Origin of the sequence: Nocardiopsis alborubida (genome assembly GCF_012396365.1) — a bacterium.
In the GTDB taxonomy this organism is placed as follows: Bacteria; Actinomycetota; Actinomycetes; order Streptosporangiales; family Streptosporangiaceae; genus Nocardiopsis; species Nocardiopsis alborubida.
In genome coordinates this window covers 1-57097 of the sequence record NZ_JAAXPG010000041.1, presented here as the reverse complement: position 1 = coordinate 57097, position 57097 = coordinate 1, and the positions used below count along the sequence as shown (strand labels likewise).

50 protein-coding genes and 1 pseudogene (1 of these 51 cut by a window edge) are annotated in these 57097 nt (G+C 71.6%); 18 read left to right on the top strand and 33 right to left on the bottom strand.

Annotation, left to right across the window (positions count from 1 at the left end; translation table 11 throughout):
• Nucleotides 1–1314 carry the 3' portion of a serine/threonine-protein kinase gene (locus HGB44_RS29075; RefSeq protein ID WP_061082264.1) on the top strand. 804 nt of this gene lie to the left of the window's left edge, so the window shows 1314 of its 2118 coding nt (coding positions 805–2118); its start codon lies off the left edge, out of view; its stop codon occupies nt 1312–1314.
• Between the two features lie 220 nt (nt 1315–1534).
• Here HGB44_RS29075 and HGB44_RS29070 read toward each other — a convergent pair whose 3' ends face one another.
• Nucleotides 1535–2737 (bottom strand): DUF418 domain-containing protein, encoded by a 1203-nt coding sequence (locus tag HGB44_RS29070; protein WP_061082263.1) that lies wholly within the window; start codon nt 2735–2737, stop codon nt 1535–1537.
• A 578-nt stretch (nt 2738–3315) separates the two neighbouring features.
• On the opposite strand from HGB44_RS29070, the gene HGB44_RS29065 reads away from it, so the two are divergent.
• Nucleotides 3316–4251, top strand: coding sequence for a nitroreductase/quinone reductase family protein (locus HGB44_RS29065; protein WP_061082262.1), 936 nt, complete (start codon nt 3316–3318; stop codon nt 4249–4251).
• Between the two features lie 230 nt (nt 4252–4481).
• Here HGB44_RS29065 and HGB44_RS29060 read toward each other — a convergent pair whose 3' ends face one another.
• The 8 genes from HGB44_RS29060 to HGB44_RS29025 form a co-directional block, all read right to left on the bottom strand.
• Nucleotides 4482–5396: a type II secretion system F family protein gene (locus tag HGB44_RS29060; RefSeq protein ID WP_061082261.1), complete on the bottom strand. Its 915-nt coding sequence runs from the start codon at nt 5394–5396 to the stop codon at nt 4482–4484.
• A 13-nt stretch (nt 5397–5409) separates the two neighbouring features.
• Complete coding sequence (locus tag HGB44_RS29055) at nt 5410–6342, bottom strand: type II secretion system F family protein (RefSeq protein WP_061082260.1); 933 nt, start codon at nt 6340–6342, stop codon at nt 5410–5412.
• Between the two features lie 52 nt (nt 6343–6394).
• Nucleotides 6395–7720 (bottom strand): CpaF family protein, encoded by a 1326-nt coding sequence (locus HGB44_RS29050; RefSeq protein ID WP_061082259.1) that lies wholly within the window; start codon nt 7718–7720, stop codon nt 6395–6397.
• Between the two features lie 135 nt (nt 7721–7855).
• Nucleotides 7856–8227 carry a TadE/TadG family type IV pilus assembly protein gene (locus tag HGB44_RS29045; protein ID WP_061082283.1) on the bottom strand — a complete coding sequence of 124 codons (372 nt, stop codon included), beginning with the start codon at nt 8225–8227 and terminating at the stop codon, nt 7856–7858.
• 71 nt (nt 8228–8298) lie between these two features.
• The gene (locus HGB44_RS29040) at nt 8299–8655 is read right to left on the bottom strand and encodes a hypothetical protein (protein WP_061082258.1); all 357 of its coding nucleotides are present in this window, start codon (nt 8653–8655) and stop codon (nt 8299–8301) included.
• 193 nt (nt 8656–8848) lie between these two features.
• Nucleotides 8849–10264: an AAA family ATPase gene (locus HGB44_RS29035; protein WP_061082257.1), complete on the bottom strand. Its 1416-nt coding sequence runs from the start codon at nt 10262–10264 to the stop codon at nt 8849–8851.
• A gap of 3 nt (nt 10265–10267) precedes the next feature.
• On the bottom strand, nt 10268–11059 hold the full coding sequence (gene cpaB, locus HGB44_RS29030) for a Flp pilus assembly protein CpaB (RefSeq protein ID WP_061082256.1): 792 nt from the start codon (nt 11057–11059) through the stop codon (nt 10268–10270).
• Nucleotides 11060–11128: 69 nt separating this feature from the next.
• Nucleotides 11129–12274 carry a hypothetical protein gene (locus HGB44_RS29025; RefSeq protein ID WP_061082255.1) on the bottom strand — a complete coding sequence of 382 codons (1146 nt, stop codon included), beginning with the start codon at nt 12272–12274 and terminating at the stop codon, nt 11129–11131.
• Between the two features lie 651 nt (nt 12275–12925).
• Here HGB44_RS29025 and HGB44_RS29020 point away from each other — a divergent pair.
• Nucleotides 12926–13393 carry a YkvA family protein gene (locus HGB44_RS29020; protein ID WP_061082254.1) on the top strand — a complete coding sequence of 156 codons (468 nt, stop codon included), beginning with the start codon at nt 12926–12928 and terminating at the stop codon, nt 13391–13393.
• A 242-nt stretch (nt 13394–13635) separates the two neighbouring features.
• Here the strand turns inward: HGB44_RS29020 and rpsN are convergent, their stop codons facing one another.
• From rpsN to HGB44_RS29005, 3 genes are all read right to left on the bottom strand, one after another.
• Nucleotides 13636–13941 carry a 30S ribosomal protein S14 gene (gene rpsN, locus HGB44_RS29015; protein ID WP_061082253.1) on the bottom strand — a complete coding sequence of 102 codons (306 nt, stop codon included), beginning with the start codon at nt 13939–13941 and terminating at the stop codon, nt 13636–13638.
• Nucleotides 13941–14177 (bottom strand): 50S ribosomal protein L28, encoded by a 237-nt coding sequence (rpmB, locus tag HGB44_RS29010; RefSeq protein ID WP_061082252.1) that lies wholly within the window; start codon nt 14175–14177, stop codon nt 13941–13943. Before rpmB ends, rpsN begins: the two co-directional genes overlap by 1 nt.
• 90 nt (nt 14178–14267) lie before the next feature.
• Nucleotides 14268–15362 carry a CobW family GTP-binding protein gene (locus tag HGB44_RS29005; RefSeq protein WP_061082251.1) on the bottom strand — a complete coding sequence of 365 codons (1095 nt, stop codon included), beginning with the start codon at nt 15360–15362 and terminating at the stop codon, nt 14268–14270.
• 160 nt (nt 15363–15522) lie between these two features.
• On the opposite strand from HGB44_RS29005, the gene HGB44_RS29000 reads away from it, so the two are divergent.
• Nucleotides 15523–15942 carry a VOC family protein gene (locus HGB44_RS29000; protein ID WP_061082250.1) on the top strand — a complete coding sequence of 140 codons (420 nt, stop codon included), beginning with the start codon at nt 15523–15525 and terminating at the stop codon, nt 15940–15942.
• A 66-nt stretch (nt 15943–16008) separates the two neighbouring features.
• On the opposite strand, the gene HGB44_RS28995 is transcribed toward HGB44_RS29000, so the two are convergent.
• From HGB44_RS28995 to HGB44_RS28985, 3 genes are all read right to left on the bottom strand, one after another.
• Nucleotides 16009–16296: a YciI family protein gene (locus tag HGB44_RS28995; RefSeq protein WP_061082249.1), complete on the bottom strand. Its 288-nt coding sequence runs from the start codon at nt 16294–16296 to the stop codon at nt 16009–16011.
• A gap of 155 nt (nt 16297–16451) precedes the next feature.
• Nucleotides 16452–16694 carry a DUF397 domain-containing protein gene (locus tag HGB44_RS28990; protein ID WP_061082248.1) on the bottom strand — a complete coding sequence of 81 codons (243 nt, stop codon included), beginning with the start codon at nt 16692–16694 and terminating at the stop codon, nt 16452–16454.
• Complete coding sequence (locus HGB44_RS28985) at nt 16691–17551, bottom strand: helix-turn-helix domain-containing protein (RefSeq protein WP_082768511.1); 861 nt, start codon at nt 17549–17551, stop codon at nt 16691–16693. The genes HGB44_RS28990 and HGB44_RS28985 overlap by 4 nt, the downstream gene beginning before the upstream one ends.
• A 215-nt stretch (nt 17552–17766) precedes the next feature.
• Between HGB44_RS28985 and HGB44_RS28980 the strand changes: the two genes are divergently transcribed.
• Together HGB44_RS28980 and HGB44_RS28975 are read left to right on the top strand one after the other, a co-directional pair.
• Entirely contained in the window at nt 17767–18330 is a 564-nt protein-coding gene (locus HGB44_RS28980) for an ATP-binding protein (RefSeq protein ID WP_061082246.1), read from the top strand.
• Nucleotides 18331–18433: 103 nt separating this feature from the next.
• Nucleotides 18434–18874: a hypothetical protein gene (locus tag HGB44_RS28975; RefSeq protein WP_168444197.1), complete on the top strand. Its 441-nt coding sequence runs from the start codon at nt 18434–18436 to the stop codon at nt 18872–18874.
• Nucleotides 18875–18934: 60 nt separating this feature from the next.
• On the opposite strand, the gene HGB44_RS28970 is transcribed toward HGB44_RS28975, so the two are convergent.
• The 6 genes from HGB44_RS28970 to HGB44_RS28945 all read right to left on the bottom strand — a co-directional run bounded on the left by HGB44_RS28970 (nt 18935) and on the right by HGB44_RS28945 (nt 24440).
• On the bottom strand, nt 18935–20200 hold the full coding sequence (locus tag HGB44_RS28970; RefSeq protein WP_231972592.1) for an outer membrane protein assembly factor BamB family protein: 1266 nt from the start codon (nt 20198–20200) through the stop codon (nt 18935–18937).
• A gap of 160 nt (nt 20201–20360) precedes the next feature.
• Complete coding sequence (locus HGB44_RS28965; RefSeq protein ID WP_168444196.1) at nt 20361–21761, bottom strand: hypothetical protein; 1401 nt, start codon at nt 21759–21761, stop codon at nt 20361–20363.
• 116 nt (nt 21762–21877) lie between these two features.
• On the bottom strand, nt 21878–23122 hold the full coding sequence (locus tag HGB44_RS28960) for a hypothetical protein (RefSeq protein WP_168444195.1): 1245 nt from the start codon (nt 23120–23122) through the stop codon (nt 21878–21880).
• A gap of 150 nt (nt 23123–23272) precedes the next feature.
• Nucleotides 23273–23782: a hypothetical protein gene (locus HGB44_RS28955; RefSeq protein WP_231972588.1), complete on the bottom strand. Its 510-nt coding sequence runs from the start codon at nt 23780–23782 to the stop codon at nt 23273–23275.
• A 41-nt stretch (nt 23783–23823) separates the two neighbouring features.
• Nucleotides 23824–24078 carry a hypothetical protein gene (locus tag HGB44_RS28950; RefSeq protein ID WP_168444194.1) on the bottom strand — a complete coding sequence of 85 codons (255 nt, stop codon included), beginning with the start codon at nt 24076–24078 and terminating at the stop codon, nt 23824–23826.
• Nucleotides 24079–24110: 32 nt separating this feature from the next.
• Nucleotides 24111–24440, bottom strand: a complete 330-nt coding sequence (locus HGB44_RS28945) for a hypothetical protein (protein WP_061082630.1) — start codon at nt 24438–24440, stop codon at nt 24111–24113.
• 309 nt (nt 24441–24749) lie between these two features.
• On the opposite strand from HGB44_RS28945, the gene HGB44_RS28940 reads away from it, so the two are divergent.
• On the top strand, nt 24750–25055 hold the full coding sequence (locus HGB44_RS28940) for a helix-turn-helix domain-containing protein (protein WP_061082631.1): 306 nt from the start codon (nt 24750–24752) through the stop codon (nt 25053–25055).
• 41 nt (nt 25056–25096) lie between these two features.
• Here the strand turns inward: HGB44_RS28940 and HGB44_RS28935 are convergent, their stop codons facing one another.
• From HGB44_RS28935 to HGB44_RS28905, 7 genes are all read right to left on the bottom strand, one after another.
• Nucleotides 25097–25270, bottom strand: a complete 174-nt coding sequence (locus HGB44_RS28935; protein ID WP_168444193.1) for a hypothetical protein — start codon at nt 25268–25270, stop codon at nt 25097–25099.
• Entirely contained in the window at nt 25267–27051 is a 1785-nt protein-coding gene (locus HGB44_RS28930; RefSeq protein ID WP_231972589.1) for a TRAFAC clade GTPase domain-containing protein, read from the bottom strand. Before HGB44_RS28930 ends, HGB44_RS28935 begins: the two co-directional genes overlap by 4 nt.
• Nucleotides 27048–29756 carry a GTPase-associated protein 1-related protein gene (locus HGB44_RS28925; protein WP_061082632.1) on the bottom strand — a complete coding sequence of 903 codons (2709 nt, stop codon included), beginning with the start codon at nt 29754–29756 and terminating at the stop codon, nt 27048–27050. The genes HGB44_RS28930 and HGB44_RS28925 overlap by 4 nt, the downstream gene beginning before the upstream one ends.
• 99 nt (nt 29757–29855) lie before the next feature.
• Nucleotides 29856–31076 (bottom strand): TRAFAC clade GTPase domain-containing protein, encoded by a 1221-nt coding sequence (locus HGB44_RS28920; RefSeq protein WP_231972590.1) that lies wholly within the window; start codon nt 31074–31076, stop codon nt 29856–29858.
• Nucleotides 31070–35272 (bottom strand): hypothetical protein, encoded by a 4203-nt coding sequence (locus HGB44_RS28915; protein WP_061082633.1) that lies wholly within the window; start codon nt 35270–35272, stop codon nt 31070–31072. The genes HGB44_RS28920 and HGB44_RS28915 overlap by 7 nt, the downstream gene beginning before the upstream one ends.
• Nucleotides 35273–35788: 516 nt before the next feature.
• On the bottom strand, nt 35789–36808 hold the full coding sequence (locus tag HGB44_RS28910) for a hypothetical protein (protein WP_061082634.1): 1020 nt from the start codon (nt 36806–36808) through the stop codon (nt 35789–35791).
• A gap of 89 nt (nt 36809–36897) precedes the next feature.
• The gene (locus HGB44_RS28905) at nt 36898–38925 is read right to left on the bottom strand and encodes an acyltransferase family protein (protein ID WP_061082635.1); all 2028 of its coding nucleotides are present in this window, start codon (nt 38923–38925) and stop codon (nt 36898–36900) included.
• A 519-nt stretch (nt 38926–39444) separates the two neighbouring features.
• On the opposite strand from HGB44_RS28905, the gene HGB44_RS28900 reads away from it, so the two are divergent.
• Entirely contained in the window at nt 39445–40629 is a 1185-nt protein-coding gene (locus HGB44_RS28900) for a hypothetical protein (RefSeq protein ID WP_061082636.1), read from the top strand.
• A 160-nt stretch (nt 40630–40789) separates the two neighbouring features.
• On the opposite strand, the gene HGB44_RS28895 is transcribed toward HGB44_RS28900, so the two are convergent.
• Nucleotides 40790–42166 (bottom strand): choice-of-anchor A family protein, encoded by a 1377-nt coding sequence (locus HGB44_RS28895; RefSeq protein WP_061082637.1) that lies wholly within the window; start codon nt 42164–42166, stop codon nt 40790–40792.
• A gap of 421 nt (nt 42167–42587) precedes the next feature.
• Nucleotides 42588–43349, bottom strand: a complete 762-nt coding sequence (locus HGB44_RS28890; RefSeq protein WP_061082638.1) for a TetR/AcrR family transcriptional regulator — start codon at nt 43347–43349, stop codon at nt 42588–42590.
• 113 nt (nt 43350–43462) lie between these two features.
• Between HGB44_RS28890 and HGB44_RS28885 the strand changes: the two genes are divergently transcribed.
• Together HGB44_RS28885 and HGB44_RS28880 are read left to right on the top strand one after the other, a co-directional pair.
• Nucleotides 43463–44200, top strand: coding sequence for an SDR family oxidoreductase (locus HGB44_RS28885; protein ID WP_061082639.1), 738 nt, complete (start codon nt 43463–43465; stop codon nt 44198–44200).
• A 205-nt stretch (nt 44201–44405) separates the two neighbouring features.
• Entirely contained in the window at nt 44406–45059 is a 654-nt protein-coding gene (locus tag HGB44_RS28880) for a DUF6518 family protein (protein ID WP_061082640.1), read from the top strand.
• A gap of 86 nt (nt 45060–45145) precedes the next feature.
• On the opposite strand, the gene HGB44_RS32585 is transcribed toward HGB44_RS28880, so the two are convergent.
• A complete protein-coding gene (locus HGB44_RS32585; RefSeq protein ID WP_061082641.1) occupies nt 45146–48376 on the bottom strand; it encodes a MalT transcriptional regulator family protein in 3231 nt (1076 codons plus the stop codon).
• 626 nt (nt 48377–49002) lie between these two features.
• Between HGB44_RS32585 and HGB44_RS28870 the strand changes: the two genes are divergently transcribed.
• From HGB44_RS28870 to HGB44_RS28850, 5 genes are all read left to right on the top strand, one after another.
• Nucleotides 49003–49599 carry a hypothetical protein gene (locus tag HGB44_RS28870; RefSeq protein WP_061082642.1) on the top strand — a complete coding sequence of 199 codons (597 nt, stop codon included), beginning with the start codon at nt 49003–49005 and terminating at the stop codon, nt 49597–49599.
• Between the two features lie 13 nt (nt 49600–49612).
• On the top strand, nt 49613–50479 hold the full coding sequence (locus HGB44_RS28865; RefSeq protein WP_061082643.1) for an effector-associated domain EAD1-containing protein: 867 nt from the start codon (nt 49613–49615) through the stop codon (nt 50477–50479).
• A 65-nt stretch (nt 50480–50544) separates the two neighbouring features.
• Nucleotides 50545–51423 (top strand): Clp protease N-terminal domain-containing protein, encoded by an 879-nt coding sequence (locus tag HGB44_RS32890; RefSeq protein ID WP_061082644.1) that lies wholly within the window; start codon nt 50545–50547, stop codon nt 51421–51423.
• Between the two features lie 690 nt (nt 51424–52113).
• Nucleotides 52114–52803: a hypothetical protein gene (locus HGB44_RS28855; protein ID WP_061082645.1), complete on the top strand. Its 690-nt coding sequence runs from the start codon at nt 52114–52116 to the stop codon at nt 52801–52803.
• Nucleotides 52804–52914: 111 nt separating this feature from the next.
• Complete coding sequence (locus tag HGB44_RS28850; RefSeq protein ID WP_061082646.1) at nt 52915–53184, top strand: hypothetical protein; 270 nt, start codon at nt 52915–52917, stop codon at nt 53182–53184.
• 67 nt (nt 53185–53251) lie between these two features.
• Here the strand turns inward: HGB44_RS28850 and HGB44_RS28845 are convergent, their stop codons facing one another.
• A complete protein-coding gene (locus HGB44_RS28845) occupies nt 53252–54208 on the bottom strand; it encodes a D-2-hydroxyacid dehydrogenase (protein WP_061082647.1) in 957 nt (318 codons plus the stop codon).
• Nucleotides 54209–54288: 80 nt separating this feature from the next.
• On the opposite strand from HGB44_RS28845, the gene HGB44_RS28840 reads away from it, so the two are divergent.
• From HGB44_RS28840 to HGB44_RS28830, 3 genes are all read left to right on the top strand, one after another.
• Complete coding sequence (locus HGB44_RS28840) at nt 54289–55050, top strand: FadR/GntR family transcriptional regulator (protein ID WP_061082648.1); 762 nt, start codon at nt 54289–54291, stop codon at nt 55048–55050.
• Between the two features lie 107 nt (nt 55051–55157).
• Nucleotides 55158–55988, top strand: a complete 831-nt coding sequence (locus HGB44_RS28835; protein ID WP_082768554.1) for a hydroxypyruvate isomerase family protein — start codon at nt 55158–55160, stop codon at nt 55986–55988.
• An 86-nt stretch (nt 55989–56074) separates the two neighbouring features.
• Nucleotides 56075–56974, top strand: coding sequence for a 2-hydroxy-3-oxopropionate reductase (locus tag HGB44_RS28830; protein ID WP_325097005.1), 900 nt, complete (start codon nt 56075–56077; stop codon nt 56972–56974).
• Here HGB44_RS28830 and HGB44_RS28825 read toward each other — a convergent pair.
• A pseudogene (locus HGB44_RS28825) lies at nt 56971–57097 on the bottom strand (IS481 family transposase); the annotation flags it as partial. The gene HGB44_RS28830 and the pseudogene HGB44_RS28825 sit on opposite strands and share 4 nt — an antisense overlap.

The window sequence follows — 57097 nt, the reverse complement described above, 5'->3', positions numbered from 1 at the left end:
TGCCTGCTGCTGGCGGGAGTGGAGGACAGTGCCACCCCCGACGTGTGGGCGGACCGCCTGCGAGCGCTCGTCCGCGCCCACTGGCCGAGCGTGGACGCGGACCGCGACCAGTCCGCGGCGTGGATCAGCTCCGCCCTGGACATGGCGGAGCGGGAGGCCGGGACCGCGGGGTCCGCGGCCGCCCCCCGGTGGAGTCTTCGCGCTCGCGGCCGCGGGAGCGGGGGCAGGGCGACCGGTGCGGGCGCCGCCCGGGACGGTGGGACCGGTGAGCACGGAACCGGGGCGGGGGCGACAGGCGGACAGGCGGCCGGTGGAAGGGGGATCGGCGGAGGGGCGACCGGCGGACGCTCGCGCGGGCGCCGCCGTACGGGAGCCCGGCGCGGGCTTCCCGTCCTGCTGGTCGCCGCGGCCGTGCTCCTGGCCGTGTCCGTCGGCGGCGGCTACCTGCTCCTGAACGCCCTGTCCGGGGGCTCGGACACCACCACGGCCGACTCCGGTTCCGGGTCGGAGCAGGCCGCCGGAGGGAACCCGCCGACCGGACCCCTCAGCGGAGCGGAGCTGGTGTCGGCCTCGCTCGACACCCTGCTGGCCGCGGACTCCTTCGAGCTCACCCTGCTCACCCACGCCGGGAACGGCGGGGGCTACGGCCAGCCGCTCCCCACCGGTACCGACCCCACCCTCTTCGACCGGGTGCTCTACCAGGCGGGGCCGCCGGAGGCGCTGCGCTGGACCAGCACCGTCAGCGGCGCGCGCACCAGCGACCTGCTGATGGTCGAGGGCGACCTGCTGCGTGCGGAGAACTCCGCGTGGAACGGAGTGCCGACCTGGTACGGGGCCGAGCCGGGGCTGGCGGAGGAGGTGTTCACGCCGGCGGAGGTCGTCGCACCGCTCGTCCGCGCCGCGGAGGAGGGGACCGTCACCGCGGAGGAGGAGGTGGTCCTCGCCGCGCCTCCGCCCGCCCAGGACGCCTTCGGCCACCTGGGCGGCGAGGCCCCCGACGGCGTGCCCGCGATCCGGGTGGAGGGCACGTTCCCCGCCGCGGGCGGGCCGGGGGAGGCGGACACGTCGTTCGTCCTGGTGGCCACCGAGGACGGGGTCCCGTTGGGCTTCGCCACGGAGGGCGCTGACGGAGGGGTCCTCAACGGGCGCCCGGTCCCGGAGGAGGTCCCCGCGTCGTTCCTGGACCCCGCCGCCCCCGAACCGGAGCTGTGGTACACGCGGTACACGTTCGTGGAGCTCGACGGGGCCCCCGACCTGGGTCTCCCCGAGCCCGGACAGGTCCAGCCCGCCGCTCCCGCGCCCATCGGCGACTGAGCACGGGAGCCGGTCGGTACGGGGACCGGTGGATCCCCGCGCGGGCTGCGACCGTTGACCGTGCTCCGCTCCCCGTTCCCGCGCGTTCGACCGGAGGCGGGACTCCGCGCGCCCGGCCGGGGCCGAGACCCCCGCACGCCGGGCCGGGACCCGGCGCGGGACAGCGGGACGGTCCCCGGGATCCGCGTCCCGGACCTGCCTGGGGAGGTCATCCGACGACCTAGGCCCCGTTCCCCGGGGACCCGCGCCACGGCGCTGGCGAGTGCGACGTCCCCGCGTAGGTCAGGCGGCGCAGCAGTGTCTCGGCCGGGCCGCGCCGCCCCGACCGGCGCAGTCCCTCCGCCAGGGCCACCGTCGCCAGCCAGGTGGTGACCGCCACCCCCGCGGCACCGGTGGTCCCCAGGCTCGCCCCCAGCCCCGCCGCGTAGGGGGCGAAGACCAGAGTGAACACCACCGACTGCGCCAGGTAGCAGGTCAGCGACCGCTGCCCCACCGCCGCGACCGCCGTCACGGCGGCTCCCCGGTGCGTGCCCAGCCGGGCCGCGAACAGCGTGATCAGGGCGGCCCACCCCAGCCCGCCGCCCCATCCGGCCGCCTCGTGCAGGACCGCGAACAGTCCCTCCGCCAGAGGGGGGAGTCCGGTCCAGACCCCGGCGTACACCAGCGCGCTCGGCAGACCGGCGGTGATCCCCAGTCCCAGCCCGAACACGGCCGTGCGGACCAGCAGCACCCGGTGTCCCCCGGGTTCCTCCAGGACGCGCCGGCGCCCGGCCCACACACCCAGCACGATCATGGGCAGCGCCACGGTCAGCATGGTGAACGGCGTGTGCAGCAGCCACTCCTGGAACCGTTCGGCCGCGGCGAGCCAGAAGTCGCCCTCGGCCAGGGACGACGCGTCGACGGAGGTCTCCCCCTCGGCGTCAGCCAGCAGGACGGTCAGGGTGGTGAGCAGGGCCGTTGCACCCGCGGCCAGCAGGCCCGCCGTCCACAGCAGTGTGGTGTCCCGTGCCCGCACCAGGCCCATGAAGAGCAGCAGCGCCAACCCGTAGGCGCCGACGATGTCCACCGGCAGCAGCAGGACGCCGTGCGCGAACCCGATCACCAGCATCACCCAGCCGCGCCGTCGTAACAGGACCCGCACGTGGATCCACCCGCCCCCGCCCTCGCGCACGCGGTGCGCGATCCGCACCATCCCGTACCCGAACAGGAACGCGAACAGCGGGATGGCGCGGGCGCTGACCAGCGTCGTCTGGACAACGGTCACCGCCTGGTCGGCGAGGGAGCGCACCGGGTCGGGGCCGGTCAGGAAGAACTGGGCGTTGACCAGGGCGATGAACAGCAGCATGAGGCCGCGCGCCAGGTCGGGGGCGAGGAAGCGTACGGAGGAGGGCGTCGCAGCGGTGCCCTCGGTGTGGGGACTCACGGTGTCCTACGTCCTCTCGGTTCGTGTGTCCCCCGAAACTACGGACCGCGCCGCCCCCGTCCCATACGGCTGCTGGGCCTCTTAACCGTGGGTCCTGCCCCACCGCCGGGGTGGGGCTGGGCATGCCCCGGCCGCGGAGCGCGCACGCCCGCACGGCGGACGCGGGAAGCACACGCGTCCGTGCGACGCACCCGGGCCGCGCCGTACGACGGGCCCGGACAGCCTCCCCGCTTGCCTGTGGCGCTCCCACGCCCGATGGTGTAGGTTCGCCCCCGTGTCGCGTGCCACCGACCACAGAGCAGTGGGCCGGTCGGTAGGCATGGAGGCACCTCGACATCCCGGGAGCGCACTGTGAGCACACACACCGCGGACCGCGTCTAGCCGTTCCGACGGCGCCGGCCCGAGCCGCGCCCGAACGCGCCCAGACCCCTCGCGACCTCCCCGGAGTCCTTCCTCCTGCCCGGCCGTGACCGGGCTCCCCGCCACGTCCACCCGCCACCCGTGCGCGCACGCGCCCGGGCCGCAGCGGGTTCCTTCGGGGACGGTCGCACCCATGACCACCACCTCGAAGGAGACCTGTGACCGAAAACCCGCATGTCCGGACCGCTGAGCCCCACGTCAGCGACTTCAACGTCCCCGTCGTGGCGGAGTTCCGCGCCAACGGAGGCCGCGTCGGCGGCATGTTCGAGGGCGGCGACCTGCTGCTGCTCACCACCGTCGGGGCCAGGTCCGGCCGCGAGCACACCACCCCGCTCGGGTTCGTCCGCGTCGACGGCCGCGTGCTGGTCGTCGGCTCGGCGGGCGGCTCGGACCGCCACCCCGACTGGTACCGCAACGTCCTCGCCCACCCCATGGTGCGTGTGGAACTGGGTACCGAGACGTTCGGCGCCGTCGCCGTCCCCGCCGAGGGCGCCGAACGCGACCGCCTGTTCGCCGAGTTCGTCCGCACGGATTCCGGATACGCCGACTACCAGGCCGGGACCGAACGGGTCCTGCCGGTGGTCGCCCTGGACCGCGTCCACGAGGAGGGGCCCGTCGAGGTCGCCAACCTCGCCGACAAACTCGTGGAGATCCACACCTGGCTGCGCGGTCAGCTCGCGCACGTGCGCACCGAGGCCGAGGCCCATATCGCCGAGCGCACCGCCGGGACGGACGGGGACGGCCCGCCGCCGCTGGGACTCAGCCTCCAGCTGCGCCAGCACTGCCTGGCCTTCTGCGAGTCCCTGCACTTCCACCACTCCAGTGAGGAGTCCGGCGTCTTCCCTGCGCTGGGCCGACAGGCTCCGCACCTGGAGGAGGCGCTGCGGCGGCTGTCGGAGGAGCACCGCACCGTGGACCGGATCCGAGGCGAGCTGGAGGCGCTCATCTCCGACCTTGCCACGGCCGACCCCGAGCGCTTCCGCGCGGACCTGGACCGGATGGCCCGGGAGCTGGAGGCCCACCTGGACTACGAGGAGGCCCAGCTGATCCCGACCCTGGCCGCCATCCCGTTCCCGCCCACCGGGCCGGCCTGACCCAGGCCGGATGCGGCCTGGGCCGCACCGGCGACGGTGACGGCACCCTGACCGTCACGGACTCCACCGGCGCGACCGGTTCGCTGTCCAAGAGGGTCGCCCTGCGCTGACCCTCACGGCGGCCGCGCCCGGGCCACGGTCCTCCCGGTGGCGCGGCCGTCCGCCGAACGCGAGACGGACCCCTCCCCCGCAAGGCCCCTTCCCCGCCCCCGGGGAAGGGGCCGTCCGCGTCAGCCGCCCAGGATGAGGCCGAGGTCGACCTCGGTGCCCAGGAACATCGACCCCACGATGAGGATGAGCAGGCCCGGAAGCAGGGTCACCGCGGTCACCATCGTCACCCGGGGGTTCATCCGCTGGGCCTTGCGGCGCATGTACTGGGCGTCGGCGCGCCGCATGTCCTGGCTGATGGCGACCAGGGTGTCGCTGAGCGGGGCACCCAGCTCCTCCGCCTGCTGGATCGCGGTCACGAACTTGCTCAACGACTCGTTGCGGTTGCGCCGGCGCAGCATCTCGAACGCCTCCCGCCGCGAGGTGCCCAGCTCCATCTGCTGGAGCGCCAGCGCGAACTCGTCGGCGAGCACGCCCGGCATCGACTCCGCCACGCGGGCCACCGCCGCACGGAACGACATCCCGGCGCTCACCGTCACCGCCAGCACGTCCAGGAAGTCCGGCAGCTGCGACTGCACCTTGTCGCCGCGCTCCTGGCCCTGCACGTACAGACTCAGGTCGGTCAGCCCCATGAAGGCCAGCACCACCAGCCCGACCAGCGGGTTCCCCGCGGCGAACATCAACAGGCCCAGGGTGCCGTACAGCGCCACCTCGCCGACCTTGCGCCGCAGGTAGCGCTCCAGGGTCAGCCCCTCAGGCCGCCCCGCCGCCTCGATGCGCTCGGAGACGGAGACCAGGCGGCGCTGGCTCAGCGACGCGTGCAGCGAGCGGGCGAACGGCCGTCCGATCGCCTCGGTGATCCGGTGCAGCACGAACGTGTCGTCGGACCGGGTCCGCGTGGGGCGCGCGGCCGGGTCGGTCACCCACACCCGGGTCTGCGACATCATCAGGTACAGGCCGTAGCACGCGACCAGTACGACCAGCGCGCTGGCCAGCGCGGCGGCGAGCGGCACCAGCAGGGAGAGGGGGGCGTTCATCGGGGAGCGGTCCTCACAGGTCGAACTTGGTGATGCGGGACACCAGCACGAAGCCGACGGCGAACAGCGCCGCCACCACCAGCAGCACCGTCACCCCCGCCACGGACGTGGTCATGACGCGCATGATGCCCGGCTCGATGGCGTTGATCAGGAACAGGGCGCCCACCGACATGAATCCCAGCGCCCACACGGTGCTCGTGGTCTCGCTGAGGATGGTCTGCACCTCGCGCCGGGTCTCCTTGCGGTTCTCCAACGTGGTGGAGATGTTGCGCAGCGCCGTGACCAGGGAGCCGCCCGAGCGCGAGGCCACCACCAGCGTGGACAGCAGGACCCCCAGCTCGCGGGAGGGCATGCGCTCGCGCAGCTCCGCGACGGCCTCCTCGAAGCTGGCCCCCAGCTTCATGGACTCGGCCATACGGCTCAGCTCCTCGCCCGCGGGCCCGTCCAGCTCGTCGGCGGCCATCGCCACGGCCGTGGGCAGGGCCAGGCCCGCCGAGGTCGCGTTGCCCAGCACCCGGGCCAGGTCCGGCAGCTGGGAGGTGAACTCCTCGCGCCGCTTGGCCTCGGCGCGGTTCAGGTAGGAGAAGAACAGGAACGCCACCCCGGCCGCCGCGAGCAGGCCGAAGAAGGGCGCCAGGACCTGCCAGACCACGACCACCGCCAGCAGCGAACCTCCCAGGAGCGCGAGCACGAACGTGGACAGGCGCACCTCCGCGCCCGACCGGGCGATCCTGCGGTACAGCCGCCCGCCCCACTGGGTGCGGTAGATCGCCGCGTCCAGCCGCGCCATGGGCGTGGAAGCCTCGTACTCGGCCTGGTTCAGGGCACTGCGGGCGGCGATCATCCGCCGGTGCTGCGCGCTGGCCACGAACTCCCACAGCGCCCACAGCGCCAGGGCCAGCACCACGGCCAGGCCGCCGAGGATCGCCACGAACTGCCAGGTCACCGGAGCTCCATTCCGATCGGGGGACGCGCCCGCCGGGGCGCGGGGGAGGGCCTCACCAGCCGTTCCGGGGGCGTTCTTCGGTGACCACCCCGAAGGCCGCCGGAATGGCCTCGCCCACGTGGTAGATCCGCCCGGCGATGTGCCGGGGCAGCGGGAAGTGCCGGAACTCGCCCTCCACGGCCCGGTTGGGGCCCATGGGCAGCGCGGAGAACTGCATCACCGGGTCCAGCCGGAACTCCTCGCGCCGCCGTGAGGAGACCACCGCGATCTCGTTGACCCGCCGCGACCCGTCCGGCCACCGGCCCAGGTGCACGATGGCGTCCACCGCGTTGTTGATCTGGTCGCGGATCGCCTCGTAGGGCACGTTGACGTCGCTCAGGGTGGCCAGGGTCTGCAACCGGTGGATGGCGTCGTCCGCCGAGTTGGCGTGCACGGTCACCAGCGAGCCGTCGTGGCCGGTGTTCATGGCCTGGAGCATGTCGATGGTCTCCGAACCGCGTACCTCGCCGACGATGATGCGGTCCGGACGCATCCGCAGCGCGTTGCGCACCAGGTCGCGGATGGCGATCTCGCCCCGGCCCTCGATGTTGGGCGGTCTGGACTCCAGGCGCACCACGTGGTCCTGCATCAGCTGGAGCTCGGCCGAGTCCTCGATGGTGACGATGCGCTCGTCTGAGGGCACGAACGCCGACATCGCGTTGAGGAAGGTCGTCTTTCCGGTACCGGTACCGCCGGACACCACGATGTTGAAGCGGGCCCGCACCATCGCCGCCAGCAGGATGCCGGTCGGCGAGTCCAGGCTTCCCATCCGCACCAGTTCGTCGATGGGGTAGGGCTTGGGGAAGCGGCGGATGGTCAGCACCGGGCCCGACAGCGACAGGGGCGGGATGATCACGTTGACGCGCTCACCGGTGGGCAGCCGCGCGTCCACCATGGGCGAGGACTCGTCCACGCGGCGGTTGACCAGCGACACGATGCGGTCGATGGTCTGGTAGAGCTGCTCCTCGCCGTTGAAGGTGGCGTCCACCCGCTGCATCCGGCCGCCGCGCTCGATGAACACGTTGTCGGGGCCGTTCACCATGATCTCGGTGACGGTCTCGTCGGCCAGCAGCGGTTCCAGCACGCCCAGCCCCAGGGCCTCGTCCACGACCCGGCGGATGAGCGCCGAACGCTCCCGGTCGGAGAGCACCGGGCCCTCGCGGGTGAGGATGTGCCCCACGACCTTCTCCAGGCGGACCCGGCGCTGGGCCAGGGTCAGCCTGGTGAGGTCCTCCAGGTTGATCTCCTCCAGCAGGCGCCTGCGCCAGTGCGTGACGCTGCTGCGCTCGGAACGCCCCTCGACGGCGCGGTCCTCCTCCAGACGGTCCTTCAGACCCATGGCCCCGCTCTCCTTCCCCCGGGGGCCGGCGCGGCGGGAACACGCCCCGCCGCACGGCACCCCGCCACGACTTCCGCTGCGTTCCGCTCAGGCGCCGGGGCGACGCCCCGGCGTGCACGGCGCACCGCCTCGGCCTCACACATCGGGCATCTCCACGCGCCGGGTCAGCGTCAGGTCCAAGCCCGACGCGGAGAACACGATCGGCAGCGGGTGCGAGACCTCCACGTAGAAGCCCTCGTGCTCGTTGACGCCGCTGGTGACGGTCGCCCCGTCCAACCACGGCGGCAGCGACGCGCGGGCGGCGGCCTCCGCGCCCTCCAGCTGTTCGGCCCCGGCCACCCGTGCCCCGGCGCGGGCCGCGGACTCCAGCCGCTCGACCGCGACGAAGGCCAGGAAGGCCTCGATCGCGATGACCGCGACCAGGAGCAGGATCGGGAAGACCGCGGCGAACTCCAGCAGCGGGCCGCCCCGGTCGCCGTCCCGGCGCGGTCGGCCTCCGAGCAGAATGCGTCGCGCTCCGCGGTCCCCGGTGCTCCGGCGGGCGCGGACCGGAGCGGTCCGCCCGCCCGACCGCGCGCTCACGGTGTCACCCCCCGCGGCTCGACCTCGGTGACCACCCGGGCCTCACCGGTGACGTCCCAGGGCCCCGAGGCCCCGGGCAGGAAGAGCGGCATGGCCATGGTCACCCGGGCGTAGCGCGCGCCGTCGCGCTCCACGATCTCCACGGTCATCACGTCCGCGCCGTCCCACGGCGGTCGTACGCGCTTGCGGGCCTCCTCGTCCACGCGCGCCATGTCGTCGGGGGTCACGGCGGCCTGGCGGGCGGCCTCGGCGGCGCCGTGCGAGGCGTACATGGCGGTGATGCCGAGCAGCAGCACCTGCCACACCAGGGCCAGCGCCAGCATCATGAACGGCACCGCCGCGGCGAACTCCACGATGACCCCGCCGCGGTCACCGCGCCGCCGCGGACCGCCGCGCCGCGAGTGCGACCGGCCCCCGCGACTCCTCAGGATCCCGGGTCCCCGCGGCCCCTGTAAGCCCTGTGGGCTCCGACGGGGCGCGCTGCCGGCGGGGACGCCGTTCCGCGCGGCGCCCTCGCCCCGGCCCGGCCCCCGCCGGAGGCCGGACTCAGCTTCCGAAGCCACCACGGCCCCCTCCGCCCCCGTGCGGACCGGAACCCGGGCGCCCGCCGAAGGGCTGCCCCAGCGGCGGGGCGGAGGCCTGCCCGTTGACCGCCGCGCGCGACGGGTTGGGCCCCGACGCGTTGAGGAAGCCGGACACGTCGCGGGTGGACGGTCCGGTGCCGCGCCGCTCGGAGAGGGAGGCGAACCCGCCCAGCCCCGCGGGCGGGGTGGCCGAACCCCCGCCGCCACCGGGCTGCGCGGGCGGGTTCAGCAGGTCCAGCTCCGCGGCCAGCCGCGAGAAGGCCCGGCGCAGACCCTCGTCGGTCACCTTGGTCGGGTCGCCGTTGTTCTCCCCGGGCTCCAGCGCGCGGTAGGCGGCGGGGACCGGTGTGCGCAGCACCCGGGTGCCCAGCAGTTGCTGGAGGAAGTCGGGCTGGATCTCGTTCTTGCGGCTGTGCCGGGTGACCAGCGAGTACACGTCCGTGTGCGCACGCACCTGCAACCGCTCCCACATACTCATCAGCCGCTGGGCGCCGCGCATCGCGGGCACGTCCGGCGTGACGGTGACGACCGCGCTGTCGGCCAGCTCGACCGCCATCGCGGTGGCCTCGTTCATGGTGGACCCGCAGTCCACCACCACCAGTTCGTACCGGGACCGGAGTGCGCTCAGCACCCGCCGGGCGGCGCTGGCGCCGACGTCCTCGCCGCGTTCGCCGTGTTCGGGGGCGAGCAGCACGTGCGGACCCCGCGGGTCCACGTACAGGGTCTCCGCGAGCATGCCGGGGGTGATGTTGTCCCCGGCCTCCACGAGGTCGCTGATGGAGCGGCGGTGCCGCAGGTTGAGGAACGCCGGCAGGTCGCCGGTCTGCAGGTCCAGGTCGACCAGGCACACCACCCGCCCGGCGGCGGCCGCGGCCATCGCCAGGTGCACCGCGCACGTGGTGGTGCCCACGCCGCCCTTGGCGCCGCTGATCGCCACGACCCGGCCCCGCACGCCCGACGCGGGCAGGTCCATCGACGCCGACTCCAGGTGGCGGCGCAGCGTTCGCGACCACTCGGCGGCCTTGGTGATCCGGCTCTCCAGCTCGGCGATCCCGCAGTCGTCGGGCATCACACCGCGCGCCCCGGCCTCCATGGCGCCGGTGAACGTGTCGGGGTCCATCGTGGGCGAGACCAGCAGGATCGCCACCTGCGGATGGCGGTGGGACAGGTCGCGTATGGCCTCGAACACCGGCGCCGGCCCCAGATCCTGGTGGATGAGGACCACGTCGATCTCCGGGAACTCCCCGGCGGCGTCGATCAGCGCCGTCGTGGTGGCCCGGGAGGCCACCAGGGCGGCGCTGTCCAGCTCCTCGAAACGCGCGGCGAGCACCATCTCCGACTCCGAGGTCGGCATACCCGCCAGGACACGGAAGTTCAACGCTTACCCCCCATGCGGCACGCGCCGCTCGTCGGCCGTCCCGCCCTCGTCCGGTGTCGTGCTCTCGTCGGCCGTTCCTCCGTCGACGAGGTCGTCGAAGTCCCCGCTGCAGAACTCGGACTCCTCCGGGCTGCCGCCGCCGTCGGCGCTCACCAGGGCCAGCCTGAGCCCGCTGGAGAAGTCCTCGGCGTAGGCGAGTTGGAGCGCCGCCTGCGGGTCCAGACGGAAGGTCACCGGGACCACCCCGGCCACACCGCCGCCCTCCTCCTCCTGGGTGCGCAGCTCACCGATGTCGAGGACCTCCACCTCGGTGATGACCCGCACCGCGCACGCCTCGCCGTGGTCGCGCGCCGGGAAGGTGCCGTAGATGTCCACGAACGACCCGCGCCGCACCTTGCCGGCCACACCGGTCTCGGCGTTGACCATGATGGCGATCTCCCGCTCTCCGGCGGTGAGGGTGGGCTGGGGCTGCACCATGCCCTGCTGGAGGTAGACGCCCGCCTCCAGGTGGGAGGCGGCGACGAGCTGCTGGTCGGCCGGGGTCTCCACCTCGGACAGGTCGCTGAGGAAGACCTCCGGGTCGAAGTACATGCTGGGCACCTCGACCCGTTCCACGGACTCCTCGCCGATGGGCTGGTAGGCGTCCACGGCCTCGGTCAGCCGCAGGACGGTCGCGAACTCGCCGAGGCGCTCCTGCTGGCTGTTGAGGTAGGTGAACACGGAGGCGAACACGGCGACGGCGCCGATAGCGGCAACGACCATGAGCAGGACGCCGCGTCGCTGACGGGGGTTCATAGGGGTTGCTTTTCCGTTTCCAGTGTCGTCGCGGGCCGTCCGCTCGCTTCGGGGGCGCGGTGCCGGTCCCTAACGGGAGTAGGTCCGGGGCGTGTCGGGCCGCGGGGCGCGGCCCGCGAACGGCGGACCCTCCGGTCGGTCGGTGGACGGTGGGGGAGGCGGGCCCGGCACACGCCCCCCTTCCACGGGGGGAGGGGCCTGGCCGGGGCCGGGCCCTGCGGTGCTGCCGGGGGAGGGGGCGGCGGTTCTGCCCGGGGAGCCCGGAGTGCCGGGTCCGCCGGGCGGGCGGGTGGCGCCGCCGGAAAGGGGGGCGTCGGCTCTTCCGGAGGAATCCGGAGCAGCAGGGGGACCCTGTCCGCCGGACGGCCGGGGGCCGGACCGGGGAGCGGTCTGCCGCGCGGGGGTCCGCGCGGCGGTGGCCGAGCAGAAGGGGCAGGTGCGTGCCGACATGGGTTCGCCGCACCAGGAGCAGGAGGCGGCGCGGATGGAACTGGCCGCGTAGGCCAGGGCCTGGGGATGGGCGCTCAGCGCCACGAACTCCACGTACTTGGCGGTCCCCCAGTACAGGGGGCCGAGCGGCTGGGCGGGCAGGGTACGGGTGGCCACGGGCTGGATGGCCTGCGGGAGGTGGTCGTCGAAGATCCCGGTGATCCCGGGGTCGGGGGTGGAGCACAGCAGCTGGACCGGCTGCACGGGCCGGAAGGGCAGCGTGCGGGAGACGTCGGACGCACGCATGCGTCCCACCTGGTGGGTGGGCGCGCAGTAGGCGAGGAAGGACACGGACGGGGCGTAGGAGCCCATGTGCTGGCGCATCGAGGTCGGGATGGTGGACAGGCCGGAGACGCTCCTGAGCCAGGCACCCGCCAGCAGGTGCCGGGGCAGTTCGTCGCACAGCGCGGCGACCATCCCCGGCGGCAGGTAGGGGGCGAGGTAGGCGAGCTGGTCGGCGACCAGGGACAGGGCCAGGGGCGACAGGTCGACGCCGATCCCGGCGATGTGGTCGGTGCGCATCGCGCCGCGGGCGAAGTTGACCGCGCGCTCGGCGTCCGCGGACTGCCACGCGGGGTAGAGCGCCACGACCTTGCGGCCCGCCTCGGTCTGCTCCCTGGCGAAGGCGACGAACGCTGCACTGCGTTCGCCGATGCCCTCACCGCGCATCGCGAACCGGTGGGCCCCGGCCTCACCCACGTGACCCGTGCTGGGGATGTCCGCCAACAGGGCGACGGTCGTCGCCGACCGAGGTAGGGCTCTGGACACTGGGCAAGCTCCATCGGTTCTGCGCGCTGGGGCGAGACGGCTGAGCGGCTTTGCGAAGGTGGCACTCGGACGCATCGTAACGAATGCGTGGCGGAGCGCGGGAGGTCTCGCGTTCGTCGCCGTGGAATGCGGGGTGCGCGGTGGCGGAGTGGTCGGGGCGTGAGGGGGCGGCGGCGGTGGCGCGGGTGGTGCGGGCTCCACGCTGGCCGAAGGGGATCGGATCGTGTCCGTGTGCGCCACCTCCTTCCTGGGCAGACGTGTTTTGTACTGGCCGCATGTGGCCAACGTGTGGACAGATCGGTATGCGACCGTTTTCGGGTCGTATGGGTTCTGTGTTGGTCCGTGGGGGTTGGGATGCCTCCTGGTGGCGTTTGATGCCTCTCATCCTTTCTTCTCCAAGGATGCCCTTCCTCTCCCCGTCCCACCAGTCCCCTTCGCGGGCTGTGGACAACCCTCCCGGGATGCGGGCGCTCCGTCCGGGGGAGAGGGCGGCGGGCGGAGGTGTCGCACCGGTCACGTACGGGATTGGACCCGCGCCACGCGGGAACGAAACAGGGAGGCTTCGCGTCATATCTTGAGAAGCCACGTCCTCACCGAGGAGACCGAACGATGCGTAAGGCAAACCGCGCCGCGGCGGGAGCCGCCGCCTGGCAGGTCGTCCGCAACACCGACAGCGACATGTCCGTCTGGCAGCGGGCCGGAGCCGTCCCGCGGATGATCGGCGCCAAGGTGCGCGGACGCTACCCCGAGCTGAGCAGCGGCAAGCTGCTCGGAATGCTCGCGCTGGTGGCCTACATCCTCTCTCCCGTCGACTTCGTCCCCGAGTTGTTCGTTCCGTTGCTCGGCCTGGCCGACGACGTCGCCGTCGCCGTGTGGCTGACCACCATGGCGCTCGGCGAGAGCGAGCGTTTCGTGCTCTGGGAGCGCCACAACCAGGCACAGCAGGCCTTCCAGGAGGCCAACCGGCCAGGCGGACACGGCAACGGCATGTACGACGGTCAGACGGGACCGGAGCAGGGACACGGCGTCCCCGGCCATGACGGCCACCGCTCCTCCACCGACCGCGTACGCCGCTGACCGGGCCGCCTCCGATCCGGGACGTCTGAACTGAACAGGCTGGACTGGACCGGCTGAGTCGGGCCGCCCCCGATCCGGGGCGCCCCTGCCCCGGACCGCCGCCGCCCGGCGGCAACCCGGAACCGCACCCGAACCGCACACGGGCCCCGCGCGCACCGCGCGGGGCCCGTGGCATCGGATCCGGTCGAGCCGCAGGGCGTCGGGGGTCGCACCGCCGAGCGCGCGACCGGATCCCGCTTGCGCTACCAGCTGGACTTGGTCACCCCGGGCAGCTCGCCACGGTGGGCCATCTCCCGGAAGCGGATCCGCGAGAGCCCGAACCTGCGCAGGTACCCTCGCGGCCGCCCGTCCACGGCGTCTCGGTTGCGCAGCCGGGTGGCGCTGGCGTCGCGCGGCTGCCGGTTCAGTTCGGCCACCGCCGCCGCGCGCTCCTCCTCACCGGTGTGCGGGCTGCGGATGATCCGCTCGAGTTCGGCCCTGCGCTCGGCGTAGCGGGCCACCACGCGCCTGCGCTGCTGGTCGCGGGCGATCTTGCTCTTCTTGGCCATCAGACCTTCCCTCCGCGGGCGCGGATCTGGGCGACCACCCGTTCGATGCCGCGGGCGTCGATCACCTTCATCCCCTTGGTGCTCACGCGCAGCCTCACGTAACGTCCTTCACTGGGTAGCCAGTACCTCTTCGTCTGGATGTTGGGATCGAACCGGCGCTTGGTGCGCCGGTGGGAGTGCGAGACCGAGTTTCCGAAGGCCGGAGCCTTCCCGGTCACCTGACAGACACGGGACACGATCGTCCCTCCTCTCGTTCGCGGCCCGCAGTTCTGCGGACCGTTCGGGCTCCCGGGTGTCCAGGGCCCTCCCGTCGTGGCGCCGTCCCCCTACAGGGCGTCGGCGAAGGGGTCGGACCGCAGCGGCTGCCCCGCCTCGTCCTCGGTCATCAGGCACGAGTCCAGCAGGGACACCAGGCGCCGGGCGTCCAGGTCCACACCCGTGAACGCCAGGTGCTGGCGGCGGTCGCCCAGCACCGGGTCCCAGTCCAGGAGCGCGGAGACCCGGCGGGTCTCGGAGACCATCTCCACCGCGGCCTCGGGCAGCGCGCCCAGCCAGGGGCCGCCGCTCTCCAACAGCAGGGCGTCGTTGTAGGCGTCCCACACCAGCAGCGTGTCCGGGCGGCTGGCCAGCCAGATCCGTCCCCGGCCGCGCAGGCCCGCGGACACGATCAGCTCCAGCGCCTCGTGCAGCCGCACGGGGTGCAGGGGGCGCCTGCGGGTCCAGGTCACCGTGCTCACCCGGCCGTCCGCGCGGTCGGCGTAGTGCGCCCAGGCCGGGTTGAGCCGGTGCGCGGCCGCCTCGGGGTCGAACCGGCCGTGCGTCAGGTCCGCCAGCCCGCCGCCCGCGGGGACGACCACGGCGGCCGGGTTGAGGTGCTCCACCAGGGCGCGCGCCTCGTCGAGGTGGCGGGTTCCGTGCACGGCGACCGCCGTCGGGTACTCGACCTGGTGGGCGAGCACCTCGGCGACCGTGCGCTCGTCCTCCACCGCGATGTCCAGGTCCCGGTCGCTCAGGTCGTCGTGCCCGGACAGGTCCGGCAGCAGGCGGTCGGCGTCCACCGCCCCGATGACCGCGGCCAGCCGCAGCTCCTCCCGGGCCGCGACGACCTCGGCGACCTGCCGGGGTTCGACCCCGTCCCAGGTCTCCACGACGCACAGGGTGTGCTCGCCCCGCTCGGCAAGCCGCAGCAGCGCGGGCACGAGGTCCTCGCGCAGTGTGCAGGACGCGCACAGGTGGTCCAGGTGAACACGGCTGTGGTCCACGGGACCCCAACGGTCACGGGTGACGCGGTGGACGATCCCCTCGGCGATTCCGTCGAGGTCGTGGTGCACGGCCACGGACCCCGGGACCTCCGCCAGCAGGTCGTCCACGCTGCGTCCGCGCGCGTGGCGGTGCAGGCCGCAGACCACGGCGACGCGCATGGGGGTTGTCGACTCCATCAGGGGACACCCTCCTTTCCAGGAAAACGATAATCATTATCGTATAGCACGCGCATGGTGTCCGGGGAAAAGTCGGTTGCCATAGTCACGACGAACGTAGTACTTTGCCTGAAGTGGTTGGAAGCGATCCCCTGGAGGCACCGTGGACATCGAACTCGTCGGCCTGGCCGTGCTCTGCGACGACCCGCGCGCCAGCGCCGCGTGGTTCGCCGAGCACTTCGGCTTCAACGTCAACATCGACCTCGGCTGGTACCTGAACACCCAGCACGAGGACCACCCCAAGCTGTCGATCGACTTCGTGCTGCGCGACCATCCGTCCACGCACGAGGTCCTGCGCTCGGGGAGGGCGGAGTCGCTGGTCGCCTTCCTGGTGCCGGACGTGGACGCCGAGGAGAAGCGGCTGCGGGAGGCGGGGGTGGAGGTGATCATGCCGCTGGTCAGCGAACCCTGGGGGCAGCGCCGCTTCCAGGTCTCGGGTCCGGAGGGCCTCTACGTCGAGATCCTCCAGATGGTCGCCCCCGACCCGCAGTGGATGAGGGACAACGGCCTCGCCGAGGAGTGACACCGGGGGCCGCACATGACGCGGGCCGGGACGGAACCGACTTCCGTCCCGGCCCGCGGTGTTCGCTCAGAAGTGCTCGGCGAGCGGGCCCAGCACCGGGGACCACTCCTTGACGTCCACATCGGAGACCAGTCCCTGGAGGCGGAAGGGGTCCTTCTCGGTCAGGGCGATGACCTCGTCGCGGGAGTCGGCGCGCAAGAGCAGGAGGGCGCCGGGGGCGTCCTCCGGACCGAAGGGGCCCGAGCACAGGTTGGCGTCCTGCGCGGCCAGGTACTCGCGGTGCGCGGGACGGTGCTCGTCGCGCGCGGCGGCGCTGTCGGGGGCGTAGGTGTAGGTGACGGCGAAGATCGCCATGGTTTCCCTCCCGGGGTGTGTGGGGCACGGGTGCGTGGTGCTGCGGCTGGTGCCGCGATCGCCGTCACTGTGCCACAGACGCAGGTGGGAGGGCGTGGTCGGGGTGGAAGCGTTCCGCTGCGGCCGGGAGGACGGCCGCAGCGGGTGCTGGCGTTCTACCAGGAGCGGGCCACCGAGAGGAAGGTGGACCACTCGGCGGCGGGGAAGGGGAGGTGTCCGGCGGTGGGGTGCTTGGAGTCGCGGACGGCCGCGCCGCAGGGGAGGTCGGCGACCTCGACGCAGTTCTCACCGGCGCCGCTGTGGGTGCTCTTCCGAAAGTCCGTGGGGATGTGGGCGACTTCCACGCAGTCTTCACTGGCGCCGCTGTAGCTGCTCTTCCTGAAGCTGAGAACGGTCATACAGTGCCCTTCAGCGATGTGACCAGGTCCCTGATGAAGCTCACGCTCTGAGCTGCGGTGAGTGCGGCGTTGTGAGCCTCACGCCACATAACTTCATAGCGACGTATCTCTTCGTCCTCTTCTGAGAAGATTTTACAGGTTGGTGTATCCATGTACCCAATGGTGGGGTCCGTTGGTTCTGGGAACTCCAGGATCTGGAAGCTTCCAAGGTGTGCTGCGTGCATCCCTGAGGAGAAGGGCAGGACGTGAATGGAGATCCTTGAGCGCTTTGCCATGTCTGCAAGGTGGTCCAGTTGCTCTCTCATCACCTCCACTCCTCCCGCGAACCGGCGTAGGGCGGCTTCGTCGATGATCGCCACGTACTCGGGCGGGTAGAGGCGTTCGAGGATCTCCTGCCGTTTCATGCGGCCATCGACATGGCGCTGGATCTGTTCCTCCTGAAACGTGTTGGTGCCCGTGAAGACGGCTCGTGTGTAGGCGGGGGTTTGGAGAAGGCCAGGGAGCACTTGGGCTTGGTAGGTCCGGATGCACGAGGCCTCGACCTCGAAGGATGGCAGGCCATCAGCACTGAAGACGTCCTTGTACTTGGACCACCAGCCTCGCTCGCCCGCATCTTTGGCCAGTTGGTGAAGGCTCTTCCAGGACTCCTCATCCATGTTGTACAGCCGAGCCAATGCGTCCAGATGAGCTGTCTGGATGCGTTTGCCTTCGGGGCCTTCGAGTCTTCCAATGGTGCTTCTGGGCACGCCTGACCCTTTAGATGCTGTATCTAGCGTATGTCCGGATTCTTCGCGAAAGTCGCGGAGTATACGCGCGAGGCGTCGTCGGCGAATTGTGGGGCTGAAGCTGGGTTTCATGGGGGAAGCCTAGCAAGGTCTAGAGGGATTCCTAGGAGCAGCTTGACTTTTGGGATTCTAAGAACTCATCATGGAGATGTAGTCAGTGACCGATGGATCACACAGAGTTCACGTCGGTCAGGCTACGCCCTGCCCGTTCCGCGCATCACGGCATCCGTGAGACTCCTCCAACGGGCACCACGAAACCCCTGCTCACGCCAAGGAGTGTTCTCGTCATGCCCGCGAAAGCCCACGCCCCGATGCCCGTGCCCGCGCTGGGAGAAGCCACGGTCCCGCTGGCCAGCTTCATCCGACCGGTCCACCGCCACTACTTCACCCGGCAGCCCGAGCGGCCCAACTACCGCATGCGCCGTTACGACTTCGCAGGGACCCCGGCGGTGATGCCGCTGGTCCGCGCGTTCCTGGACACCTGCGCCGCCGAACGGGACACCGACTACCGCTACCTGTTCACGCTGCTGGGCAGCGAACTCGCCAACAACGCGATCCGCCACAGCCTCTCCGGCCGACCCGGCGGCAGCTACACCCTCCTCGTCCACCGCCACCGCACCGGCCTGCGCCTGGCCTGCCGCGACCGGGGCGGCCTGCGCGAGCAGGACTCCCGCCTGACACCCAAGGAGAACGGCCTGAACCTGGACGCCGAATCGGGCCGGGGCTTGGCCATGGTGGACGCCTTCGCCACCGAGTGGGGCGACAACGGCAACGCCCACTACCGCACGGTGTGGTTCTACCTGGCCTACGACCTCACCGGAAGCCGCTGGAACACCCACACCGACCTCTGACATGCCGCCGACATGAGACGGGCCCAGGAAAGCGTTGCAGCGCTTCTCCCGGGCCCTGAACCCCCAGAAACCAACCCAGACATAGGCAAGAAAAGAGGATCTGATGCAGCACCCTATCCCCTCGCCCCGCCGTTCGGACGACGTTCGACCGATGCCCCGGCCCATCCCTTTGCTCCCGCGCCGCACCCCGCTCATCGGCCCGGCCTGCCCGGTCTGCGAGCACCCCTCGTGCCGCGTCCGCCGCGCCCAGCGCCTGCCCCGCCTGGGCGGCCACCGCTCCGAGTTCGCCCGCCCGTCGCCCTCCACCACCCTCAACGGACGCCTCCGGCGCAGTTTCTCCGCGGCACACGCCCAGGCCGCCGCGATCCAGGCCCGGCACCGCCACCTGATCGTCTACTACGGCGAGGCCACCCAGTCCTTCTGGGCCGTCACCCCCACCGGCCTCCTCGAAGCCGCGAGTGTTGACGCCCTCCTCCTGGCCCTGTGGCCGTACACCGACCCGCACGCCACCCGCCCATGGGTTCGCACTCGCGTCCCGGCCTGATCGTCACCGCCATACGCCCACCGTGGCTGCTTGCCGGTTGGGGCCAGCCACGGTGGGTACTCAGGTCAGCCCGAGGAGGACATCCCGCCCCTCGTCACCGTCCTCTGAATAGCTGAGGACGACGGCACCGGGAACAGCCGTGGTGAAGAGTTGTGCTTCAGTGTCCTCGATGCCGACCTGACTCACATCGATCACCACGGGGCTGTCTTCTGAGTTCCAGCCGTGGAACCATATCTCCGCGTCCGGTCCGAGAGAGTGCTCACCGGAGTTGACGATGCCTTCTGCCAGGACGATCGAGTTGTCCGTCCCCAGCCCGGTGACGTCGGATGTATCCGGTATCGCCTCAGTGGGGTTGGGCAGGGTGGTCAGTGTCGTTCCTTCGGGGTTCTCACGTCGGTACTCCCCGTCGCGGGCGTACCAGACCACGACCGATCCGTCCTCCTGCGCTCCGATGACCGCGCCCTCCCATGTACCGATGACCTCGCCCGTTGACACGTCGAAGAGCACGTTGGGGGAGTTCAGCGTCCTCATCACCAGGTGCCGGTCGGAAAGGGGATCAAGGCTTCGATGATCAATGGACTGGAAGGCAACGACGCCGAAGTCCTCCTCGAAGCGCCACAATTCCTCACCTGTTCGCAGATCACGTCCGACCAGACCGGAAATGACGACGTCATCCTCCTCTCGGGTGTAGGTGAAGTCGCGCACCACGCTCGGCGCGCAGGTGAAAGCCTCCACGACCACGTCGTCGAGGACGACCGCGTCGTCAGTACTGCTGTTCAGGCCGTCGGCGGTGGTGCACCCGGTCGGTTCCTCGCGGGTCCACACCGGGTCGCCGGTCTCCAGGGAGAGCGCCGTTAGTGCGGGACCTCTGGAGGAGCGGACGACCATGGTTCCCTCGTCCACGGACCGGTTGAAGGACCCGTCGTCCACTCCGATGTCGTCACTACTCGCCTCGTCGCGGGTGGACTCCTCAAGGATCTCGCCCGTGGACGGGTCGAGTCGGAGAAGCAGAGAACCGGCTTCGGAGTCCTCAACCTCTAGCGCCAGGTACTCTCCGTCGCGCGAGGCGTACGCCGCGAGGGCGGTGTCCTGGGCGCGGTACCGCCACAGCTCCTCGCCCGTGTCCCCGGCGAGCACGACGTAGCCGTCATCGAGTACGACAGCCACGCCCGTGGGCACTGGAACGGTGTCGATGATCCGAGCGTCCTCAGGGGGCTGCCACTCCCAACCGACCTGCTCGACCCGCTCCGGGTAGGCCGACTCCTTTATCTCGTCGTTGGTGGTGCGGTCGGAGCCGAAGGGAAGTCCGCACCCTGCCAGCGGCATGAGCACAGTCGCGCATACTGCTGCCAGTGGGAGAAGTCTTCGTGTACCGGGCATGGCGTGTCTGCTGGTTCCCTACAGTTCACTGGTTCCGCAGTCGACGTGGACCGCGATGCTCTCTTCTCCCATCCGGAGCACGAGAGCACATCTTTGCCGCAAGTACTTATGTGAGGCCGACCAGACGGCGCGATTCGGTGTCCGCGTCGCTGACGGTGGTGTCCTCCGTCATCTCGGTGACGACGATGGCTCCGGGAGCGAGGATCATGTCGGTGGGCGGTGCGACTCCGAAAAGGGGACGTGCGCCCTCCTCCACACGCGGGTCGCGGTGCACGTCGATACCCAGGTCGATCACATGGGGGTCCGTGGAGTCCTGCCAGTCGAATACCTCGATTGTGGCGGGCTTCCATCCATCATCGGTCGGTCCGACATTGAGCCTGGCGACTGATGAATCCATGGGGAGGATGAAGTTTCTCGGTATCCGGACACCCGCCCCCTCCACCGTAATTTTCTCTTCAAGGTTTCCCGAGAAGTCCATGCGTGTGTAGGTGTCAGTTTCCGCTTCATGGTCCGTCTTCACCGTGGCATAGCCGCTCTGGGAGATTGAGATGACATCAGGGCCTGAGAGAGTGAACACGTTGTCCGCCACGGAATTTCCGGTGGCTGGGTCCAGGAGCCATTGTTCGAAGTAACCGGGTCCTTCCATGACAGCGGCTACGATCCCACTTCCGGGGTAGGTACTGAGTTCGATGTCCCTGTAGGTAACTGGGGCGTCCAACTCGTGTTCTACGCGCCAAACCTCCTCGCCGCTGCCAGCATCCAGGCCCATGATCACGGCGGTGTGCCTCTGGATGGCGTCGAGATCGCTCATGGTCTCCGTCGGGTCGGCGAAAGACCCGGTGACGATGACCGTATCCTCTGCGGTGACGAGTTCACCGGGGAGGAACTCCTGACCCTGATCATTGGGCTGGAACACCTGGTACTGTTCCCATTCCTCCTCGCCGCTGGAAAGACCGATTGCCCGCAGTGTGAGATCGTTCTCGCTGTTGCGGCCAAGGGCGAGCCGGTGATCTTGGGTGAGCAGCCCAAGCCGTTCAGGAGTCGGTTCCAAAAGAGAAATATTATGAGGAACCGAGTTCACCAACGTGAAGTCGGTAACTTGCTCGCTGGTGATCTCCCCGGTGAAGGAGTCCAGCACGACCACGTCGTGCTTCGTGGTCTCTGTCTCGCTTTCAGTATCCGTCTCATCGAGATAGGAAACAGCCACGGACTCTCCGTTTGGCGTCACGTTACTTCCACTAGCTGTGGTTCCGGTCCGTCTGTAGCTCCAGAGTTCTTCTCCGGTATCTCCCCGAAGTGCAATGACTCCGTCCGAAACAGACACCACGACCCCAGAGGGTATGGTGTGCACCGCGTTGACCACGATGTCCTCTGGAGCTTCCCAGTTCCACCCGACTTCGGTAATCGTGCGAGGAATGTCGATGCTACCAACGGGATCCGATGCCGTTGTGTGTTCCGTTGCAAACCCGGCTGTACACGCGGACGCGAAAAGAACGAGCGCTGCCATGGTACAACTCAGTGCTCTCTTTTTTCGATTTCCCATGAAGCTATACAAATTTTTTTCTCCGTATTTTTGTGGATGCCTTTCACTGTAGAAATTACGGTCGCTGCGCGGTGCTTGTCTCACGAAACGGCTTCTTCGATCGATTCTAGAATCATGGGGACAACACCGCTGCCCATCGGTAGTTCGTGGATAGTGGACAGGCGCGACGTACCATCTGAATTCTCTACGAGCAGTTCATCCGGGAATTCCTCAGGCTGCATCACATCCGCCCCCACGAGAAGATTTGCCGCCTGCACCGCAGCGCTTCTGTCTATCGGGTTGTGCCTGCCCACAACAAAGGCTTGGGGGGTCGGATCCCCGTCCGTGTTGGGTGGGAGGAACCAAGACTCCATCCCTTCGACGTTCCACAGGCCGGGTTCGTACGATGCACCAGAACTTTCCCTGAGGTATAGATAATCAGTGCCGAATTCACCATACAGGGCCCTGTGCAAGGGATCATTCTCTTTGCCCATATACAAACCGTCGTAATCCGCCACGAGCACCTCAGGTGGAGTTTCGACCCCTGCTGCCGAGAACTCCTGACTCCACTCAAGGTCGCCTGACCCAGGGTTCAAGGCGAGCAGCACACTCGACTCCGTGCCTGGGCAGAGAATCGAGACAAAGACGTTTTCCGTGGACGTGGTGACCTCAACATCGTCCCGGGAGAGTTCAGTGCCGTCGCAGTACGCGGCTAGTCCAAAACGCCATATATCGTCCTCTTCGTCCTTATTAGTCGGCTGCTCGCCAGTCAGGGTCAGCGGGTTCTCTTCGAACGTAAAATTTGTACGATCGTATGCGGCATCTGCCAGAGAGGAAAGGCCTCCTGAAGGCATAGGGATAGGATCGATTGTCGTCTCCTGACGTTGACCAGTCCCGGGATTCAGTACCGCATAATGCACCTCGTCGGACCGCAATCCGTCTACCTGGTAGGCCACGCGGATCGCGCCACCATCAGGCCTGAAGCTGACGGCAACTTTCTGCCCGGGGATGCGGAAGTGCCAGCGTTCCTCTCCCCCGGGATAGCCGACCCCGAACACGCCGTCCTCGGTGACCGCGACCAAAGAAGTTTCTGCCGCGACGAGTCGCAGGGCATCGGGATGATCCCAGTCAGCCACGAACTCATCGAACTGGCCCACACTGTCCAACGTCTGCGGAGCCGTGATGTCCAGGTCCTCCGAGGTCTGGTGCTCAATGACGGGTGGATCCGGGGTCACCACCGGTTCGATCACAGGCACCGAACCCCACAGGAGCACGAGCACTCCGGCAATGGCCAGTAGTACCCATCGTGCCCGGACACGCCGTCTTCTTGGTTCTTCTTCATCCATGGAAACTCACAGCACACCGATGCATGTTGTCGATATTGTTGGTCCTTGCTATTAGAAACGAAGATCGATGCTTGGCGCGAGACATGCCCTTCGAACATGCCTAAGTGTGATTCGCATTTGTGTGCCATGCATGGATTGCCTGTCGGTCTTCTACGGTTCGCCGGTTCCGCAGTCAACGTAGTCATTGATGCTTGCGTAGTATTCATCGGCGGTCTCGAAGGCGCCATTGAAACCTTCTACGTAGGCTTCAGTGAACACATGGCCGTTTTGAGGTGATCCGCACCACGTGACCTCGTTGTAGTCCATCGCATCATAGAGAGCGGAATCAATCCTGTCCCTGGTGCCATTTGGTACTCGCCAATCGTCCTTTTTTAGCTCAACACGATACTCGCCTCCTTCGTAGACAAGAATTTGGGAATTAGTGAGGAGCTCTCGGTTTTCACCAATGTTAGCTACGACCTCATTGGGGTTGTTCTCTTCTAGCATTCGATCGAGGGTGCGCACACTCACCTCCCGGGTGATCCAGGAAGGACTGAAGTGAGGTTCTTTTCCTCTATCTTCAGGATCGTTATCGCGCGGGGTGAACTCGGATGTGCAAGCACTGAGGGAAAGTGTTGTCAGCAGGGCGATAGCTGGCCAATATATTTTTCTTATTTGCATGGATCATTTTGTGGGCCCTCGTTAGTCCATGTTCACAGGTATCACTGAGATTCCTGCTCTTCTTCGGTGGCAGTGAGTTCGATGTCATCACCTGTTCTATTGAAGAAGGTACTTACGGAGTTGTATTCGTCTCGATATTCTGATCCAAAATCACCAACTCGAAGGTTGTTTGGTTTCGTGCGCCCATCCGACAGGAGTCTGGACTCAAGGATCTGGAACTCTTCTTTTATTGAGTCTGCTGTGGCTCTAAAGTCGTCAATGTCGTCCCGTTCGAAGCTTATTAGAATTTCGCCCATGATTCCCTTTTTGGTATTTTTTATTCTATTTGCTAGTCAAAATTAATATCTCTGTGGCTGCTCCAGGTGTCGCTGAAATTTTCTGCGCTTTTCCAGTCTTCCTGGGCGATGCTGCCGGCGCCGCTTTGAATGTTATTGGCGAGTTGCAAGCCATGGTTCTGTACGTCGAGGAAGGACTGGTGCGTCGAGTTCTTAAAAAGGTTGAATCCGTTGGCGATATCAGGGTTGCTCGTTTTTGATCTGGCTTCATCCAGGAGAAAATCGTACATGTCGGCGATACCTGCCATCGCGTCGGCGAGCGTCTCGGCAAGTTCGCCGCCTTTCATGGCCTCGATCGGGTTGGCGCCAGCTTCGCCTGCCATGTCGGGGGACTCCTTCGGGGAGGGGTGGGGGCGTATGGGTGGGGATGCTCCGTAAGTTAGCAGTTGTGACCAACGGTGAGGGCAGCGGTATCGGATGCCACGTTCGGCGAAGAAGCTGATCAGTCGTGGTCGTGCCGGCCATGGCCGCTTAGGGGCGGGTGGCCGGATTCGGCCAAGGACCAACTGCTGTTATCACCAGACGCCGTGGCACGGGTCAGAGCACGTGCGAGGGCTCTGGTACAGGAAAAACGTCCCTATCGCCGATGACCTGTTCGGTGAGCACATCGAGAAGCTGCGAGGAGAGGCCTGATGGGTACGAGCCTTCACGACATGCTGGCCAAGCGTCCAGTTGATCGTGACGCCCTGGAGGCACACAAGAAGCGCATGCTTGACGAAGTGCGTGCCTACCACCTGCGTGAGTTTCGCGAGCTGTCCGAGCTCACCCAGGTCCAGCTCGCAGAGTGGCTGAACATCAGCCAGAACAGGGTGTCGAGCATCGAGCGTGGTGACATCGGCCGTTCCCAGATCGAAACCCTGCGCAGATACGCCGAAATCCTCGGTGGAGAGCTGAGGGTGGAGGTGGAGATCGGCGACCAGCGCTGCCGGATCACCTGATCTGCCCCAGGCACAGGAACAGGCCGACCGGCCCCTCTGTGTCAGGAGCCCTCGGTGATACGCGCCAGGGCGTAGGCCCACACGCCCTGCACGGTGACCACCCCCAGCCAGACCGCCGCCGCGAGCGCGACCACGGTCACCGCGCCCGCGAGCGCGTACGTCACCACGGCCACGGTCCGGCGCGTGCTCCGGTGCCCGGCCCCCCGGTAGGTCATCGGGTCTCCTCCGCGTACTCGGGGTGTTCCGGCTCCGTGCTCCCCGGCCGCGCGTGCCGGGGACCATAGCCCGGGTCCCGAAACCCCTCCGATGCCCCGGGATCCCCGGAACCCCCTGGCAGCCCCGGCACCCCCGGCGTCCCGGGCTCCTCCTGGGCCCGCGCCGCCCCGGCCGCTTCCCGGGGCGCGGCGAGCATCGCGGTGAACGCGTCGTGCTCCCCGGCCAGCGTCCACCGCAGCAGGGCGCCCAGACTGGGATCCGCCCGGCCCTCCCCGTCGGTGACGGCCGAGGTCAAAAACACCCGCGCCTCCCCGAAGTCGGCCTCGGCGTCCCGCAGCAGGTTCCCCAGCCCCAGGGTCCGCTCCGCCCACGCGCGCGCGTCGGACTCCCCGGGCGCGATGGCCGTCCCCCGCACCAGGTCGCCGCGCGTGACCACCACCGCGAGGCGGGCCTGGCGCAGTCCCCGCCCGCCCCGGCGCCGGGCCAGCATCCGGTACTGGCGCCGGATCTCGTCGCGCACCGCCCCGTAGGCCAGTTCCGGATCGCGGGTGTGCGATCGGTCCCCGGCCAGCCGGGCCCTCTCCCGCGAGGTCAGTGAACGCCACACCGACTCGATCCCCAGCGGGTCCACCGCGAGCACGAACGTCGTCGCCCGGCCCAGGTAGGCCAGCTCCTCGACGGTCGCCGACCGGTTGAACCGCTCGCCCGCCGCGTCGAACAGCTGCATGAGCAGGGTCCTACCGCCCGCGCCCACCCGCACCGTCAGCCCCCGCACCTCGCGGCCCGGGGGAGTGGGCGCGGTCCGGGAACCGGTCGCGAGCACCCGCTCGCCGTCCCGCATCCGCCGCACCGTCTCCTCGCCCACCGGCTCCACGTACGCCTCCGGTGTCCGGCTCGCGGCCTGCGCCAGCGCCAGGTTCATCCCGGTCACCAGCCGCGTCTTGCCCGCGCCCGTGCCCCCGAACAGCGGCAGCACGAACTCCCTGGCCTCGCCCGGACGGTGCTCCAATCCCCGGTCGCAGTGCGGACACCGCGCCTCCAGGTCGGCCGAGCCCAGCAGGAGCAGCGTGGGCAGGCGCGCCCCGCACAGGCACTCCCGGCGCCACAGCCCCCGCCCGCCGGGGCGGATGGCACCGTGCCGCCGACCGCAGCGCGCGCACAGGTACGCCGGGTAACCCAGCCGCAGGAAGCACCCCGGGCACACCATGCGGATCCGGCGCACCAGCAGCAGCCCCGAGTCCGCGAGCCGCAGCGCGCCGACGGCGGTCCACGCCGCGGCCAGGTAGAGGCCCACCACCAGGGCGTGGACCAGGAACTGCGGCAGCAGGAACACGCTCCACGGCGCCGCGGCGCCCCAGCTGTGCCCCACCACCGCGCGCAGGTCCCACCAGGCCGGGCCACCGTGGTAGGCGCGGTGCGCGGGGTCGTCCCGGGTGCCCGGCAGCGGCTCGTCCGGGTGGTCGCCCGCCCACATCACCTCGCGTACGCGGCGCAGGTACGAGGCCACCAGCACGCACCACCCGACGAGGAGGACGGCGCCTCCTCCGAGCACCACGGCGCTCACCAGTCCCGCGAGCAGCCACCACCGCAGCAGATAGACGACCACCAGGCCGAGGCCCGCACAGACGGCGACCAGGAACGCCGCTCCGACCTGCACGCCGCCGTCGTCGCGCCGCGACCGTGCCGCACGCCTCAGCGCCGACCGTCCCGTGTCCGCGGCCCGCCCGGCGGAGGCCGCCCGCTTCAACGCCGCCCGCTCCGCGCCCGCCGCCCTGCTCATGACCGCTGCTCGCCCGACCGCGAGCCCAGTCCGAGGAACCCGCGCCTGCGCGGTCCGCGCGTGCGCTGCGCCCACTCGTCGAAACCCGCCGTCGACTCACGCGGCAGCTGTCTGCGCATCCTCGCCAGGTGGCGCCGCCGCCACCCGCCCACGGCGGGTGCGAGCACCGACGCGTCCAGGCTCCCGGCGCGCCCGTGCCCGGCCAGGACCCGGTGCCTCGTCGCCCGGTACACCAGGGCGGCCGTGGCCGTGTCCGGGCGGTCGTCGGCCAGCCGGGCCGACACCGCCTCGCCGTAGGCGGCGAACACCTCCGCGGGGCAGTCCCGCAGGGCCTCGGCCAGCAGCGAGCACTGACACCACCCCAGCAGCACGCGTACCACCAGCCGCCAGGCCACCTCCTCCACCGCCGGATGGGTCCCCCGGACGGCCGCGTACACGGCGGCGAGCCGGTCGTGCGCCCGGTCCTCACCGGCCGCGAGCAGCGCGACCAGGGACGGGCGGACCTCCGACCACTCCATGACGACCTGTCGGCCGCGTTCGGGAAGCCGGGTCCGCAGCCAGTGCCGGGACACCTCGTCCACCAGCTCCCGCCACGTCCGTTCCTGGCCCGTCTCGGGCGGCGCCGTCATCGCCTCGGCCACCCAGCCGCCCACCCCCGGCGCGACCAGGACCCCGGGCCGCAGCACGCGCAGGACCAGCAGTGCGGCCCGCGGTCCGTGCCCGGGGCCCCACACGTCGGTGAGCAGGTCCTCGTCCAGGTCGTGCGCGGCGAGTCCGGCGGCACCGGCGGCCCGGCCCTCCCGGCGCACGGACACCAGGTACGACAGCAGCCCCGGGAGGTCGTTCCGGTTGTCGGTGGCCAGCAGCCGCAGTTCGCGCAGCGGGGCGCTGGACCCGTCGCGGTCGTCGGCGAACAGGGCGCCGACCGGTCCGGCCGCGAGGGCCGACAGCTGCTCGCGGGGCAGCGCGGCCAGGTGCGCGGCCGCGCCCCGGCGCACCCCGGGGTGGGCGGCGACCAGAGCTCGCGCCTCCGGGGAGGGCAGGTGCGAGGCGGTCAGCAGCGGGGCGAGCACCCTGCCGCCGTACCGCTCCATGCTCTCCTCGGGGAGCAGCAGACCGCTGGCCCGGGCCCAGCGCAGCAGCACCACCGCCCGGTCGGGGGCGAGTTCGCCGCACTCGCCGTCCAACAGGGCGGCGACCCGTTCCCGGGCCGTGCCGCGCACCGACTCCGTGCGCATCGGCGCCACCGCGGGGCAGCCCCCGCCCGCGGCGATGTCGTCCAGGGAGCGGCGGACCATCACGCGTTCGAGCCGCTCGGTGGTTCCGTCCGCACCGCCCAGCCGGTGCGCCACCCGCTGCAGACCGGCCAGGTCGGCCGGGTCCAGGACTCCCGACGACGGCTCCGTGAGCAGACCGGTGCCGCTGGGCGAGCCGTTCCGGCCACCCGCGGACAACCCGCCCCGTTCCCCGCCGTACGCTCCGTTCCGGTTCTCCCGGGGCGCTCCGCCGCGGTCTCCTCCGGGCGCCCGCTGCCCGACCGACGGCCGGACCGCACCGGCGCCGAGTACCGTGACCGTTCCGCGGGTCCCTCCGGGCCCCGCGCCCGCCGCGCCCACCAGGTTCCTGTCCGGCCTCTGTTCGCCGACCCCCGCACCGGCGCGGGCCTCCTCCGACGCCGCGGCGTCGGCGTCCAGGATCCGGTGGACCAGCGCCGCCGCGTGCTCGGGGGCGAGCCACTCCACCGCCTCCGACAGCCACTCGCGCACCTCCCGCAGGTCCTCGCGCGCGGGAGCGTCCCCGTCCAGCAAAGACGCCGCGGCCAGCACGGGGAGCCAGTCCGCCAGCGCGCCCTCGCGGCCCGAGGCGTACGGCCGGGCCCCGCGCCACAGCACCGCCGCCCGGCGCGTGCCCAGCCGGACCAGGCGGTCGGCGACGGTCCGCGCACGGGGGTCGGGTTCGGGGAGCGCGTCCGGCGGGTCCTCCTCCGGGTCGTACACCGTGAACCGGTTGCGCCACAGCGCGGTGTCGGAGCCGGGTGCGACCCCGACGACCTGCACGAGGGCCTCGTCGGGGTCGCCGCAGTAGGTCGCGAACGACAGCAGCCGCGCCCGCCGCGGCGGCAGCAGGTGGCTCAGGGCCGCCACCCAGTGCGCCACGGACGGGCTGTCGGCCACCAGCACCAGCGGGCGGGAGTCGTCCACGGCGTCGTCGGCGGCGAGCAGCAGCCGCGTCACCACCTCCGCCGGACGTCCCCGCACCCACGCGTCGGTGCGCCGGCGGTCCAGCGGGCCGGGGCCGATCTCCAGTTCGGACAGCTCCGGAAGCCCGGACAGGCCGGGGTCGCCGACCGGCTCCTCCGCCCAGAAGTCGGCCTCCCACAACTCCGCGGGCAGCGGGCCGGAGCCCTCGGGGCCCACGGCCACCAGGCTGTGCGCGAAGTAGTTGCCCGGCCTCCCGGACGGGTCGTCGCCGCTGGAGACCACGCGGCTCAGCACCGGCACCCCGCCCACGTCGGGGGAGTAGCACAGGTTGACCGGATGCTCGTCGACGCGTTCGCGGGAGCGCGGCGGCTCGTAGACGGTGAACCGCTCGACCTCCCTGAGCACCCGGGGGTCCACCCCGGGGGTCGCCGCGTTGAACTGGTACCCGGCGTAACCGGACAGGCCGTGCTCGCACGAGGTGTAGTACAGCTGCGCGAAGCCCATCGGCGCACCCCTTCGGTCTGGTCGTCGCGGGGGGTCTGGTTCGGTGGTGGTTCGGAAAGGACCCGGGAACCGCGGCCCGGCGGGTCGGCCGGGCCGGGCTCAGGACCAGGACGCCTCACGTGAGGGGATGACCCCGAACTCGCTGAGCATCCACAGGAACGGGTCGGCGACCCGGTAGGGGCGCACCCCGCCGCGCACCCGGTTGCCCGCGTCGGGGACGCCGCCCAGGGCCGACACCCCGAAGTAGCGGGCGTTGCGGTAGTGGTTGCGCACGTGGCCGTCCACCCCGCCGCCGTCCCAACGGTGCAGCAGCTGCTGGATCTGGGCGTGCACGTCCTGGCTGTCGGACTCGTCGAAGAACGGCGCGGTGGGCTGCGGCCGGTGCAGCGGAGACCCCTCGTCCAGCTCACCGTGCAGTGCGTCGATCTTGGTCAGGCACACCGCCATGGGCACCTGGATCAGCCTGTTGACGGCTCCGGGGCGGCTCATCAGCAGGTCGGTGACGCGCCCCAGCATGTCCAGCGGGCGGCTCTCCGCCCTGTCCCGGGCGGGCGGTCGCCTGCCCGCCCGGACCAGTTGCCGGGTGCCCTCCATCCGGAGCGGGTCCAGCAGGAGGATGATCCCGTCGGCGCTGTTGAGGTAGCGCAGGTTCGCCTCCACACTCTCCCCGGAGGTCAGGTCCTCCCCGGCGGTGTCGAAGAACGACAGCAGCGTGTGCTGCGGCCGCCTGCCGCCCAGGCCCCGGCGCTGGGTGGTGAACCGGAACACCAACGGTTCGCGGGTGACCCCGGTGCGCCGGGTGGCGCCGAGCAGCCGCGCCTCCTCGTAGAGCGGGGTCTCGTAGTCGGCGTGAAACCGGTGCCGGGTCTGGTCGTCCGAACCCCCCACTGACGCGTTGAACCGGGAGCCCACACGGTTCATCAGCTCGTGGATGAGCACCGTCATGAACACCGTTTTGCCCGCGTCGCGCGCCCCGACCAGGGCGATCATCCGGCTGCGGATCCGTCCGAAGTTCACGGGGAGCTGGGCGTGACAGGTGGCGCACACCTGTCTGCCGGTGGTCGACGCGCACTCCGGGCACACCGCCCGGGCACCGCGCCCGTCGGCCTCGAAGACCGGCGGCAGCCGTTCGCGCCTCCCCAGCTGGGCGCGGATCGCGGGGTCCTCCACCGGCGCGCACACCCGCCCGTCCGGTCCCGGGCGCCCGGTGCACCGGAAGCGGATACGGCGCTCGGCGAACCGCGCGTAGCAGTAGGGGCACACCAGGAGGCGGCCCTCCACGGGGATCAGCGAGCGCACGGCGTCCAGGCTCCTCAGCACCTCAACTCCCTCACCGGGGGCTGGCGCAGCCGCACCCCCGTCCCGTCGTCGTCCGCCGGGAAGCACATCAGCCAGCCCTGGCCGGTGCCGCGCGGAGGCCGTACGCGCACCGAGACCCACTCGCCCGCCGACAGGTACTGGGCGGGCAGGACAGCCAGCACCGTTCCCTGGTCGGCGGTGTACGGCTGGACCGGGCCGTCGGCGTACACCACGACCACCTCGGGCATGGTGCAGTCCTCCTCCGCGACCAGGTGCACCACCCGGTCCCGGCGCAGCAGGCCCGCCGACTCCACGCGGTAGTCGAGCACCGCCCGGCCGGGCACGGTGACGCTCGCGGCGGAGCTCACCGCCTCCCCGCCCTCGAAGGGGACGACGGCGCGCACGTCCACCCGCACCGACTCGGGGCCCATCAGTGTCTCGAAGCCCCCGTCGGAGGAGTACTGGCGGCGGGTGCAGCGCAGTTCGCCGCCGGTCCAGGTCTCCGTGCCGCGCTCCTCGGGACGCCAGGAGATGATCGCCGCGCAGGCGTCCTCGGGCCAGGTCCACCCGAGCCGGACCGAGGTGTCGAACCGCTCCGCGCGCAGCCCCTCCACGGGAGGGGCCGCGGTCACCCGCACGGAGACGCCCACGACCGCCTGGTCGCCCGCCACCGTCACCGCCAGGATGTGGTTGGTGCCCGAATCCAGGGTGAACGCCACCCGCTCCCGTTCCTCCTGTGCGGCCTGTGCCTGGTGTGCGCCCTGTTCCTCGGCCGCGGTCATGCGGTTCCCGGATACCGCTGTGGTGGTCGCCCCGCGGTTCCACGGGGCCGCTCCGATCGCCGCCGCCCCGGGGGCACTCTGAACACCAGTGGCCGCCGCTGTTCCACGGTGCCAGGGTGGTGCTCCGGTCGTCTCTGCTCCATGGGCCCCGGAGACACCAGGAGTCGCCGGCGTTCCGGGGTTTCCGGGTGCCCGGGCGGACGTTGGCGCACCGTGATCCCCGGGCGTCCCAGGAGTCCCGGCCTTCTCATCCTCTCCGGGTGTGCCGCCGGGTGTTCCCGGACCTTCCGCCACGCGGCTTTCGGGTGCCCCGGGACCTTCCGGTCCCCCGTGTCTGGAGTGCGTGGCCGTACCGCCGTGCCCGGTTCCGCGGGCCGCCGCGTCCGTGAGCAGGCCCGTGGCGGCGGAACCCTCAGCGCGGTCGTGGAGGGCGACCCCCTGCGGGGGCACCACCGGTCCACCGCCCGACCCGGTCCCCGGCCGTTCGCCCGCGGTGGTGCGGTGCGACGGAGGGTGCGCCGTACGGGCCTCGCCGTCATGGAGCTCGGCGTCGGCCCGCCCGGCGGAGCCGAGCACGCGGGCGCCCTCGCCCTCCCCGCCCGCGGGCGGGGACGGCAGCACCACGCGCGGCAGGTCGGAGCCGTCGGCCGGGGGTACCGCCTGGACGTTCGCGGAGCGGTTCCGCTCGTCGCGGGCGTCCGCTCCGGTTCGGGCGGGAGCACCGGGGACACCGTCCCCCTCCCCGGTGGCCTCCGGTGCCGGGGGCTCCGCGGCGGGGGAGAGCCTGGCGTGCCTTCCGACGCTGAGGGTACGATCCCCGGCTCCCTCGGCGGGGTCGGGAACGCGCTCCCCTTCGGCGCCTCCGGGAGCCGCGGAGCCGCCGGAGGGCGTGTGCGGGGTGCGGGTGTCCTGACCGGGGGCGGTGCGGGTCCGCCCCGAGGGCCGTTCCCCGGGACCCAGGATCCGGACTCCCTCTCCCTCCTCGTCGGCGAAGCCTCCGCGTCGCGCGTCCGTGCCGTGGTCGGCGTCCCGGTTCTCGGCCGGGCTCCTCTCACCCGGACCGAGGACGCGGACGCCCTCGGTATCCCCGTGTCCGCCCTCCTCGGGGAGCACGGGGTGCGTGTGGCCGGTGTCGTGGAAGGCGCTCCCGCGGGGTCGGTGCCCGTTCTCCTCGTGGGGCGCGGGGTGCGCGTGTCCCGTGTCGTGGAACGCGCCCTCGCGGGGGCGGACCCCGGTCTCCTCGGGCACTGCGGCGCCGGTGCGTGACGCGTGCGGACCGGATGCGTCATAAGGGGGGGTGTCGGCGCGGGTGTGGCCCGTGGTTCTCTCCCCGGGCCCGAGCACGCGCACGCCCTCCCTCTCCTCACTGGGCAGCCCTCCGCGCGCGAGGTCCGCGTGGCCGGTCACCGACCCCGGGAGCGGACCCGAGGCGCGGCCCGCGCCTGCGCGAACACCCGCTCCGCCCCTCGTGCCGACTCCCCGGCTCTCGGGGAACCCCTCGTCGTCGGCCACCGGGGTCTGGTCCACCTCACGGCCGTAGGACTCCAGGTCGTCGGGGCCGACCACCGTGCCGAGGGGCCACTCGGGCGGCTCCTCCCCGACCCGCAGCACGACCCTCCCCCGGGAGGGACGCGTCCACGAGGCCCGGAAGTCCGCGCCGCCGTCCGGCACCACGGACAGGTCCCGCACCGCTTCCGGGCACGGGCCCGGGCTGGCCCGGCGGACGAGCCCCGCCGACCCCCGCGCGTGCCCGTTCGAGGTCACGTAGACCGCGCGGACCCGGTAGTGGTACTCCACGTCCATCTCGACGTCGGTGTCGCAGAACCCCGACCCGTCCGTCTCCACACGCACGCCGTCGCCCGCGCCGCGCGGCGGCGCTCCCACGCCGCGCAGCACCTCCACGCGCACCGCCTCCGCCGGGGCCTGCCAGGATCCGGACACCGAGCGCTCCCCGGCGCGCACCCGCAGCGAGGAGACCTCCGGCGCGATCATCACCGGCGCGGACGACACCTCCTCCGACACCCCGGTGCCGCCGAGCACCGCCGCCACCGCGTAGCGCGCCTCCGCTCCCACGGGGGCGCCGGTGTCGGTGATCTCGCTCCCCGACAACTCGCCCACCAGCGTCTCGCGGGCGCTCCCGTCCCGTCCGGTGCGCCGCGTCACCCGGTAGGTGACCGACCCGGCCGGAGCGGGGCTGGGCTGCCAGGAGACCACCACGCTCCGGCCGTCGACCCGGGCCTCCACACCGCGCGGCGGCAGCGTCGCCACCTCGCCGAGCCGGGCGGTGAGCGCCTCGTCGTCGGCGGCCGCGTCCGCCGCCGCGGCCAGGGCCCGGGCGGCCTCCTCGCGGTCGCCCGCGCGCAGCGCCCGTTCCGCCTGCGCGGTCAACTCCTCCACCTGGTGCATCCGCGCGCGCAGGCGCTCGTGCAGGTCGTGGTCCTCGGGCAGGTTTTCGGCGGCCTCCTGCGCCTGGCGCAGCCGGTTGTCCGCGAGCAGGTCGTGCACGTCCTGCTCCGCCCGGGCGGGTGCGTCGGTACCGGAGGCGGACCGCCGTACGGCCGCGGCCAGCAGCAGCGCCTCCTCCTCGGCCAGCCCCCGGCGGACCCAGTGCCGGACCAGGCCGGGCTCGGCCAGTGCCTCCGGGCGCTCACGCAGGTCGCCGACGATCTCCCCCAGTACGAGGGCGTCGGCCCGGTCGCCCTCGGCGCGCAGGATCTCCAGCACGTTCTCGGCCGCCGTCCTGCCCTCGGACTCCGGTTCCAGCCGCACGCGCTGGACCGCCTCGTCCAGGGCGGCCTTGTCCAGGGCGGTGCCGTCGCGGAGCCGGAAACCCTCCAGCACGGTGAACCCCTCGGCCAGGCGCCGCTCGCCGAAGACCTCCATGGGGGAGAAGGGCACACCCCGGGTGCGCAGGTGCTCGCGCAGGGCGCGCAGAGTGTGCTCGGGAAGGGCGTCGTCCAGTTCGGGAAGCCGGTCCACGACGCGCACGTCGTGGTCGAGCAGGACGCGCTCGGCGTCGGCCTCGGTGACACCCACCGGCGCGATCATCGACCGGAGGGTCTCGCGGTCCAGGAGGGTGGTGGTCAGGCCCTCGGCGACCTCGGCCCACGCACTCAGGGCCCGCCGGGCCTCGTCGGCGCGGACCTGTCGGAAGTGGGCGTGTGTGAGCGCGCCCTCGCCCTCCAGCCGCTCGTGCTCGGCGACGAGCTCGACCAGCACCTCCTTCAGGGAGCGGCGGCGGCTCTGGAGCGCGCGCCAGTAGGCGCACACCTCGTTGACGTGCTCGGTGAACGCGGCCGGGTCGGCGCACAACCGCAACTCCAGGCGGGGTCCGACACCGTAGCGCGTGAACAGGTCCGCGGGCAGCCCGTGGGCGCGCGCGGCCACCAGCACCTCGTCCTCGTAGCGTGTGCGTTCCTGTGCGTCCCAGGGCATCGTGCGATCCCGCTCCCCTCGTGTGGTCGTGGTCGTACGGTCCGGCGAGGGGGGTGGGCGGCGGGCTCCGGAGGCGGTGCCGGTCAGTTCACGCGGCTCCTCTGGAGCCGGAGGCGGTGATCGCTCCCGCCCCGCCGGTTCCGGTCGCTTCGTGTCCCTGCATCGGCTCCGCCTTTCACGGCCGGGGATTTCCCGTGTTCTCCCTGCGCGGCCGTTTCGGGTCACGAGCATACCCCTCATGCGTGCGTTGACGGGGAGAACACGGGCCTTTTGGGTTCGCGCGTGTCCGCGGGTGGTTCGCGCGTCTGGAGAACCGTCGTGAACTGCACATATAGCGACATTCATAAAGAAATGCACCCCTTTTCTCGTGTCATGGAAAAGGGGTGTTGTGTGCGGGAAAAGGTGTCATTACGGGATATCATGCACCGCTTCGCGATTCGCCGTGCTCCCCGGGGTCTCGTGTTTTCCGGATTCCGCCCTCGCGGGGTTCCCGTGTCCTCCGTTCCGGACGAACCACTACCAGCCGAGGATGTCCAGCGAGGTCTCCAGGTTCTCCCGCAACTGGTCGCGGCGCGCCGTGAGGGCCTCCTCGTGCTCGGCGACCAGGCCCTCCAAGGCGGCGCGCTCGGCGGCGACGAAGGCGTCCAGATAGCCGGAGGAGTCCGCGCACTCCAGCGCGGGAACCGCTGCCTCGGGGTCCGAACCCTCACCGGAGAGCGGTGTTCCGTGGAACCCGTCCACGGCACCGGCCATGCACGCCTCCCAGGCCACGGTGGCCTCGGCGACGGCGGGGCCCTCCACGGCGACGAGGTAGGACTCGCCCAGAAGTTCCTCCACCAGGAGGTGGGAGTCCGGGGTGTCAGGGCCGTCGCCGTTCCCGTCGGTCCCGTGCGCCGGTGCGCCGTCGGGGTCGATCCGCTGACGGGCCCGGCCCACGCACCCTCCCTCGGGCACGGTGTCACCCGAAGGGGTGCTGAGGCCCTCTCCGGTGCTGAGGACCGCGCTCCGCGCCTGCTCGCGCAGGTCCGCGTCGCCCCCGAGGAGGTAGGGGTCGGCGACGTCGTCGAGGGGGAGGGAGAAACCGTGCTCCTCGGCGATGTCGGCGCGCGTGTTCCCGTACCTGCGGTACTCGTTGTGGGGGCCGAAGGCGCGCATGGTCAGGGGGTCCATCTCCATCGCGGAGTTGACCTCGGCCTCGTATCCGAGGTCCACCAGGCACTCCACGGTCAGCGTGTCCTCGGCCCTGCGCACGACGTACCCCTCGTACTCGTCGAGCCGGTAGTCGTACACCGGCAGGTGCAGGCGCTCGCTCAACCCGGCGTCCATGCCCGCGTAGGGGTCCTCCGGGCGGACGAAGGCCGCGGTCTCCTCCGAACCACTGTTCCCCTCGCCGCCTTCGGGAGAGGACGGGGGAGAGGAAGAGGGAGAGGGCTCGGCACCGGACGCACCGTCGGCGCACCCCGCCATCGCAAGGACGAGGGCGCCCGAGAGCAGGGCGGGGAGGGCGGCGGTGAACAGTCGGAGGGGGATGTCCACTGGGGCTCCAGGGGGGGAGGAGTCGTCCGGGCCGGGGGAGTGGGAAGCCCGGTGCGACGAGCCTAACCCCCTTCCCCCGGCCTCCCCCGTCAGGCCCCCAGCGCCTCGTCCATCCGCGCGGCCAGGTCATCGGTGAGCAGGTCGATGTAGGTGCTGGTGATGTGCCCGGAGTCGCGGTAGACCATCACGTTGCCGATCACCGCGGGGCACCCGCCGTCGACGCAGAACCGGTCGGTGAGGTCGACCCAGTGGACCTCGCCCCCGGACTCCCGGGCCGCGATCTCCTGCGGGTCGGCGTCCTGGAGCGCGTCCTCCTCGGACCGCTCGCACGCTGAGGGGTCGTCGAGGTTGGCCGCCACGCACTCCACCACGTCCCGGCGGGCACGCGGGGTGTCGCGCAGTGCGACGACCTCGCCGCTGACCTGCGCCACCTCCTCCCACAGGCGGCCCATGCCCTCGGCCACCACGGCCAGGTCCTCCTCCGGGGTGGTCTCCTCGGCCGGGTCGCTGGCGGTGGAGGAGCTGGTGAACACCAGGTCCGGCCGCAGCTCCTCCAGCTCGTTGACCACCGCGCGGTTCCAGTCACCGCACGCCGTGTACGGGCCGCCGTCGGGGCCCTTCATCACCGTGTCCGTGAAAGCGCACGAGGACTTGGTGTAGAGGTGCAGCCGCCAGCCCCGCTCCTCGGCCATCCCCTCGAGAGCGGTGACCCACTGGGCGCTGTGCGAGTCCCCGAGCACCGCCACGTCCCGGGTGGCGTCCTCGGGACCGTACACGCACGGGTCGGAGGGGTCGGTTTCGGAGTGCGAGGCCTGGCAGTCGTCGTCGTACAGCGTGGGCACGTCGTCCTCCGCGTTGACGGGGGAGGGGTAGAGCGGCCCCACGTCAGTGGTCTGGCCGAGGGCGGCGGGACCGGTGTGCACCGCTGGGTCGAAGGTCACCGACCGCTCCTGGTCGGCCCGGACGTACACCGCGCCGCTCACGGCGGCCACCGTCACCACGCCCGCGGTGGCCACGGCCAGGGCGGAGCGGCCGCGGCGGACCAGGCCCCGGTCGCGCACCGGGTCCTCCACCCACACCTTGGTCGCCCACGCCAGCAGAACGGACAGGGCCGCGACCGCCAGGGCCTCCACCGCACCGAGGCTCTCCTGTCCGAGCAGCACCAGCGCGAAGACGATCAGCGGCCAGTGCCACAGGTACAGCGAGTACGACACGTCACCGATCCAGCGGGCGGGCGCGGTGCTCAGCAGCCGGGACGCCGACAGCCTCGCGGGGGAGTCCTCGGCCGCGATCACCGCCGCGCTGCCCAGGGCCGGCAGGATCGCCGCCCAGCCGGGGAAGGGGGTGGCGTCGTCGTAGGCCACCGCGGAACCGATGATGGCGGCCAGGCCGAGCCAGCCCAGGGGCGCGCGCCAGCGCTCGGGCAGGCTGCCGTGCGCCAACCCGACCGCGAGCAGGCCGCCGACGGCCAGCTCCCAGGCACGGGTCGTCGGCAGGAAGTACGCCGAGGCCGCCTCCTGCGAGGTCAACAGCACCGAGCAGACCAGGGACAGCACCAGCACCGCGCCCAACAGGACGATGAGGGTCCCTGCGCTGGCCCGCCAGCGGCGCCGGGCCAGCGCCCACACCACGAACAGGAGCGGCCACACCAGGTAGAACTGCTCCTCCACCGACAGCGACCAGAAGTGCTGGACGGGGCTGGGCGGGTCGTCCGCCGCCAGGTAGTCCACCGCCTGCTGGGCCAGGTAGAGGTTCTCCACGTAGGCGGCCGAGGCCACCAGCTGCCAGGCGGTGTCGACCAGACGGGTGACGGGCAGGAGGAAGAGCGCGACCGCGCCGGTGACCAGGAGTACCGTCGTCGCGGCGGGCAGGAGGCGCCGGATGCGGCGCACGTAGAAGCCGCCGATCGACACCTTGCCGTGTTCGGTGGCCTCGCGGTACAGCAGTGACGTGATGAGGAAGCCGGAGATCACGAAGAACGCGTCGACGCCGACGTAACCGCCCGGTAGCAGGGCGGGGTTGAGGTGGTAGACGAGGACCAGGAGGACGGCGACGGCGCGCAGGCCCTGGACCTCGGGCCGGAAGCGGCGTCCGGTCCGGGCGGGTGCTGAGAACATGGGCTGGCTCCGAGAGCGGGCTCGGCGACGAGGGCGGGTCCGGGGGGTGAGTCGCGGGGGATGATCGCATTCTGTGCCGTTTCGGAGACCCGAGGCGACCCCGGAGCCGACACGGCGGCAGGTGTTCGTCCAACAGGGGTGCGGGGGACACGTTCCCTTGGTCGGGTGTTCGCCTGGCAGGCTCGGGAACCGTTGGCGTGGCGGTGGTTCTCCGGGGGCCGGCGGGACGGTAGTTCTCGGTGGTGCTCGGGGCGTGGTTCTCGGAGGTGTGGAGTCGTGCCGGAGGGGACGCGGAAGGGCGAGGCCCACGGGATGTGTGGGGAGCGTGGGAATGTGCGGTTCGGGGCCCGAGGCATGAGGCCCGTCCGACGGGTGTGACGTGGTCGCGGGGTGTGTGGAACCGTTCGTGACGCGTCCGCTCCGGATCTGGGGCAGACTGTCGGATGTCGCCGGAAGGGACCGCGCCGGTTCGCCCGGGACCGCGCCGCGGAGCCCCGTTCGCCAGAGCGGGTCCGGCCGGTGCGACCGCGCCGCGAGAGGAGGCACACCGTCACCCCCGTCACCCCCCTGACCCGCGCGCACCTCGTGGCGGCAGCCACCGTGGTGGTCGTCGTGCCCTGTGTCCTGTACCCCCTGATCGGTCTGTGGACCCTGCTGTGGATTCCGGCCGTGCTGGTCCTGGGCGCCCTCGCTCCGAACCTCGGGGACGTCGCGGCCGCCGTGAGGGCTCCGACGGCCGACGACGCGACCGCGGACGCCTCCCCCGGGCAGGCCCACGACGGGCAGGCCCACGACGGACGGGACGGGACGCTCCGCGCCTTCGGCGAACGCGGCGGCGCGCGCGGCACCCGGATCCGCCCGGTCGCGCTGCCCAGCGCCGCGGAGGACTACGACCTGGTGTTCTGCGCCGTGGTGCACTGGCGGTGGGAGGGCCACGTGGACCTGAGCCTGCGCAACCCGGTCGCCCCCGCCGTCCTGGCGGTGGTCACCCGCGCCTCCGAGCTGGCCCGCGGCGTCGAGCCCGGCGACCACGGGACGGCCGAGTGTGAGCTGGCCGCCCGGCTCGCGACGGAGACGGCGGTCACCGGAGCCGGGGTCGTGGTGTGGGCGGAGGAGGTGAGCCTGCGCCTGCCGGAGGAGGACGCCGAGCGGCTGCGCCGCATGGCCGGTCTCCGCAAGGACCGCGAGCTGCGCGAGGCCGTCCGCGACGCCGAGGAGCAGCTGGAGGACCAGTCGCCCGCCCGGGCGCTTCCCCCGCACCTGACCGCTTCCCCCTCCCCGCGCCCGAACGTCGCCCCGCAGTCAGCCGTGGAGGGCGGCCTCGACGCGTTCGGCGGTCTCGGCCCGTTCGACGAGCCGCTGGACGACGCGCCCGACCTCGGTGAGGACGACGGACCCGACCCGCTCCCGGGCCCGGGCAGCGACGTCGACGGAGAGGGGTACGAGAGCTACTGGTGGCCAGCCGAGGGCGAAGGCCCCGAGTCGGCCGAGCGCGACGTGCAGGTGGCCATCCTGCGCGGGCTGGTCGACTCCTTCGAGGACGTCGAGGAGCGCGCGAAGTTCGTCCATGAACAGGTGATCGTTCTGGAACGCGGCGGCTTCACCGAACTGGCGCTGCGCATCCGCGAGGAGTACCCCGAGCCGGACGCGCGGGAGGCGCGGGGTACGGGGACGACACGGACGGACACCGAAGAGCCCCGGTGAGCGCCGGGGGCCCCGACCACCTGGGTCGAAGCCCCCGTGCGGGACTCTGGCAGCCGGTGCCAGCCGTCGCCGAGGATCCTGCCGCCGCCGCCCGGTGACCGGTCGCTTGCCGGTCACCGGATCAGCGAGCGTTCCGTGCCGCCGCTTACGCGGACCCCTCTCAGACGGAGGGTCCGGTCTTCCTTCGCCGGGTGAACACGAAGGCGGCCACACCGGCCCCGATCGCCACCACGGCCGCGCCGACCAGCCCCCACAGACTCGTGCCGGTCACGGCCAGACCGCCGTCCGATCCGGCTGCCTGCTCGGGTGACGGGGACGCGGAGGGCTCCTCACCGGGCGTCTCCTCCGTGACGGGACCCTCACCCGGCTGCTCCTCCTCGGGGGCCTCGGGCTCCTCGCCGCCCGGGGTCGGCTCGGGCTCTCCCGGTTCCTCGGGGGTCTCGCTCCCGCCGGGCCCGCACGGGGTCAGCTCCGCGGAGAAGTCACCGTTGTGCAGTTCACCGTTGCCGACGACGCCCGCGGACAGGGAGCCGTGCTCGAAGGAGGCGGCGATGACGTTGCCCTCGATGTTGCTCGGCGACAGCCAGCTCACCTTCGCGTCGGGAGCGAAGACGGTGCCCTCAAGGGTCCGGCTGTCGGGGGTGAAGGTGACGGCGGTGGCGTCCCCGAAGTTGAACAGGACGTACCGGGCCTCCTCCAGCCCGATCCCGGCCATGTTGGGGGTACGCCACTCGAACCGTCCGTCCACGCCCGAGGTGTCGACGTTGACGAGGAGCGGCGCGTCCGGTCCGGGCCTGTCCTCGAAGGTGATGACCTCCAGGGCGGCCAGGTCCTCGGCGGCGACGTTCCACACGTTCTGGGCGCCCCGGGCCAGCGGGAGGGTGACGTTGGCGCCCTGGTCGAAGGGCGGCAGGGCCTCGGAGCCGTCGCCCGTCCGCAGCGGGGTCACCCCGCCCTCGCACGCGGCGAGCCCGGCCGAGCGCTCGCGGTAGGCGGGGAACAGGCTCGCGACGTCGAGGGCCGCGCCGGTGACGGACTCCTGCGGCTGGCGGACGGTGAGAGAGATCCTCGGTGTGCTCTCGCGGCCCTCGGGACCGGCGACCACGGTGTTGACCTGGGCGCCGTTGTGGTCCGTCGTGCTGATGTCGGCGTCCGCGGCGTCGTCGACCTTGACGTACCCGTTCTGGAGCACCTTGAGGTCGCCCTCGCTGGTACCGAAGTCCACCCGGCCGTTCACCAGGAGGGCGGCGGGGCGCTCGTCCCCCTCGGCGGTGTAGGAGCCGGGCGTGTGGGCGGCGACGTTGTAGTCGCCGAAGACGAGGTCGCCGCCGACCGCGACGGCCCCCTCGGACTCGTTGCCCGCGAGGACCGCGTCACCTTCGGTGACCACGAGGAAGCCCTGGTTGCCGGACACGGGGTTGACGGCGGTCTCCGCCAGTGCGGGGGCGGCGGGCAGCAGCCCGAAGGCCAGGAGGGCGGAGGCGGAGGCGCAGGCCCCTCTCAGGAGCAGTGAGGGGGTCTGGGGGCTTCTCGGCATCTCGGATGTTCCGTTCCGGAGTCTTTGTGCTGGCGGGGAAGGGGTGAACGAGCGGGGGAAGGAGAAGGGGAGGGTCCCTCCGGGAGTGTGCCGGGCGGGGGGTGACGTCCGGTCGCCCTGGCTGCGGAATCCGGTTGTACCTTCTGCTTCCAGGCGGGCGTCGGGAGTGCGCCCCGCGACCACGGACGGTTCTGGGAGCGCTCCCTTGCCCTCGCCGCTCGGGGTCCCCATCTTCCACGCACGACACGCGCTTCCGGTTGCCACGCCGGTCGTCGTTGTTCCGCTTTCGTGTCCTGCGCGGTGGTGTCGCCGGTCCGGGGGCCGCGGTCCGCCTACGCGGCCGACCGGTCGGGGTTCGCGGCCGCCGGACGATGGCCGGGGACGTCGGCCGGTGCCCAGGGCCGCTGTCAGAACCCGCTGGTCAGAGGCCGTGGGCTCTCGGGTCCGTGTCGGCCAGGCGTGTGAGGAGCTCGCCCAGCAGGATGCGCTCGCCGTCGCTGAACTCCGCTTCCGACCGGTCGAGGACCGAGCGCAGGGCGATCGCCCGCCGTGCGGGTTCGCGGTCCCCGCCGGGCCCGGATCCGGGTCCGGCTGCGACGCCTCCGTCGGGACCGTCGCCGGCGTCGGGGGCGGACGTGATCGCCGCGATGACCGCCTCGCGCGTCCTGGCGGACAGCGACAGGTCGCGCCGGTCGGGGTCCGCCCTGATCAGGCTGAGGGTGACGCCCATGCCCGCCGCGTGCACCATGTCCGCCGCCTGTTCGACACCGACGACGAGCCGACCGGCCTCCGCGATCCGGTGCACCAGCGTGAGCAGTACGCGTCGGGCCTCCCGCGTGGTCTCGCCGCTCCTGCCCGGTACGGGGTCGCCGTACATCAGCAGGTAGTGGGCCGGGTTCTCCACACCGAACCCGACGTGCAGGTTCCAGCCGTTGCGCAGGTCCTCCACCGGGTCGGACGAGGCGGTCTGGGCTGTCTTGCGCGCCAGGTAGCGGGTGAAGCCGTCCGCCGCCACGGCGTCGAGCAGGCCGTTCATGTCACCGAACAGGCGGTAGATCGTCGGGGGCTGCACCTCGGCCGCGGTGCTGACGGCTCGCGTGGTGACCGCGGTACGCCCGTGGTTCCTGAGAAGGTCTGCGGCGGCCTGGATGACCTTCTGCCGGTTGTCGCTGCGAGAAGCCATGTATCGATGATAACGGGATCTTGATATCGGCGTTGTGTTATCGTCGATCAAGCATTATTGTTATCGCTGATATCAGAGCGTGGGCGGGAGGCCGCCCCGACGGGAGGACGAGCATGGGCAGCACCGAACGGCGTGTGGCGCTGGTGACCGGCGGGTCGCGGGGTATCGGCCGGGCGATGGCCGAACGCCTCGCCGCCGACGGCCAGGACGTCGCGATCGTGTACGCGGGCAACACCACCGCGGCGGAGGCCGCCGTCGCCGCGGTCGCCGACGCGGGCGGCAGCGCCGTCGCGCTCCGGGCCGACGTCGCCGACGAGGACGCCGTGCGCGCGGCCTTCGACGCGGTCGAGGAGCGGTTCGGCGGCGTGGACGTCGTCGTCAACTCCGCCGGGATCATGGTCCTGGACACCGTGGCCGACTTCGACCTGGCCGACCTCGACCGCATGCACCGGACCAACATCCGCGGCACCTTCGTGGTCAACCAGCAGGCGGCCAGGCGGGTCCGCCCGGGCGGGGCGATCATCAACCTCTCCACCTCTGCCGGGAAGCTCGCCCTGCCGACCTACGCGGGCTACGCCGCGTCCAAGGGCGCCGTGGACGCGATCAGCCTCGTGCTGGCCAAGGAACTGCGGGGCAGGGACGTCACGGTGAACGCCGTCGCTCCCGGGCCCACCGCCACGGACCTGTTCCTGGAGGACAAGAGCGAGGAGCAGGTGAAGCGGCTGGCCGGGATGAACCCCTTCGGGCGCCTCGGCTCGCCCGAGGACATCGCCGAGGTGGTCTCCCTCCTCGCCGGGCCCGGCCGCTGGATCAACGGCCAGACCCTCTACGCCAACGGCGGCATGGTCTGAGCCGAACGAGGCGTCCGGAGACCGCCGGGAGGCCTCCGGGGGAGCGGGGCCGGGAGCGCTGCCTGTCGGGGAGCCCCCGGCCCCGGGCGCTTCGCGGTGAACCGCGTGCCTCGTGACGAACCAGCGCAGCGGCGCACCGCGTTAACCCGGGTGAGAACAGGCCACCCTGCCCGTGGCGGGTCCGCGACGAAGGAACGGAAGAGACATGGCCACAGACACGGAGAAGCCCGCACCCGCGTCTCCCACCGCCCCGCTGACCCCTCTGGCCGCTGCCGTCGGCGCGGGTCTCCTCGCGGGTCTCCTGACCTCCTACGGACAGGGACTGCTTCCCCACGGCCTGGCCTCGATAGCGAACTCGTCCGGGACCTGGAGCCTGATCGCCTTCCTGGTCGGCATGCTCTCCCCGCGCCCGTGGGTCTCCGCGATCGCGGGCGCCCTGTCGCTGGCGGCGATGGTCCTCGGCTACGACATCGCCTCCGTCCTGCGCGGATTCGCCGTCATGGCGGGGTCGACGGCCTTCTGGCTGACCGCAGCCGTCCTGGTGGGGCCGGTCCTCGGCTGGGGCGGTAACGCGCTGCGCACACGGACCCGTCTCGCCCCGCTGGCGGTGGGCGCCATGAGCGGCGTGCTCGTCGGTGAGGGCGCGTACGGTCTCCTCTACATCGCGGACACCACGTCCCCCGTCTACTGGTCCTGCTCCATCGCCGCGGGCGCGGCGTTCCTCGTGTGGGCCGCGGCACGGCGGCTCCCCGTCCCGCGCTCGCGCTCCCTCGTGCTCGCCGCGGGGACCACGGCCGTGGTGGCTACGGCCTTCGTCGTGGTCTACTCCGGCGACCTCATCCTGTGGTTCGCCGGCTGACGCCCCGCGCCCCCCAAGCCGCCCCGCGCTTCCCACGTCCAGGCGGGCCCGTGCCCCCGGGGGAGGCCGGTGGAGGAGCCCGGACCTCACCCCGGTCGCGCGGTCCGCGTCCCCGCGCTTGCGGCCGGCCCCCCGGGCTGGCGCACCGGGTCGGTGCCGGGAGCCGAGTCCGAACCGTGCTCGATGACGCGCAGCATGTCCCGGATCTCCCGGAGCAGCGACGCCGGCACCGTCCCGAGCCGGACGCCCTGTTCCGCGAGCCCCTCGGCCTCGTTGAGCGTGCGCCAGGCCTCCAGGAGATCGCGGCGGGTCATGATCCCGGCCAGCAGCTTCATCGCCCGCAACTGTCCCGAACGGTGCTGGAGGCCCCGGTAGCCGTCCACCGCGACCCTGGCCATCTCCTCGGCCTCGGGCAGCCGTTCGGCCTGTTGCAGTGACTCCGCCGCCATGCGGTGCGCGCGGGCGTGCCACCACTTGTCACCCAGTTCCCGGAAGCCCTCGGCGGCCCGCAGCATCTCCTCCTTGCCCCGCTCCCGGTCCGCGGCCATCCGGGCCTGTCCCAGGACCAGGCACGTGCGCCACCGGCCCCAGTCGTCACCGATCTCGACGAAGGCCCGCTCCGCGTCCCGCAGCCGGGCGATCTGGTCCGCCACCTGCCAGGTGTCGCGCAGCCTCTCCCGCCGGCGCAGCAGACCGCGCGCGGGCCGCACCTCGGCGCAGCGTTCGGCGTACTCCAGGCCCCCGTCGGCGAACAGCCCGGCCACCCGGGCCCGCTGCCTGTCCGGCCAACCCGGGTCGCGTGCGGTCAGTCGGCGGCGGTCGCGCTCCCGCGCGGGACTGAGCAGCAGCTCGCACTCCCAGGCCTCCCGGTTGAGCTCGTTGGTCGACAACCGGCCCAGCGAACGCAGGTAGCGGGCGTGGTACCAGTCCCCGTTCGGCGCCCGGGAGAGCCGTTCCCGCTCGTCCTCCAGCAGGAACCAGGCGTTGAGCGTGAACCCGCGCAGCCGCAGCACCTCGCCCTTCTGCAACCGGACCCTGGCCCACTGCTCCTGGGAGTCCTGGGAACCCACGAGCAGGTCCTGCGCGCGGGTGAGCGCCTCGTAGGCCCGCTCCTGGTAGCCCTGGAAGCGGTCCACCTCGGCCAGGTTGCACAGGGCGCGCACCTGCCACCAGCGGTCCCCGTGCTCGGAGAAGATCCGCACGGCCTCCTCGATCTCGGCCCGGCCGTCGTCCAGGTCGCCCCGGCGGTACAGGTTCACCCCGATCGCCCGGTGCGCCCGCGCCCTCCAACGCGGATCGGCGGCCGACCCCAGCTGCTCCAGGATGTAGAGCGCGGTCAGGGCGCGCTCGTAGCCGGTGTCGTGGTCCCCGTGGCCGCTGGCCACCTCCGCCCGGTCGAGCAGCGCGACCCCGTAGGCGAGCGGCTCGCCCATCTCCAGGGCCAGAGCGGTCGCCTGCTGGGTGGCCTCACGCACCGCCTCCCACTGTGTGCGCCCCGTCCGGCACAGCACGGCGAAGGCCCGGCGCAGCCGCCACCCGTACCCGATGGCCCGCTCGCGCTGTCGCTCCCGCTCGGTGGCCCGTCCGCGCGGCGGGTCGTCCTCGGCGGTTCCGCGGGGCTGCGTCCAGTGGAAGCAGACCTCGAAGCCCCGCAGCTCGGTCTCCAGCCACGCCATGGGGTCGGCCGGACCCCTCGGCCCGACCCGGGCCGGTCCCCCCTCGCCGCGTTCCGAGCCCTCGCCGCCGGGCAGGGACGCGCCGAAGCTCCACTCGTGCGGCGCGGCCCGGCGCGCGGCCGCCTCCGCGATCCGGTCGAAGGCGCGCAGCAGCCGTTCGACCGCGAGCCGCAGCTCCTCCCGCGACCAGTCGGGCAGCTCCTCCTCCGGCACGCCCAGGACCCGGGGCCCCGCCGTCAGCAGGGTCTCGCGGACGTGGTCGTGCAGCTGGAACCGGTCGAATCCGCCCGCCTCGTACAGGTACGTCACCAGGTACCGGTGGCTCATCCGCAGCAGCAGCGGCTTGGCCTCGTCCTCGGAGACGTCCAGCAGGGCGGCGGCCGACCACGCGGTGAAGGTGGTCAGACCGGCCCCGGCCAGGCGGCTCAGCAGCAGCCGCTCCCGCGGTTCGCACTGCTGGAGGCTGAACGCGAGCGACTGGGCGATGGCCTGCGGCCCGGGCACGGTCAGCCGCAGGGCGGGGTCGCTCATGTGGCGCATCAGGTCGGCGGCGCCCGGCCCCCGTTCCTGGGTGACCTGCGTGCTCACCAGGCAGATCGCCAGCGGGAACCCGTGGCACGCGGAGACCAGGCCGGGCAGCGCGGCGCGGTCGGCCTCCGACAGGGGGCGGGGCGAGTCGCGCACCAGCCTGTCGAGCAGTTCCATGCCCTCCGCGTGCGGAAGGGGGTCCAGATGCCTGCGCAGCATGGGCTGTGCCGCGTCGGGGAAGTCGTTGCGGCTGGTGACCAGGACCGCGCACCCCCTGCCGCCGGGCAGCAGAGGCTCCACCTGGGCGTAGTCCTTGGCGTTGTCGAGGACGACGAGCAGTCTGCGCTGCTCGGTCGCGGTCCTCCACAGCACGCCCAGCTCCTCCGGGGAGGCCCCGTCGGGCGGACGGCCCCCGATCTCGGTGATCATCTGGATGAGGACCTCCTCGGGCCGACGGGGCTCGCGGCGCGCCGGGGCGATCGGGTCGGAGCCCTCGGATCCGCCCTTGCGGGAGCGGTGCCCCGGAGCGGACCGGCCGAGTGCGGAGGGACGCGCCTCGGCGGAGGCCTCGTGCGCCGCGCTGCCGTAGAGCTCGAACTCCAGCTTGCCGTCGGGGAAGCGGTCGGCCACCCTGTCGACGATCTGGGCGGCGAGCTGGCTCTTGCCGGTGCCGCCCTCGCCGGTGATCGCGATGGCCAGCGGGCCCCGGGAGTCGCGCCCCCCGGCCCTCCACGCGGGGCGGCCGACCAGGCGGCGCGCGCCCCGGCGGGGGAAGCGGGCGAACTCCTCCAGCAGTTCCGCCATGAGGGCGGTGTGGCCGGTGAAGTGGTCGACGGGAGGAGGCAGCCGTCGGCGCAGCGCGGGTTTCTCCTCGGTCCGCTGGGACTGGTCGAGGCGGTCGAGCAGCGCCTGCGCGGAGGCGGTCACCCCCATGCCCAGGAGGGCGAGCACCACGACCAGCAGGCCGCCGTTCTCCGGTATGAGGTCCGGGAGCCCCTGGAGCGCCGTGCCCAGCCCGACGAAGATCACCAGGCCCGTGGCCAGCCCGCTCTGGATGGGGCGCCGCCTGCGCGGGGGTGCTGCGACGACCTCCTTGCGGGAACCCTCGTCCACGCTGTCCCTGCCCTTCCCGGAAGACGTCGGCCGGAAGACGTCGAATCTCCGTGTGCGCCGGGCCCGCGGATCCTGCCGCCCGGTGGGAGACCGATCCTCGCGGCGTCGGGAGCCCGGTGTCCAGACGGCTGCGGGCGTCCCCCGTCTGCGTTCACCCATTCGTTGCCGCCCCGCCATGCGGAGTGCACCTGTCGCCGTCGCGTCCGGGTGCGCGTGTTCGGGCGCGGGAGCTCCGACCGTTCGGACAAGCCGTCCACGTGTCACCGCACGGGCGAAGGTCCCGGGGGCGAGGTGAGGGTACGGAACGGCGGCCACGGGATGAAGAGGACGCGGGTGTCCGCGCGGCCGTCGCTGACCGCGGTGAGCCGCGGTTCCCGGACACCGATGAACCTCACCGAGGCGTGAAACACGGCTATCGTGGGCTCTGCCGGGTACTTCTCCTCTCAGGTTTCCCCCCAAGGAGGCCCATGTTGCAGTTCGTCCCTCCGGACATCGCCGAGTCGCCCCTGGTATTCGTGTCAGAGGACGGATTCCGCGGATCGGATGGCCGCAGACCTTCGTCACGGTCCGCCGGACGTCCTTCGGACCCCTCGTCGGAGGCGCCGCCTTCATCCGAGAGCACCCCTTTGACCGGACGGGTCTTCCTCGGCGGACCGATCTCCGTGCCGGTCACCCCCGACTACGTCGCAGAGGCCCCCGACCTGCGGGCGTTCGTGGAGCGGGAGGCCGAGCACAGCGCCTACCACCTGGTGCACCTGTCGGTCTCCTTCAGGAGCGCTCCCGGCCTGCCCCGTCTGTACACGTCCTCTGTGGAGCTGCGTCTGTCCTCCCCCTCGAAGGTCCGGGCCCCGGTGGCCTGGTCGATGTCCCCGCTCCGGGTCAGCGACGTGAGCCAGACGGAGCGGACGTTCAGCCTGGGGCCCGAACTCAAGTTCCAGGATGTCGAGATGACGGTCGGAGGCTATGAGGCGAGCACCTCCCGTACGCGGGCCGTTCCCTTCCTCCTGGGGGTACGGGAGCTGCGGGAGGACCCGGGGTGGGAGTTCACCCGTACACGGACGATGTCCCTGGACGGGTCGCACCGGCTCGTCCTCGTCGTGCGTTCCGACCGGACCGCGCCCACCGGGGTCACGGTCACTGTCCGGGCCAGCACGCGGGGGAACCTGCTGCGTCGGTACAAGAGCGCCCTGCCCAAGCCGTTGACGCTCACCGCCGTCCTGTGAGAGGAGGACCGCGGTGGACGCACAACTGACACCTGAGGAGATCGATCAGTTCATCCGGCTCTTTCCCCCGGGGCAACGCGCGCGCCTCGTTCTGCGGGAGGCCGGATTCCCCTCGGCCTCCGTTCCCGCATCCGCCGACACCGCCGGCGACTTCTGGGAACAGGTGGCGGTGGAGCTCTCTTCCGGCACCATGGAGGACGGGCGCCGCCGTGTGCTGGAAGCGGCCCTGCGGCGCTATCCGCACAACCCCGTCTTCCTCGCGGGCTACGCGGAACCCTCCCGCGCCGAACCCCCCGTTCCCGGGGAGGGGCGCCCGTTTCGGGTCCTGGTCATGAGCGCCAACCCGCGGGGAACGGAGCGCTGCGGCGTGGAGAGGGACGCGCGGGCGGCCGTGGACGCCCTTCGGCCCACCGGCGCCGAGATCGAGCTGGTACTGGCAGCCCGGTCGACCGACCTGCGACGGGTGCTGGAGTTCAGACCCCGCGTACTCCATCTGGCGTGCCACGGCGAAGGCGACAACCTGGTGTTCGAGGACCTCCACGGCGAGGCGCAGCACGTGCCCGCACGCGACATCGCCAGGGCCCTGGTCCACTACCGGGACGCGTCGGGGGCAGGGCTGCACGGTCTGGTCCTGGGCTCGTGCGACGGAGAACACCTCGCTCCCCACCTCACCGCGGCGGCCGAGGTGGTGGTGGCCCACAAGGGGCGGCTGGACGAGCCCTGCGCGGTCGCCTTCAGCGAGCACCTGTACCACCAGTTCGCCCGGGACGACGACCTGGGACTGGCCGCCGAGGTCGCCTCGCACCATGTCCGGCTCACCGACGCGTCCTGTGCCCCGGTCACGGACGGTCTGCTGGTGATGCGAAGAGAACTGGGCTGATCGGTACGGCGGCACGATCGCACCGCGTCACACTGTCCCCCTCTGAGAGCCAGGAGCGACGAGAGATGTTCGAGAGGTTCGCCGACCGGGCGAAGCGTGTGGTCGTCCTGGCCCAGGAGGAGGCCCGGGAACTCTGCCACCACTACATCGGGACGGAGCACCTGCTGCTCGGCCTCCTCCAGGAGGGTGAGAGCGTCGCGGCGGTCGTGCTGCGGGGTCTGGGGGTCGACTACGGCCGGGGTCTGGCCGAGGTGGCCAAGGTCATCGGTCGCGGGCAGCGGCGTCCCACGGGGCACATCCCCTTCACCCCGCGTGCCAAAAAGAGTCTTGAACGCGCACTTCGCGAATCCCTCCGCCTCGGCCATGACTACATCGGTCCCGAGCACCTGTTCCTCGGTGTCCTCCGTGAGGGGGAGAGTGTGGCCGTTCAGGTGCTTCTCAACCTCGGGATCTCGGTGGACCTGGTGTTTCAGCGGATGGATGAGGCCCTGGCGGAGGAGCCCGGGAGCGAACGGGGGTACCGGGACCCGGACCCTTCCGAGGGAGCCGGTGACGGAGCGGGCGGTACCGAGCGCGCGGAGCTTCCGGTGTCCTCCCCGGGGGCAGCTCCTGAGGCCGAGGTCAACCCGCAGCGGGACATCACCCTGTCGGCCGCGGAACGGGACCGGCTGCACGAGGCCCTCGCCGTCGTGTTCCCCGTTCGCCGGGTGGTGGAGAGAGTCCTTCGGGGAACCGACTACCCCCTCGCGCGTCTGCCGAGCTTCGAGGGTTCCTCACCCCTGGACGCGTGGGACGCCATCCTGCTCGACCTGCAGCACGGGATCATCCGGGCCGGGTTCCACCAACTCCTCGCGGCGGTCGTCCGCACGTACCCGCACCACCCCGTGTTCCGAGCCCTGGCCGAGGAACACGGGGTGGTGCGAACCGACCTCCCCACCTCTTGAGGGGGCCGCACACCCCGTGTGCCGTGCTGCCGTGGAACTCGGACTCCGGCCTGCCGTCGGCTCGGTGCGGGTTTCTTCGGGCCGGTGGGACCGGTCGGGGAGTTCGAGCGGTACCTGCGCGGAGGCGACCCTCCCTCTGTCGGGGAAGGCGAGCGCCACGACCCACGGGCCGCCGTTCTCCGACAGCAGGCTCGGGAGCCCCGGAGCCCCTGAAACGCCGTGTCCGGACCGACGAAGAGTACGAGTCCGGTGGCCGGTCCGCTCTGGGACCGGTACCACCTGCGCGGGGGTGCGGTGACGGCCTTCGCTTCGGTGACGGGGACGCGGTCGTATCCGGACCGTGACCGGGGTCGTCGGCGGGGAGGGATGGCTGCCCGCGTGGGGTAGCTCGGAGGCGCTCTGAGCAGGGAGAACCGTTTCGGCGTGATGGCCGGGGGTACATGGGGCGAACATGCACGCATAGCTCTCAAACGGCAATGAATCGGGCAGGCGGTCGAGATCTCCAGGACGCGGCCGACGGCACGGGCCCGTCGCCGGGAAGCGGGGACCCCGGCGCGTGGCCGAACCGTTCAGAAGGGTGCGCAGAAGGTGAAACGGAGTACTCAGGACAGCGGAGGAAGTGCGGGCCGGACCACCAAGGGCAGTGGCCGGAGCGCCCCGAGGGACGTCGCGCCGACCGAACAGGAGGCCGTGGCGGGGCCGGCGCGGGCGAAGCGGTCGGCGGCCCCGCCCAAGGCCCCTGCGCCCCAGGCCCCCGAGCCGGAGGGTGAGCACACCGGCCGCGTCCCCGGGACCGAGCGCCCCGGACGTGCCTCCGGGGCCGAGGACCCGGACGTGCTCCTCGACGTTCCGGTGGTGAAGGTCGACGAGATCCAGCTGGAGGTCGAGAACCTGCGGGCCTCCGTCTCCCTCCAGGCCGAGGTGTTGGACCTGCTCAAGCTCAAGGTGGGGGCGGACGTCGAACTCGGCCGCGTCAGCCTCACCCTCAAGGGGGTCGAGGCCCAGGCCCTGCTCAAGGTCCAGCTCGACAACGTCCGGGACATCATCACGCGGGTCCTGCAGACCATCGACGCCAACCCGCAGATCCTGGAGCACGTGACCCGGGGGGTGGAGTCCTCGCTCGACCAGGTGGCGGGCGGTGCGGGGCAGGCCGCGGGAGCCCTGGGCCGGGGCGCGGGGAACGCGGTGGAAGGCGTGGGCCGGGGCGCGGGGAACGCGGTGGAAGGCGTCGGCCGAGGTGCCGGAAACGCCGTGGAAGGCGTGGGCCGAGGTGCCGGGAAGGCCGCGCAGGGTGTGGGCGGGGGAGCTGGGAAGGCCGTGGAGGACGTCGGGGATGTCGCGGACGTCGTGGAGGGCTCCGACGACACCTCTGAGAAGTGACACGGCTGAGAAGTGACACGGCTGAGAGGCGGGCGGTCGAGGAGCAGGGAACCCGGGTTGCCGTGCCCGGCGGCCCGGAGCGCACCGGAGGGGAAGCGGGGGCGGGAGGCCATGGACGACAGGGACGGACCCGGCTACGACGTGGAGATCAGCGCCTCCGTGTCCGCGGACGAACTGACCTTCGGCGAGGTGCCGGAGGTCAGGTCCCGGACCTGGGGGAAGCCGGACCACGAGGGCACCTCCGGCAGCGAACGCTCGGGGCTTCCCCACGGCGTCCGCTCCGGAGTGGTCTACACGGACATCCACGTGGACTACCGGCTCGCGAGCCGGATCCGGATCTCCGGGGAAGCACCGCCGGACCGCGGTTCCGAGCAGGAGTGACCGCCCCGCGACGCCCGGGCTCCGGAGAGCCAAGGGCCGGGAAACCGAGGCGGGTGTGCCGCGCTGGTCAGTAGCCGGCGGACTTGTCGACGACGTTCACCAGCGGTCGGCCCTGGGCGTGGCGCTCCAGGTTCTCGACGAAGACGTCCACCCCGCGGCGCCGGGTCGCGGCGGTCGTCGCCCCGTTGTGCGGGGTGACGATGACGTTGGGCAGGTCCCAGAAGGGGCTGTTCTCCGGCAGCGGTTCCTCACCGTGGGCGTCGAGCCCGGCCCCGGCGATCCATCCCTCGGTGAGTGCCCTCAGCAGCGCCCGGTCCTCCACGATCCCGCCGCGTGAGACCACGACGACGTACGCCGAGTCCTTCATGGCCCTGAGTTCGGCCTCGCCGACGAGGTGTTCGGTGGCGGGCGTGTCCGGCGCCGTGACCACCACGAAGTCGGACTCGGCCAGCATCCGGTGCAGGTCCTCGGGAGCGTGGACGGCGTCGACACCGAGGGAGGGGCGGTCGGTCCGGCGCCGTACCCCCACCACCCGCATGTGGAAGGCTCGGGCCTTGGCCGCCAGGTCGAGGCCACAGTTGCCGAGGCCGATGATCCCGCAGGTGAGGCCGTTGAGCTCACCGTGCTGGAAGCGCTCCCAACGGTGCTCGGACTGAGCTCTCGCCCACCGGGGGGCGTTCCTGTTCAGCATCAGCATGAGCATCATGGCGTGCTCGGCCAGCGGGACCGCGCCGTTGCCCGCCGAGGAGGTGAGGACCGCTGGGTGCTCGTCCAGCCCGGCCGCGAGATCGGTGTTCACCCCCGCCGCCCAGCTGTGCACCCAGCGCAGGGAGGAGGCCAGGGCCAGCTGCTCGCCGCTGAGGGTCCCGGCGACGACGGTCGCCGATCCCAGGAGGTCGGCGCGGTCGCCGAGCCCGTCCACGAACTCCACGGGGGAGCCCGCCGCGGCCGCGCGGATGCGCTCCCTCTCGTCGGGGTCGAGGCGTCCGCTCACGAGTACTCGTCCGTGCTCGGGCACGAACATCACGTCCTTCGTACGCTCTGGTAATTTGTGGCTCATATTGGTCCGACCGGTCAGGTGAGTATAGGGAAGGTGTGTGCCGGATGCCACAGGAGGGCCGCCCCGTCCTGCGCGCCGTCGAGCACGCCAAGGTCTACTCCTCGGTGGTCGACCAGATCCTCGCCGGGGTGCGTTCGGGGGCCTTCCCGCCGGGGTCGCCGTTGCCCGCCGAACGCGTGCTGGCCGAGAGGTTCGAGGTCGGCCGCGGTTCGGTCCGCGAGGCGATCCGCGTCCTGGAGCACGCGGGAGTGCTCGACGTGCGCGTGGGCAGCGGGACCTACGTGGTCGGTGACGGAGGGTCGGAGGAGAACGCCCTCCGGGTCCGCGCCGCGGTCGCCGGAGAGCACAGCCCGCTCGACCTGATCGTCGCCAGGGCCTCCCTCGAACCCGTGTGCGCCGAGCACGCAGCGACCGCGAGGACCTCCAACGACCTGCGAGTACTCCAAGAGCTGGTCCTCAAGCAGGAGCGCGTGGTCCGGGAGGGCGCGGACCCCTCGGCGGTGGACGCCGACTTCCACCTGGCGGTGGCGGCGGCCTCCCACAACAGCGTGCTCTTCGCCCTGGAACGGACCCTGGTCGACCTCATGCGCGAGCCCATGTGGAGCGAGCTGAAGGGCCGCTCCCGCAGCCGGGAGGACCAGGCGGAGCACTACCTCGAACACCACCGGCAGGTCTTCGGCGCCATCGAGCGGCGCGACCACCGCCGGGCGCGGCAGCTGATGGCCGTCCACATGAGCGAGATCGAGACGGGACTGCTGACGGAGCTGGGCTCCCCGCGAGACGAGACGGGTCCGCCCGGACACTGACCTGTTGACACGGAACGCGGTACCCGCTTAGCTTCGCCATCGGTCAGGTGGTCGGACCAATCACCACGGGTCCGGCCGATTCTCGCACCGTGGTGAAGGAGAGAACCGTGGTCACACCCCGCTACGCCGTGAACTGCTCGATCATGATGAAGGACCGCCCGCCCGAGCAGAGGCTGGCCGCGGTCCGGGAGGCCGGGTTCGAGGCGGTGGAGTTCTGGTGGCCGTTCGCGGAGCCCGTACCCGCCGAGGCCGAGATCGAGTCCTTCGTCGACACGGTCCGCGCCTCGGGCCTGCGTCTGGTCGGGCTCAACCTCTTCGCCGGCGACATGCCGGGCGGTGACAGGGGCGTGGTTTCCTGGCCGGACCGGGCCGAGGAGCTGCGGGCCAACACCGCGGTGGTGCGCCGCATCGGGGAGGCGCTCGGCTGCCGGTCCTTCAACGCCCTGTACGGCAACCGCCGCGCGGACGTGTCCGACGCCGGGCAGGACGCCGCGGCCGTGCGCGCCCTGGGGGAGGTCGCGGGCGAACTGGCCCGGATCGGCGGCACGGTGCTGGTCGAGCCGGTCAGCGGCACCCCGGCCTACCCGCTGCGCACGGCGGACGACGCCGTGCGGGTGATCGAGCGGGTCGAGCGCGAGACGGGGGCGGACAATCTCGGCCTCCTGTTCGACGTGTACCACCTGGCCGCCAACGGCGACGACGTCCCGGCCGCACTCGCCCGTCACCGGGAGCGCGTCCGCCACGTCCAGGTGGCGGACGCCCCCGGCCGGGGTGCCCCCGGGACGGGCGAACTCCCGTTGCGCGACTGGGTGACGGAGCTGGCCGGGGGCGGATACGCCGGTTGGACCGCCCTGGAGCACACGGGCGACGGGCCGGACCCCTTCGGCTGGACGCGCTCGTCGGACCTGCCGGGCCTTCCCGGCGCACCGGCGGCGTGAACCGGCAGCCGGTCCGACCCGCACGACACCCCGGCGGGGAGTCCGACCCGCCGGAGCGACAACGAATCGACCAGAAGGAGTCCGCAGTGAGTGTGCGAACGATCGCGTTCATCGGTCTCGGCGTCATGGGCGCCCCCATGGCGGTCAACCTCGTCCGTGCCGGATTCGACGTGGTGGGGTACAACCGCACCGCCGCGAAGACGGAACCACTGGTGAGCGCGGGAGGCCGCGCCGCGTCCTCTGTGGCCGAGGCGGCGCGCGGGGCCGACGCCGTCATCACGATGCTGCCCGACTCCCCGGACGTGGAGTCCGTGGTCCTGGGCGAGGGCGGCGCCCTGGAGCACATGCGCCGAGGTGCGCTGCTCATCGACATGAGCACGATCCGCCCCGACACCGCCCGTGCCGTGGCCCGGGCGGGGGAGTCCGGGGGGATCGCGGTCCTGGACGCGCCCGTGAGCGGGGGCGAGCAGGGGGCGGTCGAGGCGAAGCTCTCGATCATGGTCGGCGGCGAGGCGGAGGCCTTCGCCCTCGCGCGGCCCGTGCTGAACGCGCTCGGCGCGACGGTGGTCCACGTCGGCCCGGCCGGAGCCGGACAGACCGTCAAGGCCGCCAACCAGCTGATCGTCGCCGGGACGATCGAACTCGTCTCCGAGGCGCTGGTCTTCCTCCAGGCCCACGGCGTGGACCGCGACAGCGCGGTGCGTGTGCTCTCCGGGGGGCTGGCGGGCAGCACGGTGCTCGACCGCAAGGCCGCGTCGATGCTCGCGCGCGAGTTCGACCCGGGGTTCAGGGTGGACCTGCACCACAAGGACCTCGGGATCGTGACGGCCGCGGCGCGCGAGGCGGGGGTGGCCCTTCCTCTGGGAGCGCTCACGGCGACCCTGATGGGATCGCTGCGCGCCCAGGGCCACGGGTCCCTCGACCATTCCGCGCTGTTGCTGCAGGTGGAGCAGCTGTCGGGGCGTGACGGAGGCGCGGAGGGCTAGGTGTACTGACCTGAGAGGTTGGTGACGCGGGAGGCGGGAGGGCCACCGATCGCGGTGTGGAACCGGTGATGATTGTAGTGATGCAACCACCCCGCGAACGCCTCCCGCCTTTGTGCTTCGCTG

Excerpts from the sequence above, each read along its gene's own strand:
- HGB44_RS29060 (WP_061082261.1), bottom strand. The coding sequence starts at position 5,396 with ATGAACGCCCCCCTCTCCCTGCTGGTGCCGCTCGCCGCCGCGCTGGCC.
- HGB44_RS29050 (WP_061082259.1), bottom strand. The coding sequence starts at position 7,720 with ATGGGTCTGAAGGACCGTCTGGAGGAGGACCGCGCCGTCGAGGGGCGT.
- cpaB (WP_061082256.1), bottom strand. The coding sequence starts at position 11,059 with ATGAACCCCCGTCAGCGACGCGGCGTCCTGCTCATGGTCGTTGCCGCT.
- HGB44_RS29020 (WP_061082254.1), top strand. The coding sequence starts at position 12,926 with ATGCGTAAGGCAAACCGCGCCGCGGCGGGAGCCGCCGCCTGGCAGGTC.
- rpsN (WP_061082253.1), bottom strand. The coding sequence starts at position 13,941 with ATGGCCAAGAAGAGCAAGATCGCCCGCGACCAGCAGCGCAGGCGCGTG.
- HGB44_RS29005 (WP_061082251.1), bottom strand. The coding sequence starts at position 15,362 with ATGCGCGTCGCCGTGGTCTGCGGCCTGCACCGCCACGCGCGCGGACGC.
- HGB44_RS28995 (WP_061082249.1), bottom strand. The coding sequence starts at position 16,296 with ATGGCGATCTTCGCCGTCACCTACACCTACGCCCCCGACAGCGCCGCC.
- HGB44_RS28990 (WP_061082248.1), bottom strand. The coding sequence starts at position 16,694 with ATGACCGTTCTCAGCTTCAGGAAGAGCAGCTACAGCGGCGCCAGTGAA.
- HGB44_RS28985 (WP_082768511.1), bottom strand. The coding sequence starts at position 17,551 with ATGAAACCCAGCTTCAGCCCCACAATTCGCCGACGACGCCTCGCGCGT.
- HGB44_RS28980 (WP_061082246.1), top strand. The coding sequence starts at position 17,767 with ATGCCCGCGAAAGCCCACGCCCCGATGCCCGTGCCCGCGCTGGGAGAA.
- HGB44_RS28975 (WP_168444197.1), top strand. The coding sequence starts at position 18,434 with ATGCAGCACCCTATCCCCTCGCCCCGCCGTTCGGACGACGTTCGACCG.
- HGB44_RS28970 (WP_231972592.1), bottom strand. The coding sequence starts at position 20,200 with ATGCCGCTGGCAGGGTGCGGACTTCCCTTCGGCTCCGACCGCACCACC.
- HGB44_RS28965 (WP_168444196.1), bottom strand. The coding sequence starts at position 21,761 with ATGGCAGCGCTCGTTCTTTTCGCGTCCGCGTGTACAGCCGGGTTTGCA.
- HGB44_RS28960 (WP_168444195.1), bottom strand. The coding sequence starts at position 23,122 with ATGGATGAAGAAGAACCAAGAAGACGGCGTGTCCGGGCACGATGGGTA.
- HGB44_RS28955 (WP_231972588.1), bottom strand. The coding sequence starts at position 23,782 with ATGCAAATAAGAAAAATATATTGGCCAGCTATCGCCCTGCTGACAACA.
- HGB44_RS28950 (WP_168444194.1), bottom strand. The coding sequence starts at position 24,078 with ATGGGCGAAATTCTAATAAGCTTCGAACGGGACGACATTGACGACTTT.
- HGB44_RS28945 (WP_061082630.1), bottom strand. The coding sequence starts at position 24,440 with ATGGCAGGCGAAGCTGGCGCCAACCCGATCGAGGCCATGAAAGGCGGC.
- HGB44_RS28940 (WP_061082631.1), top strand. The coding sequence starts at position 24,750 with ATGGGTACGAGCCTTCACGACATGCTGGCCAAGCGTCCAGTTGATCGT.
- HGB44_RS28935 (WP_168444193.1), bottom strand. The coding sequence starts at position 25,270 with ATGACCTACCGGGGGGCCGGGCACCGGAGCACGCGCCGGACCGTGGCC.
- HGB44_RS28930 (WP_231972589.1), bottom strand. The coding sequence starts at position 27,051 with ATGAGCAGGGCGGCGGGCGCGGAGCGGGCGGCGTTGAAGCGGGCGGCC.
- HGB44_RS28925 (WP_061082632.1), bottom strand. The coding sequence starts at position 29,756 with ATGGGCTTCGCGCAGCTGTACTACACCTCGTGCGAGCACGGCCTGTCC.
- HGB44_RS28915 (WP_061082633.1), bottom strand. The coding sequence starts at position 35,272 with ATGCCCTGGGACGCACAGGAACGCACACGCTACGAGGACGAGGTGCTG.
- HGB44_RS28905 (WP_061082635.1), bottom strand. The coding sequence starts at position 38,925 with ATGTTCTCAGCACCCGCCCGGACCGGACGCCGCTTCCGGCCCGAGGTC.
- HGB44_RS28895 (WP_061082637.1), bottom strand. The coding sequence starts at position 42,166 with ATGCCGAGAAGCCCCCAGACCCCCTCACTGCTCCTGAGAGGGGCCTGC.
- HGB44_RS28890 (WP_061082638.1), bottom strand. The coding sequence starts at position 43,349 with ATGGCTTCTCGCAGCGACAACCGGCAGAAGGTCATCCAGGCCGCCGCA.
- HGB44_RS28885 (WP_061082639.1), top strand. The coding sequence starts at position 43,463 with ATGGGCAGCACCGAACGGCGTGTGGCGCTGGTGACCGGCGGGTCGCGG.
- HGB44_RS28880 (WP_061082640.1), top strand. The coding sequence starts at position 44,406 with ATGGCCACAGACACGGAGAAGCCCGCACCCGCGTCTCCCACCGCCCCG.
- HGB44_RS32890 (WP_061082644.1), top strand. The coding sequence starts at position 50,545 with ATGTTCGAGAGGTTCGCCGACCGGGCGAAGCGTGTGGTCGTCCTGGCC.
- HGB44_RS28850 (WP_061082646.1), top strand. The coding sequence starts at position 52,915 with ATGGACGACAGGGACGGACCCGGCTACGACGTGGAGATCAGCGCCTCC.
- HGB44_RS28845 (WP_061082647.1), bottom strand. The coding sequence starts at position 54,208 with ATGTTCGTGCCCGAGCACGGACGAGTACTCGTGAGCGGACGCCTCGAC.
- HGB44_RS28840 (WP_061082648.1), top strand. The coding sequence starts at position 54,289 with ATGCCACAGGAGGGCCGCCCCGTCCTGCGCGCCGTCGAGCACGCCAAG.